Raw genomic sequence first — 57,112 nt, forward strand, 5'->3', positions numbered from 1 at the left:
TGTTGAACGAGAACCAGCAGGTCAAGGACCGCCGCCGCCAGGCCCGCCTCCCGGCACGGGCGATCCCCGAATTGATCGCCACGGGACCAGGCCAGGTACTCAGCTGGGACATCACTAAACTCGCCGGCCCGGTCAAGGGGAAGTACTTCGATGCCTACGTCATGATCGATATTTACTCTCGCTACATCGTCGGAGCGTATGTTCATGCGTCGGAATCGGGCGAGTTGGCGGTGGAGATGATGAAGGAAATCTTCGGCATTCATGGCGTTCCTCAAGTCGTGCACGCTGACCGTGGCACGTCGATGACGTCCAAGACCGTCGCCGCGTTGCTGTCGGATCTAGAGGTCACTAAGTCGCATTCAAGGCCGCGCGTGAGTAACGATAATCCCTACAGCGAGGCGTGGTTCAAGACCCTCAAATTCGCTCCGACGTTCCCCGAACGCTTCGGCTCCCTCGCCGATGCGAAGACGTTCATGGCCTTGTTCGTCGACGGCTACAACCACGAACATCGCCATTCCGGGATCGGCCTGAACACCCCCGCCGATGTGCACTACGGCCTCGCCGAGGCGAAGGCCATCGAACGAGCCGCGACGCTGGACGCGGCCCGCGCACGCTTCCCGGAGCGATTCAGCACCAGCCACACGCCACAGATCCTGTCCATTCCCGCGACGGCATGGATCAACAAACCCACCGACAAACCCACCGAGAATGACGGGCTCGAACTAGCCGCCTAAACTCCCACTGGCCTCATTCGCCTTGACAAATTCCGGGACACACCGGCGTCATCACGCAGACGCGATTTCGATGACTCTCAGGGAGGCGCACTCCTGGGTCGCGTTGGAAGCCTGCCCGTCGAGATAGGTGTCGACGTCCGCTCCCGCATCAAGATCGACACGAGCGGTCGGATGTCCGTCCGGCGGACGAGGACACGGGTGGATCCAGATACCCATTCGCATTGGAACGCTCCCCACTGAGTCCTCGGTGTCCGTGAGACGGGACCCGATGTCCTTCGTGCGCACATCCTGGTTCGACGGTTGACTGGGGCGATCAGGCCGTTACCGGTGCACCGAAGCCATTCGGAGCCGTTGCGTCGGAGACCTGGGTTGCGGGCAGATCGTCCGGTGCAAGAGGCCGCGAGATGAGAAAGCCCTGCACCGCGTCACAACGCAGATCGCGCAACAACTGGAGCTGGCAGGGGCGCTCGACGCCTTCGGCCGTGACCGTGAGCCCGAGGCCATGTGCAGTGTCAATGACCCCGCCCACGAGCAGGGCATCGGCATGAGAGGAATCGATGTGGTCGATGAAAGTTTTGTCGATCTTCACCGTCGTGAGCGGGAGGCTTCGCAGCAGAGCGAGAGAAGAGAAACCGGTGCCGTAGTCGTCCAATGCGATGCTGATCCCGGCCCCCCGGAGCTGTTCAAGTTGCCCGATTGCCCGGGGCAGGTCGGTGATCGCGGCGCCCTCGGTGATCTCCACCTGGATCAGTGCGGGGGGAACGCCATGCCGGGTCAGGGCCCCCAGAAGCTCGGGAACAATGGTGCGCGCCGCGAGTTGGAGGGGAGACACGTTGACCGCGACTCGGCGTGGGGTGCCCGCATCAAGCCACGTCCTGACCTGCGCGCAGACCTCGTTGATGACTCTCTGCCCGATACGGTGGATGTCGCCCGAAAGTTCCATGATCGGGATGAACTCCGCGGGCGACACCGCGCCCAGCACCGGGTCAGTCCACCGCAGGAGCGCCTCCGCGGCAGAGCAGTCACCGCTGGCCAGGTCCAACTGCGGCTGATAGTGCAAGGTGAACGCGCCAGACTCGAACGCCTCCGGAAGTCGCCGTCGTATTAGCGCATTCCGCACGATCGGCGCCGCCTCGCCATGCCCATCCAGACGCGCGACCTGGCGTTTGCCGGCCTGCTTGGCCTTGAGCATTGCCCCGTCGGCGTGGCGCAGCAGCGCGTCAAGCGGGCTCAATTCCTGTTCCGCGGCAACATCGCCGGCCACCGCGATCCCGACCGACGCCGACACGTGCAGCAGGTGCCCGTCGCAGACAAACGGGACCGATGCTCCGACCACGACCCGGTCAGCTATCGTGCGAAGCAGACTTTCGTCCACGTCGACCAGCAAAATGGCGAACTCGTCACCGCCGAGGCGGGCGAGCACATCCGTCTGGCGGATGACGTGGCGCAGCCGTTCGGCGAAGGCGACCAGGATCTCGTCCCCGGTCTGATGCCCGAAGGTGTCGTTGATGGCTTTGAAACCGTCAAGGTCGATGTAGAGCACCGCGAGGCGGGTCATGTCGCCGGCATCCTCGATCGACGCGCTGCCACGCTCCTCCAACTGGCGTCGATTGGGAAGGCCTGTCAGCGAATCGTGCAGCGCGGCGTAACGAAAATCCGCCGACAACCGTTCGAAGATCTGGGACACCGAGACGACCCGTGGGCCATTCTCGGTAAGCACGAGCACGTCACGATAACGGTTGGCCTCGGGCAGTTCCAGCACCCTCTGCGCCGCGGTGGCCAGGGTCATCGTACCGGGCAGGAAGAACGAGGTCTCCGGCACCATCTGCCTGGCCGTGGTCCGAGCATGCAGGCCGCGCCCGTAGCCCAGCCGCCCAGTCAAAGTGAACTCCACCTGCTCCCGAGACAACAAAAATTGAACACCATCGTCGCGCACGACGAGCAAACGAAGCTGACGGTCCGCGCGAAAAACCCGGTCGATCTCATTCATCGGCGTCGACGCGGAAATCACCTGGACGCCCGTCGCCAGGTCCGCGAGGCAGACGACCCGATTGTCGCGGCCGACATCAGGGCCAAAAATGGTGCTCATCCTTCATCAGTACCCGCTTAAGGTTCCTGGCCCAGTTCCCCGCGCCGGAGTTTACCCACTGTTCAGCCACCCGACCCCGGGCAGCGCTGTCGACACCGCGGGCGTATCTCGCTAACGGTGTTTTCGGCATTTTTCAGCAGTAGGATTCGGCGTTCGGCCAGCGGCCTCGCAAGGTGATGGCTAAGACGTTGAGACGATCAAGGGATTCTCTACGAAGGCGGAGCGAGCAGCGGCGCCCCCGTTCGGGGTGAGCGCCCTCGGGGTGTGCCGGGGCTTTTTCATCCGCGAGGTTTCCTTCACGGGATTGCACGCGATAATTCCCCCCGGAACACTCGAATGCCGAATGGGCCGCGGCCATCGGTACGCAGGTCATAGATCGCCTGCACGTGCACGCCGAGATACTGAGCGAGCTCGCTCGTTGTGAGTACGGGCTCCAAACCGAGCCCCAAGAGATTTGTAGCATCCATAACCCGTGGGTGCCCAAGGTCACACCAGGTGAATCGAACTGGCTCGTGTACCTTCTCTCCGAGCGCCCACAAGAGGCGGGCGCCGCGGAATAAACGTTGAATAAACGTTGCTTGAATCAAGTCTTGCCACTTCAGTGAGGACAAGAAACCCTGGTCAGACGATTTTTCTGGTGCCCCCGGTAGGAATCGAACCTACGACAATCGGATTAGAAGGCCGGTGCTCTATCCACTGAGCTACGGGGGCGAGACTGGTCAAGGTTACCAACCCCTAGGCTGAACTCACACCAGCCGTCGCATCCGCTCCAGGAGCACCCTGACCAATCAGGTACGCCGAAAGTCCGTTGACGGTCAACTGGCAGAGAAACCGCCACGGAAAGAGGCAGGGCCATCGAGAACACTCGGGTCGGTTCTGGCCACCAGCACACTCCTGCTGCTCAGCGTCGGACTCGCGTGGGTTCTCGGCATCGTGGGAATCCTTCTGGCCGTGACAAACTGCTCAGCCACCGACTGCACTTGGCTGACAATCGGCTCGGGCATCGCCACGTTCGGCCCCGCGTCAGTTGTTCTCATCAGCATGGTGATCTCGATCGTGCGGATGGTTCAGCGGCGCCGGGCGTTTTGGGTTCCGATCATCGGCATGGTCGTGGCCGTGCTCATGACGGTTCTCTGTGGCACGGTCGCATTCATGACCATCGGCTGACCCCGCTCCAACCGATCAGCGTTCGATCGAACCTGGCTCGACCCGTCAGCGCAAGGCGGCGAGGTCATCCATGACGGAAGAGCCCGGAACGGCGAAAACGGGCGCGCCACTCTGCACGAGTGATGCGATCTCTTCACCCAACTGGGCGGTCGAGAAGCCCATGCCCGGCCCGGCGGTCGCCGGCAGCTGGGCCAGAATGTGCACGGCGGCGGCCTCGATGGTCCGCGCAGCGTCGCCCTCGCCGAGGTGGGCAAGGCACATCGCGGTCGAGAGTATTGCCCCCACCGGGTTCGCCCAGCCGCGTCCGGCGATGTCGGGGGCGGAGCCGTGAATAGCCTCGAACATGCTCGGTCCGGAGCCATCGAGGTTCAGATTCGCGCTCGCGGCGACGCCCAAGCCGCCCTGGATGGCCGCACCCAGGTCGGTGATGATGTCCCCGAACAGATTGTCGGTCACGACCACGTTGAACCGTTCCGGGGCCGTCGGCAGGTAGAAGCAGAAGGCGTCAACGTGCACGTAGTCGACGGGAACGGTGGGAAAGCGCGCACTCAGCTCGTCCACCGTCGACTGCCACAGGGTTCCCGCCTCGACCAGAATGTTCTTCTTGTGGCACAGAGTCAGTGTGCCGCCCCGCCGCTCGGCCAGGCGAAACGCGAACTCGACCACACGTTCAACGCCCATACGAGTGGTGACGGATTCCTGCACGGCGACGGCATTCGGAGTTCCAGCGTGCACCGTCGACCCGCGCCCCACGTAGGCACCCTCGGTGTTCTCGCGCACGATCACGAGGTCGCAGCGTTCTGGGGTGAGGCCGGCGATCGGCGTGGCCACACCGGGATAGAGCTTGACCGGGCGCAGATTCACGGCCTGCTGAAAAGTGCGGCGCATCTCGAGGATGAACCCGCGTTCCAGAATGCCGGGCGCGACGGCGGGATCCCCCATCGCGCCGAACAGAATAGCGTCGTGGCTGCGCATCTGCTCCTGTAACGCCGGAGTCCAGAGTTCGCCGGTCGCCAGGTAGTGCCGGGCGCCGGCAGAGATCTCGGTGAGTTCCGTGCTGAAACCGAACATCGACTCCGCTGCCGCGAGCACATCGAGGGAGGCGTCGATGACTTCGGGCCCGATGCCGTCACCACGAATCACGGCCAGCCGGTGGACTCTCGCTGTGCTGGTCATCCTTCTCCTCCTGGATAAATGAGTGCCGCGGCAGGTCATTGACCTGAGGATCAGCGCTCGATACTCTAGTTAGGTTACTGGTCAGACCAGTAGAAAGACCAGCACCTCCCCCTGCGAATGACAGAAAGCGGTTCCGTGACCTTGTTCTCGATTCCCTACCCGGCCGGGCTCCCCATCGGCGAGCGCTGGCTGGACTGCCCCGAGCAGGCGGAAATCGTGTTCCCGTTCGACGGTTCCCGGGTGGCGCAGTCGCCGGTCGGCACCGTGACGCAAGCCTCGCTCGCAGTGGATGCTGCCGCCTCGGTACGCGCGGAACTGGCCGGGCTGAGCACGGGCATCCGACGTACCCTACTGGTCGGCATTCACGACGCCCTGGCCGAGCGCAGGACAGAATTCGAGCAGCTGCTCGTGCTGGAGACCGGTAAACCGCTCGTGGACTGCCGCACGGAAGTGGCCCGCGCCCTCACCACCTGGTCGGCAAGCGCCGAGGAAGTTGCTCACCAGCACGGCGAAACCGTTCCCCTCGACCTGCAGCCGAGCGGTGTGGGCATGATCGGCTACTGGACGCGCCGGCCCGCTGGCATCGTCGTGGGCATCACCGGCTTCAACTATCCGCTACTGCTGGCCAGCCACAAGCTGGCCCCCGCGATCGCGGCCGGCTGCCCGATCATCATCAAGCCGGCGCCGAACACGCCGCTGTCGACGCTGTGGGCGGTCGATCTGATTCGCGGCGTGCTGCGCGAACACGGAGTGTCACCCGCGGCCGTTCAGCTCGTCACCGGGGGCATCGACGTCGGCGACGCGCTGGTGCGTGACCCGCGGGTGGCCGTAGTCTCCTTCACCGGTTCCGCCACCGTCGGGCACCAGATCGCGCGCTCGGCTGCACCACGCAAGGTCGTGTTGGAGCTGGGCGCCAATACGGCCCTGATCGTCGCGAGCGACGCCGACGTCGAGAAAGCCGTCGATGCGGTGATTCGCGGCGGCTTCTACGCCAACGGTCAGGCCTGCATCTCCGTACAGCGCATTCTGGTGCACGATGCGATCGCCGACGAATTCGAGCGGATGCTGCTGGCGCGCCTCCCCGAGGTGCGCGTCGGCGACCCGCGCGACGACAACACGCGGGTGGCGCCGGTCATCAACGAGGCCGCGACCCGGCGCATTGTGGCCTGGATCGCCGCAGCCAGGGCCGGCGGGGCGCGGGTGCTTGCCGGCGGCCATCTGGTCGAGCGCAGCATTGCGCCGACCGTGCTGGCTGACGTTCCGCCGGAGGCCCAGGCCTGGTGCGAAGAAATCTTTGGACCGGTCGTCATTCTGCAGCGCGTCTCCGACCTGGGGTCGGCCATCGAGCTGGTCAACCACTCGCGTTACGGCCTGCAGGCCGCGATCTACACGAGTTCACTGCAACGAGCGTTTCGTGCCATCAACGAACTCGATGTCGGCGGCGTCGTGGTCAACGAGATCCCCGGCTTCCGCTCCGACATCATGCCCTACGGCGGCGTGAAGGATTCCGGCACGGGCCGGGAAGGTCCCCGGTTTGCCATCGAGGAATTCACCGTGACCCGCATGGCCATGATCCGCCCGTAACCCATTCAGAGAGAAATACCGTGGACTACACCCAACTGTTCCAGTTTTCCGGCCGCCGCGTTCTCGTGATCGGGGCCGGCAGCGGCATCGGCCGGGAGAGCGCCCGCGCCCTGCACGCCCACGGAGCCACGGTCATCTGCGCCGACCGCGATGCGGTCAGCGCGGCGGCCACCGCTTCCGGGCTCGGTGCCGGAGCGACTTCGCTGCAGCTTGACGTGCTCGACCAGGCGGCCGTGCGGGCCGTTGCCGGTGACTTGCCGGATCTCGCCGCACTCGTCTTCACCGCCGCGACCAACGTGCGCAAACGCATCGCGGACTACACCCTCGACGAATTCGACCGCGTGGTGAACCTCAACCTGCGGGCCGCTTTCGTGCTGATTCAGGCCTTTGCGCCGGCCATGGCCGCCCGGGGCGGCGGCAGCATCATTGGCTTCGCCTCCATTCGGGCGGTCACGGTCGAGCCCGGCCAGGGCGTCTACGCTGCGACCAAGGCCGGGCTGGTGCAGCTGTTGCGCACGGCGGCCGCCGAATATGGGCCGGCCGGTGTTCGGGTCAACGCAATCTCCCCCGGCGTCGTCGAGACCCCGCTGACGGCGCAGATCAAGAACAATCCCGACTGGTACAACGCCTACGCCGCCAAGAGCGCTCTCGGCCGCTGGTCGACCCCGAGCGAGCTGGCGGGTGCCGTGGTCTACCTCGCCTCGAACGCGTCACGGTTCGTCACCGGGTCGGTGCTCACCGTCGACGGCGGCTGGACCGCCGTCGACGGCCGCTTCGACCCGCCGAACGCCTAGCGCGCCAGCTGGCCCACGGTATGAAACGGCCAGACCGGCTCTGCCGTAGCCGGCCGCGCCTGCTCGTACCAGTGGGTGGCCCGCAGAACCGCCAGATCTTCGAACCGGCGCCCGGCAATGTGCAGCCCGATCGGACGACCGTCAGCCGTGAACCCGCAGTTCACCGAGCTGGCCGGCTGCTCCGAGAAGTTGTACGGCGCCGTAAACGCGATGTGGTCCAGCGAGGTGGCCGCATCATTGGTCGGCATCGGCCACTCCGCCGGAAACGCGGCGACCGGTGACACCGGCGACAGCACGACGTCATACGGCGCCGTGGCCGCGACGGTCGCCGCGCGCAGGTCCTGGATACTCTGGTAACACCGCACCACCTCGGTGCCCGACACTCCAGCGCCACCCAGCACCCAGTGACGAATAAAGTCGAGAACCATCGCCTGCCGCGCTGGTTCGAGCGCCTCATAGTCGGCAAGGGAACGCACCCGCAGAAAGAGGTCGAGGTCGGCGAGGTACTTCACGGTCATCGGCGGGGCGATCTCCTCCACGATCGCGCCGGCCGCCTTGAAATGTTCCACCGCCTGCAAAACGGATGCCGCCACCTCCGGGTCGGTCGCGAGGCCGGCCCCGCCGGCCAGGTGGTACCCGACCCGCAGTCCCGCGACCCCATCGCCGCCGCAGTGCACGTCGGTCCAGTCCAGGTTCTGCTCGCCGAGACCGGTGTAGTCGCGCGGGTCTGGCTGGGTGAGCACGCCCATCAGCAGTGCGGCGTCATCCACTGTTCTGGTCAGCGGTCCGGCCACGCGGCCCATATAGGGCGGGTCGACGGCGATACGGCCGAAACTCGGTTTCAGGGTCACGAGCCCCAGCCAGGTGGCCGGCAGTCGCAAGGAGCCGCCGATGTCGGAACCGGTGTGCAGCGGGCCGATGCCGGCCGCGGCCGCAGCGCCCGCGCCGGCGCTTGACCCGCCGACGGTCCAGGCCGGGTTCCACGGGCTGCGGGTGATTCCGTGCAGGCTCGACACGCCGGAGGAGAGCATGCCGTAGTCGGGCATGACCGTGACGCCGAAGATGACTCCGCCGGCCTCGCGGATGCGCGCGGCGCTCGGCCCATCTTCGGTCGCGATCGCGGCATCGAACTTGGCGGCGGTGCCGGACGGCTGGCTGAAGCCGCGCACAGCCACGTTCTCCTTGATGCTGGTCGGCACCCCGTCGATGGTGCCGAGCGGATGCCCCGCAGCCCACCGCCGTTCGCTGGCCGCAGCCGCTTCGAGCGCTCCGATCCGATCGAGGCCCCAAAAGCAGTTCAACTCGGGCTGCAGTCGCTCGGCTTTGTCAAGTACCGCCAGCGTCACCTCCACCGGGGAGAGGTCGCCGCTGCGGTAGCGCGCTACGAGCTCGGTCGCCGGCAGGCATTCGATGGGCGCGGTCTCGGTCATGGCATCTCCAATGGGTCAGGCACAGGTTCAGGGGGCGACCCGGCGGGCCAGCTCGTCCATGGACGGCGTGGCGCTGACCAGTTGGCGCGTGTACGCGTGCAGCGGACCGTCGTAGACGTCGGCGGTGGGCCCGCATTCGACGATGCGTCCGTCGGAGATGACAGCCACGGTGTCGCAGAGGTGGCGGATCACGCCGAGGTCGTGCGAGACGAACACGAGAGTGAGCTGATATTGGTCGACCAGATCGGCGAGCAGGTTCAGTACCTGGGCGCGCACCGACACGTCGAGGGCGCTGACCGCCTCGTCGGCCACCAGAACCCGGGGCCTAGTGATGAGCGCCCGTGCAATGGAGATGCGTTGCCGCTGGCCGCCGGAGAACTGGTGCGGATGCCGGTTCATCACGTCGATGTCGAGCCCGACCGCATTGAGCTGGGCTTCGACCCGGGCGAGGGACTCGGCCCGATTGACATTGCGCAGGGGTTCGGCGACGATGTCGCGCACTTTCATGCGCGGATCCAGGGACCCCATCGGGTCCTGGAACACGATCTGCACCCGGCTGCGAAAGTCGCGCAGGTGCCGTTCGGAGGCTCCCGCGATGGGTTGCCCGAGCACGTCGACCGTGCCGGTCGTCGGTTGGTCGAGGGCACAGAGAATGCGCATGAGGGTGGATTTGCCGGAGCCGGACTCCCCCACGATGCCGAACCGCTGACCTTCGGCAACGTCGAAGGACACGTCGCGCAGGCCGTGCACGATCGGTGCCGGTGCGAACAGTGCGCCGCCGCGTCTCCGATACTGCCGGCTGAGGTCGCGCACCGAGATGGCGGGCGCACCGGTCACCTCGTTGAAGATCACCGGCGGGCCGCCCGGCTCGAGGCGCTGGTGGGCGGCGCGGTGCGGCGGCCGGATTACCGCGGCGGCGGCATCCGCGTGAACCTGGCGGGGCGCGGATACTGCCACGGGTGGCCTGCCGACGACCGGCATGGACATGGTGTGCAGGCGGCCGCGATCGTCGACCGAGGAGAGATCGGAGGCCGCGATCAGTTTCTGTGTGTACGGATGCTGCGGCGCGGTCAACACACGCCCCACCGGCCCGTCTTCGACGATCTCGCCTTGGTACATCACAAGCACCCGCTGGCAGACTTCGGCGACCACCGCGATGTCGTGGGTGATCAGCAACAGCGCGGTGCCGCGCTCGGTGACGAGGTTTCCAATGAGCTTCAGCACCTCGGCCTGCACCGTGACGTCGAGGGCCGTGGTCGGTTCATCGCAGAGCAGCAACTGCGGGTCGTTGGCCATCGCCATCGCCAGCATCACCCGCTGGCGTTGCCCGCCGGAGAGCTGGTGCGGAAAGGCGAGTGCCGCCTCGGCCGGGTTCGGTAGTTTGACCAGGGCCAGTAGCTCAACGGCCCGCTGCCGAGCCCGGCGCCGCCCGGTTTCCGTGTGGTGCACCGTCATAATCTCGGCCACCTGGGCGCCAACCCGCATGAGCGGGTTCAGGGCGGTCATCGGCTCCTGGAAAACCATGGCCATGGTCCTACCGCGCAACTGGTTCAGGCGACGTTCGGGCGCGGTGAGCAGGTCGGCGTCGACCCCGTTCAGTCGGATCGCGCCGGTGGCCGTCAGGGTTTCCGGCAGCAGCCCCATGACGGAGGTCGCGGTGAGCGACTTTCCAGACCCGGACTCCCCGATCAGGCCGACCCGTTCGCCTTCGGCGATGTCGAAGCTGATGCCGTGAAGCAGGTCGGCAAATGGCGAAGAGACCGTCAGGTCGCTCACGCTGAGGGTAGGCACGGTCATCGATTCACCTGCATTCTGGGGTCGAAGCGATCGCGGAGGCCATCACCGAGCAGGTTGAAGCCGAGCACCGCGATGGCGATGGCGATTCCCGGCCAGACGATGAGCAGCGGTTCGATGAACAGGTAACCCTGGGCATCCTGCAGCATGCGGCCCCACGACGGGGTCGGCGGCGGCGTGCCGAGCCCCAGATAGGACAGCGCGGCTTCGGCGAGAACGGCGATGCCGAAGGAGACCGAGGCCTGCACGATGAGCATGCCGCTGATATTGGGCAGAATGTGCCGCATGCCGATGAAGAGGCCGCTCTTGCCCGAGGCGCGGGCGGCCTGCACGTATTCACGGCTCATGATCTGCATGGTGCCGCTGCGGGCGATGAGGGCGAACGCCGGTGCCGTGCCGATGCCGAGGGCCACCATGGCTGTGACGGTGCCGGCGCCGAAGATGGCACCGAAGATGATTGCGAGCAGCAGGGCAGGGAAGGCGAGCGAGATGTCATTGCTGCGCATCATGAACTGGTCGAGTCGGCCCGGATTCATGCCGGCCACGATACCGAACGGCACACCGAGCACGGCCGCGATCCCGACCGCGACGGTGCCGACGAGCAGTGAGATCTGTGCGCCGCGCAGGATGGAGCTAAAGACGTCCCGCCCGAAGCTGTCGGTGCCCAGCAGATGTTCGGCGCCCGGCGGGCGCAGGATGGAATCCGAGAAGACCCCTTCCGGGTCGAACGGGGTCCAGAAAGCAGAGACGACGGCGGCCAGCACGACGAGGCCGATGAGCACGAGTCCGGCCCAGAGCGTGGCTCCGCCGCTGTGACCGGCAGCACGTCGCGTCGGCGTCCCTGGCTTGATAGCGGTCATGTGGCGCTCCGTAGTCGGGGATCGATCATGGTGAAGGCGAGGTCGACCAGAAAGTTCAGCGCCAGCACGAAAACGACCAGTACGAGCACGATGCCCTGCACGGCGGGGAGGTCGCGCAGGGCGACCTTGTCGAGCAGCAGGCTGCCGAGGCCGGGAATGCTGAATACCCGCTCGATCACGACGGCGCCCACCAGGAGGGTGGCGATCTGCAGGCCGAGCACGGTCATCACCGGAACGGCGGCGTTCCGCAGACCGTGCCGAAACAGTGCCCGCCCCGCGCCGAGGCCTTTGGCCCTGGCGGTGCGGATGAAGTCTTCCCGCATGACCTCCAAAACGGATGAGCGCACGTAGCGGCTGAGCACGGCGCCCTGCACGCTTCCGAGGGCGATCGCGGGCAGAATCAGGTGCTCGAGGAATCCGCCGACGTCCTCGCCGGGGTCGACCCAGCCGCCGGCCGGCAGCCAGCGGAGCGTCACGGCGAAGACGGTGACGAGTAGCATTCCAGCCAGAAAACCGGGCACGGCAACGCCGATCTGGCTGATGCCGGAGAGAATCGCTCCGTCGGGCTTTCGCTGCCGGACCGCGGTCAGGATTCCAAACGGAATAGCAAAGAGCAGGGCGAGCACGACGCTGGTCAGCACCAGGATCACGGTGATGCCAAGGGCATCCGTTATTTCGGGGCCGATCGGCTGGCGCGACACTGTGGAGGTACCGAAGTCTCCGATGAGCACGTGGCCGAACCAGTCCAGATAGCGCACGATCGCGGGGCGGTCGAGACCCATCAGCGTGGCTTGCGCTGCGACATCCGCTTCACTCGCCTGCACGCCCAGGGCGATGCGTGCGGCGTTGCCGGGCAGAATCGACAGCAGCAAAAACGTCACGATTGAAGCCACGACGACCGTGGTGGCGAACACGCCGATACGGCGCAGAACCACAAGAACCATAACTTTCCTCTGACTGTTTCTGGGAACACCAACCGTACGCGTTCCGGCAACCTCGCCTATCGTGCGATGGTCGACAGGTCGAGCGCGAGGCTCGGTGTGTTCTTGGGTACCCCGAGCAGGTCGGCGTCGGCGAGGGAGATGGCCGGTTGCAGGTAGAGCCAATCTGCGGCGGCTTCCTCGGCCATGGTGGTCGTGGCCTGCTTCATCAGTTCGGTGTAGGTGGCCGGGTCGGCGGCATCCGCTTCGGCGAATTTGGCCATCACCTCGGGCGAGTTGTAGCCCGCGTAGTAGGTGGGGGCCGCAAAGACCGTCACGTCACGCGGTTCACTGTGCATGATGAGCGACATGTCGTAGTCGTGGCCCGAGAAGACGTCATCAAGCCACACGGCGGGAAATTCGAGGGCCGTCACGTTGGCGGTGATGCCCACCTTGGCGAGCTGGTCCTTGACGACCTGAGCGCCGGCCACTGCGTAGGGAAGGTTGGGAATCTTGAAGGCCACAGTCAGGTCGCTAGCTCCGGCTTCGTCAAGTAGTTCGGAGGCTTTGTCGGGGTCGTAGGGGTACAGATCGGCCAGATCCTGGTCGTACCATGGGTCCGTCGGCGGCACCATGGAGCCGATCAACAGGCCGTAACCGCTGTTCGCGGTGTCCATAACGGCCTGGCGGTCGATGGCGTACATGACCGCCTGGCGCACTCGAACGTCGCCGAATGCGTCGCTCGCGTTGTTCATCGACAGGGTGACCTCGCCTGTGCTGGCACCTTCGAGCACCTGGAAGTCAGCGTTGGACTTGAACTGGTCGACCAGCTGAAACTGCGAGATGCCCGAGATGAGGTTGATGTCTCCGCTCAGCAGCGCATTGGTCTGCGCTGTTGCGTCGGTGAAATAGCGCAGGGTGACGTCGGTCATATACGGGGCGTCGCCCCAGTAGTCCGTGTTGGCGGCAAGCACGAGGCTGTCCCCGGTTTTGAACGAGCTGACCGTGTAAGGCCCGGTACCCACCGGGGCGGTGGCCAGATCAGCGATTCCGGATTCGGTGAACATCGTGCCGACCGGACCACTCATGTTGAAGAGCCAGCTGTTGCTCGGCTTCGACAGGGTGATGCGGGCCTCGGTATCGCTGACGGCCTCGATACTGGCAATCGGATCGAGGTAGGCCGGTCCGTTGGCGGTCCAGTTGTCTTTGACCCGTTCCAGGCTGAACTTGACGCTCGCGGCGGTGAATGGCGAGCCGTCGGAGAAGGTCACGCCTTCGTTCAGCAGAAAATCGTAGATCAGGCCGTCGTCGCTGACGGTCCAGGATGTGGCGAGCAAGGGGATGATGGTGCCCTCGTTGTCGAGTTTCACCAGGCCTTCGTAGACGTTGTAGAGCAGCGCCTGCGGAATGGCGGCACCGGCGGTTGTGGTGTAGTCGAGGTTGCCGGGCGTGGCCAACAGGCCAACGGTCAAGTACGTGTCCGGCTCTCCCTCGGCGGTCGTCGACCCGGTGGAACAACCGACCAGGGCCATCGAAGAAACCATGACCGTGGCAATGCTGGCGAACAGGCTTCGCCGGGTGTGTGCCCTCATTCGAACGTGCCCCTCTGGTTTGGCTGGCCCGACGACGAGCGGCCAGAAATACTGTGGAAATGTGCTGTCCATACCGGAGAAATACATGGTCAGACCAGTACACTCTGTACCAAAGTCAGCTTTACATGTAGATCTCAGATCGTCAAGATCGACCCCGATATTGACACAGCTTCAATTGGCGCCAGTTCTACGACGCTGGTCGCAACCTCGAGGGAGTGCCAATGGCCCACAAAGCCGCATTTACCGCCGTGAAAACTGTCAAGGCCTACGAACGCGTGGTCGAGCAGATCGAGTCAGCGATCAGCACCCGCGACCTCCGCCCCGGCGATCGCCTGCCAAGCGAGCGCGAGCTGATGCTCACCTTCGAAGTGAGCCGGTCGACCATCCGGGAGGCACTGCGAGTACTCGAAAGCACGGGGCTGGTGCGCTCGCGGCCCGGCGACCCGCGCGGACCCGAGGTTCTGCAAGCGTCTCCGGCTATTCTCACCAAGACCGTGAACCGTCTGGTGCGCCTGGAAACCATCGCGCTGTCGGAGCTGGTGGAGTTTCGCATCATGCTGGAGGACGCCGCCTGCACCCTGGCCGCAGAGCACCGCACCGAGGAGGAGCTGGAGGCGATGCGCGCCGCAGTGGATGCCATGCAGGCGGAGATCGCGAATGGTCCGGTCGCCTTTAGCCGAGCGGACGTGGCGTTCCACTCAAGCGTGTGGGCCGCCAGCCACAACCAGCTCATGCAGATCTGCGGGGAAGCAACCCGCGGAGCGCTCATCGATATGGTCACCGGCGGACTCGATCGTGCACCCGACTCCGCGACCAAGATGGAGCTGTCTTTGGCCCACGACCGGGAAATTCTGGCCGCGATCTCGGCGGGCGACGGACCCACGGCCGGGCGACTGGCGCGCTCATTCGTGATCGAGTACTACGGCGATGTGATCTCGCCGGAGGGCCGGGCAGTGCAGGGCGGCGTAGCGGGAGCGTGACCCAGAGCCGTAAACGTCAGAGCGCCTTGGCGGCCGCGACGAGCACCTGCGCGAGGGTGGGAACACCGGCCGCACGAAAAACCTCGGCACCTGCACCGTTGGTGATGATGACCGTGGGAGTGTTGCGAATGAGCAGCGCCTCGGCCTGCTCGGGTTCACCGGCCACGTCGATCTCGCGCATGGTCGCCCCGGGAACCAGCCGTTTCGCCTCCGCGAGAACGGCTCGCGTTTGCATGCACGGTTCGCAGAATGACGACGAATACAGTGTGAATTCCATCAGGGCCTCGCAGGTGGTGCGTTGAACATCGGTAGCCCTCAAGTTTACAGGCCCTGTCGCAGGCCACCGGTAGACTCGACGCATGACGAACAGCACGACTGGTACAGCACCGGCAACATCCCCAGCGACCTCCCCGACGTCGAAAAGTCCCGACCGATTGGTTTGGATCGATTGCGAGATGACCGGGCTCGACCTGGACCGCGACGAACTCGTCGAGATCGCCGTCGTCATCACCGACTACGACCTCAATGTGCTCGACCCCGGCCTTGACATCATCATCAAGCCCAATGACTCCGCCCTCGAAAACATGGGCGACTTCGTGCGCAACATGCACACCTCCTCCGGCCTCATCACCGAGATTCCGGACGGCGTCAGCGCCGCCGAGGCCGAGTTCCAGGTACTCGAATACGTTTTGAAGTTCATCCCGGCCGAGCAGAAGGCCCCCCTGGCCGGCAACTCCATCGGCACCGACCGAGCCTTCCTCACCCGCTACATGCCGCGCCTGGACAACCAGCTGCACTACCGCAACGTCGACGTGTCCTCAATCAAAGAGCTCGCCCGACGCTGGTATCCGCGGGTGTACTTTAACGCCCCGGCGAAAGACGGCGGCCACCGTGCGCTCGCCGACATCCTCGAGTCCATTCGCGAGCTTGCGTACTACCGACAGACGGTATTCGTGGCCGACCCGGGCCCGACCAGCGACGAGGCCAAGTCGCACGCGGCCGAAGTTGTGCACTTATTCGCCTCCGAGGTGTAATAGGATTGCTGAGTTGCCCCGCGTGAAAACGCAGGGACGCATGGTGGGTATAGCTCAGTTGGCAGAGCGCCTGGTTGTGGTCCAGGAGGTCGCGGGTTCAATCCCCGTTACTCACCCCAATGAAACACTGGCTTGTCGGGCATCGAAAGCAGGCCGCGATGTTACAACTTGACGCCGCCGAATTCGAGCGCCTGGTCATCGACGAACTCGATCTTCTGCCCGACGATATGGTCGACGGGCTCGACAACGTGATCTTTGTGGTTGAAGACCGTCCCGAAGACGGCAGCCTCGAGATCCTGGGCCTGTATGACGGGGTCGCCCTCACCGAGCGTGGCCAGTACGGCTTTGGCGAGATGCCCGATCGTATTGTGCTGTATCGTGAGCCGCTGCTGGCGATCTGCGACACCATGGACGACCTGCACGATGAAATTCACATCACCCTGGTGCATGAAATCGCCCATTTCTACGGCATTGATGACGACAGGCTGCACGAACTCGGCTGGGGCTGACTCCGGGCGGTCTAGCCTTGAAGAATGAGCTCCTTCCGTCCCGGCCGTCTCGTTGGCATTCTGGTCGGAACCGTGGTGATCCTCGGTTTCGGCGTCTACGGCCCCGCGACGCTGCTGGGGCCGCTGCCACCGGTCACCGCCACCACGGTCACTCCCGCAGCCACGGCCACGGCCCCCACTCCCCCGGTGCTTTCCGCCAACGGCGCGAGCGCAATCACCGTGCTCGCCGCCACGACCAGCGACGCGTCCGGAACGACGTCAACCGGCGCGGAGGTTTCGCAACCATCGGCGCCGCTCGCGGTCGCGGGCACGGCCGAGGCGCTTCCCATGGCCTCAATTGCCAAAGTGGTGACCGCCCTCGTCGTTCTCGACGCGAAACCGATTGTGGCGGGCGAGACTGGACCCGTGGTGACGCTCACGGCCGCCGATTTTCAGAGCTACCTCGACTACGACAAGGCCGGAGCGCGCTCGGTCACTGTCTTCGCCGACGAGCAGTGGACCGAACTCGAGCTACTGCAGGCGCTGCTGCTCGGATCGAGCAACAATCATGCCGATACCGTGGCACGCTGGGCGTTCGGTTCGGTCGACGCCTACGTAGTGGCTGCCAATGTTTGGCTGGCCGACAACGGGCTGACCGGCACCGCCGTGGTTGACGCCACCGGGCTGCACGATGCGAGCGCCGGAACCGCCACCGATCTGGCCCACCTCGCCGGCCTGGCCGCGACCGACCCGATCGTGTCTTCGATGCTGGCCAGTCCTGCATCCGTTTTGGCGGACCGTCGCGGAGTGCAGAATACGACGTCGTATCTGCCGGAGGAGGGCATCACGGGCATATCGCGCAGCTATACGGATGCCGCGGGTGTGTGTTTTCTGTTCACCGCCGAGGTCAGTGACGGCGCTTCGAGCTTTACCTTTTCTGGTGCGTTCATCGGTGAGCCGACCTATGATGCGCTCACGGCCGACCTGACCGCACTCATGACAAGCGCGCGGGCTGGCGTGGGGCCGCTGCCCGTTCTGGCCGCCGGCAATGCCTATGCAACGTTCGAATCGGCGTGGGGCGACACGGCCGCAGCCGTGGTCGGGGTGTCGCGCACCCGCTACGCCTGGCAGGCAGCGACTCCCGACGCCGCAACGGTCGAGCTCAAGGACTTCGCAACGGCCCGCACCGGAGCGAACGTGGGCCAGGTGCGGCTCACCGTCGCCGGGGAGAAACTCTCGGCGGCCCTGAAACTCGACGAGGGCATCGCCGACCCGGGGCCGGGCTGGCGACTGCTGCATCCGATCGTGATGATCACGGCCCTGCTCGACCAGTAGTTCTACAGCGGCTCAACCTCGGTGTCGACCGGGTCGCTCTCGCCCTGGTCGAAGGCGTACCGTACGCGGAGTTGCCCGCTCACGTCGCGCTCGTCGACTTCGTCGTACCAGAACACCGACTCAAGCCCGCCGACGGCGGCAACCATGCTGATGCGGGGCGCGTGTTTTCCATGCACGAGCGCCCGGGAATCGATCTGGCCCTCGAGCGGGCCGTCGATGAACTCGGCGATGTACAGGGTCGGGGTGTCACTGTCTGGGCTCATGACAGCTAATCTAGTCCCGTGTGGCCTGCAAGCGAACGGTTGCCCGAATTTCCGGGGCCTCCCGCTGGAGGTAGGTCGCCCATTCCTGCTGCCACTGATCCCAGTGTGAGCGAAACGCGTCGCCGTCGCGACTCAGCGCGCGCCGTTTGCGCAGTGCATCGTCCGCGGACAACCAGACCCGCACGTCGCTGAGCGGTTCATGCGCGGCCGCGAGGGTGCCGCAGCCCTCCACGACCAGGGGACGGGCCGGGTCAAGCGGATGCCACTCCGCCGGCCCGTTCACGGCCCAGTCGTAACGCTGCCAGGCTGCGGGTAGTCCCGCCCGCCACGGCAGCAACACCTGCCGTCGCAGGTGTTCAATCGCGGCGTCGAGGCCGTCCCAGCCCGGGTAGATGTCGTCCATGCGAACCAGCTGCGGCGTGTTCGCGTCCGCCCAGTGCGCCGCCAGGGCATCGGCGAGGGTGCTCTTGCCGGCGCCGCTCGGTCCGTCGATGAGCACGACCGGGTTCGGCCCGGCCGCGGGCAGGGCCGCCAGTATCGGGGCCAGCAACGCCCGGCGCTGGAGATCAGGCAAGGATGAAGCTCCAGGTCTCTGCCCACACGGCGACGCCGATCGCGATGCCGGCGATGGCGAATCCGATGGCGACAAGAGCGGCATCCGCTGCCCGAACGTGCGATGGCCTGGCCCAGGTACGTGGCTCGTTGCTGCCGAAGCCGCGGGCTTCCATGGCCGTGGCGAGCTTGCTGCCGCGTCGCACCGAGATGACGAGCAGGGAGAAGGCCGGCCCGAAGAACCGGCGTGCGGCACCGCGCAGACCGCCGCCATCGCCGACCCCGCGGGCTCGCCGGGCAAGTCCGAGCGAATGCCAGTCGTCGATGAACATGCCCACGAGCCGCAGCCCGGCCAGTCCGCCGAGTACGAACCGAGCCGGCAGGCGCAGCACCTGGGCCAGACCGTCGGCGAGGTCGGTCGGGTCGGTCGTGGCCAGCAGAACGATGCCGGGCAGACCGATCGCGAGCACTCGCAGCCCGATGGCCAGACCCAGCTGGGCGGAGCCCTCGGTCACCGAGATAAAACCGAACTGCCAGAGCACCGCGCCGGAGTCTTCACCGTAAAGAATCGTCGTGATCGATGCCATGGGCGCCGCGATCCAGACCGGCGCGGTGCGCAGCCAGAATTGGCGGGCGCTCAGGCCGCACCAGACGAGCAGCACGGCCTCGAGCAGCAGGGCCACGCCCGCCGACACCCAGTCGATCGACAGCAGCAGCGCACAGCTGACGATCAGTGCAACGGACAGCTTGGCCACCGGGTTGAGGCGGGCAACCACGCTGGTGCGGATGCTGGGGGTCATCAGGCTCACGGCTGTGCCACCCCCAGACTCATCGGCGCGCCGAGTCGATACTCCTCATCCGCGAGAGCGCTGACGAACTGGGCGTCGTGGGTGACCGCCACGATCGCGGTGCCCTCGTCGAGCAGTTCAGCCAGCAGGCTCACGAGTTCCTGCCAGGTGCGGGAATCCTGCCCGAACGTCGGCTCGTCGAGCACGAGCAGGCGAGGGCGGGTGGCGAGAACGGTGGCGACGGACATCCGTCTCTTTTCGCCGCCGGACAGGGTGAAGGGGTTGGCGTCGGCGAGGTGGTCGAGCCGCAGCCGGTGCATGAGCTCGTCGACGCGGCTGGTCTGCTCCGCCGGGCTCAGTCCGAGTGCGTGCGGGCCGATCGTCAGGTCGCCGCGCACCGTGGCGGCCAGAAACTGGTGCTCGGGGTCTTGGAAGACGGTGCCGATGCGGGTGAGCAGCTGCCGGGAGCGCCACCGGTGAGGTTCGGCAACGATGCCGTCCGCCAGGCTGTCGCTCGCGCGCAGCGTTCCGCCGGCCGGTTTCAACAGACCGGCCAGGGTCAGGGCGAGGGTGGACTTGCCGGCGCCGTTCGGCCCGGTCACGACGGTGGCAGTGCCGGCGTCGACCGAGAGGGTGATTCCCTCTGCGACGACGGATGCCACGCGTCGGCCGAACGGAACACGCCCGACCGCGAGTCCGTCGGCCCGGAGCAGGCTCTGAGAATTGCTGATCGCGTGCCGTACCGGAAACCGGGGTGGCCGGGCTGGCACCCAGACGCCGGCCTGAGCCAGCCGATCGCCCTGGCTGGCGAGAATCTGGCGCGTCGGCCCGTCGGCGAGCACACCGCCGGCCGGGTCGAGCACGATGACGCGGTCGACGACGTCCTGCCAGACCTCAACGCGGTGTTCGATGACGACGAAAGTGGCCCCGGAATGGTCGAGGGAGCGCACGACGGCGTCACGCACCTCGATGATCCCGACCGGGTCGAGGTTCGCGGTCGGTTCGTCAAGCAGGAGCAGTCCGGGCTGCATGGCCAGCACACCGGCCAGGGCCAGGCGCTGTTTCTGGCCTCCACTCAGGTTCGACGTGGGATGGTCGAGGGGCAGGTTGAGGCCGACCTCGGCGAGGGCACGCCGCACGCGCGGCCAGATTTCTGCCCGCGGAACAGCCAGGTTCTCGCAGCCGAACGCCACGTCGTCGCCGACCCGGGCGAGTACCACCTGGGAGTCCGGGTCCTGCAGCACGAGTCCGACCCGGCCCCGGGCCGCGGCCGCGCGCCCGCCGTCAATGAGCAGTCTGCCCGTCTCGTCGCCGTCCTCGGCGTCGCCGAGTACCCCGGCCAGCGCGTGCACCAGGGTGCTTTTGCCGGCGCCGCTGGCTCCGAGCAGCAGTACCCGCTCGCCGGGCTCGATCCGCAGGTCGAGCCCCGACACGGCGTGGTGGTGGCGTCCGGCGTGGCGCCAGCCCCAGCCGCGGGCTTCGATCTGCACGGGCCGAATCTGGGGGCCGCGAGCGGACGAGGTCGACGAGGGGGGTGGCATCCGATTAACTGATCGCGGCGGGTGCGCGCGAACCTTCCCGGCCGGCAGCGAATCGGCTGAGCGCGCCGGTGCGGGCCAGGCCGCGCATGGCGAGCCAAGATAGCAGCCCGGCGAGCACGGTGCCCGATACGACAGCGGATACGAAGTAGACGGCCTTGAAACCAACATCCAGTGCCGCATAGCTGACGGTCGTGTCGAGCAGTCCTACGGCCACCCCGGCGCCGGCACCGGCCAGCAGGGCGACGCCGAGGCGCCAATTCGTGTAGAGGAAGAGGGCGAGTACCAGCTCTGCCCCGAGGCCTTCAACGATGCCCCAGATGAGAGTGGAGAACCCCCACTGGGTGCCGATCAGCATCGACACGACGGCGGCGATGATCTCGGTGTAGAGGGCCGCGCCAGGCTTGCGAATGATGAGGCCGCCGAGCACTCCGGCAAACAACCAGCCGCCGGCCAGCAGGCCTTCGAGGCCGGGCGTGAACGTGAGGATCGCGCTCAGCGGCGACCAGGCGAGGCCCCAGGCCCAGAAGATGACACCACTCGCTACGCCGATGACGCTGGCGACGACGATGTCGACGACGCGCCAGCGAAAGTTGCGCGGCTTTTTCGCCGCAGGTGCCTCGCGAGTGGACTGGTTGAGTGAAGTCGATGTAGCGTGCACTGTTCGTGCCCTTTCCGTAGGTGAATACAGGGCACGGGATCGAGAAGCCTCCCTGCGCTGGCATGATCCAGATCAGGTTCGACGGTCGAAGCTTGGTCAGCTTCCTCTCAGCCCGGTGTACCGGACTCCCGTGATCATTTTCAATTGTAGTGCCCCGCTTAGACTTGCGGCATGGGGATCACGAGATGAGCATCGGCATTCTGCTCGTGTTGGCGGCGCTGTACCTCGTACTCCTGCGCCGCTTCATTATGCGCCGCCGTCGTATCGCTCAAGGCCTGCCGGTGAGTGGCCCGTGGCACTGGCCGTCCTGGCTGCGGCCCCGGGTGCCGGCCTGGCTGCGACGCCGCTTTGCACCTGGCCGCTTTGCACCGGGCTTGTTCGCGCGTCGGCCGCGATGGCCGCGTCGCATCCGCTCGGCGCGCAAGCCGCGCGGCCCGCGCCCGGGCCCACCTTAGGAACGCGAGCCCATGATCTATCCTGGGCCCACTTTCCGGGCCCGGGCCCGGAAAGAAAAGAGTCAGGGGGCCGAGGTGGGAGAAGGGCTACTTTTTCAGGGCCCGGATCACCCGGGCCAGGGCACGGCCGGCCACCAGCAGAAACGGCACACCAACGGCGAGTAGCGCGATGACATTCGGCTCGAATCGGGCGGTACCACCTGACTTCACGTAGGCGCCGATCGGCAGCGACACTCCGCCCCCGCCCCCGCCCGATCCGGCACCGCCCTCACCGGCGTCGCCGCCGCCGAAGCCGTAGTAGGTGAGCGCCACAGGTACGAGGGTGACGCCGTCGATCTGCACGGGGTCACCGTAGGCCGATTTCACACCGGCGGAACGGAACGTGTCTGCGAGTTTTTCCGGGAGGCTGGTCATTTCAACAGGGTAGCCGACTCGCGCCTTATGGGCGAGGCTTGAAGAACGAGGCTGGGCGTACGATTCCCGCCCCGAATCGCTCGGTCACCGAGTCGACCGCCAGCTCGGCTCCGCGCCAATCCTCGTCGGGATCCCACAACCCCACCGACCCCGACGCCGTCCCCAGCTGCTCGGCCCGCACCCCGATCAGGCGCACGCGAATGCCCGTCGCGGCCAGCAGGTCGAACGCAGCGACGGCCTCCTCATAAATGCGGCGACCGACATTGCTGGGCTCGGCCAGGGTGCGCGAACGGGTGACCGTGCTGAAGTCGGTGTAGCGCAGCTTCAATGACACGCGCCTGGCCACCAGATTCCCCCGCCGCAGGCGCGCCGCAACGAGGTCACACTGCCGCAGCAACTCGCTGCGCAATCGGTCGATGTCGGTCACGTCGTGCTCAAACGTGACCTCGTGGCCGACACTCTTTTCTTCTCGCTCGAGCGTCACCGAACGGGGGTCACGCCCCCACGATAGCTCGAACAGCTTCGAACCGGATGCCTCCCCCAGCGTCTTTTTCAGCACGTCCAGTGGCGTGTGCGCGATATCGCCGATGAGTTTCAGGCCGAGGCGGGTCAGGGTCTGCTCGGTGGCCGCTCCCACACCCCACAGGGCCGTCACCGGCAGGGGATGCAGGAACTCGATCGTGTCGTCGGCCGGAACGACGAGCATCCCGTTGGGTTTGGACAGGCCGGAGGCGAGCTTGGCGACGAATTTGGTCGACGCTGCGCCGACGGAGCAGACCAGCCGGGTCTCGGCGAACACCCGCGCACGGATCAGTTCGCCGATCACCGCCGGTGAGCCGAACAGATTGGTTGCGCCGGAAACGTCGAGGAAGGCTTCGTCGATGCCGAGCCGTTCCACGAGCGGGGTGACGTCGTCAAAAATGCTCATCACCCGGCTGGAATAGTCCCGATAGAGCCCCATGTGCGGCTCGAGCACGATCGCGTTCGGGCACTGCCGCAGGGCGAGGGCCATCGGCATCGCCGAGTTCACGCCGTAGCGCCGGGCAATATAGTTGGCCGCCGTGACGACCGACCGCCCCCCGCGATGGCCCACGATCACCGGCAGGTGCACGAATTCGGGGTGCGAGAGCAGCTCGACCGACACGAAGAACGCGTCGAGGTCGACGTGAAGCACGGTCGCTGAACGGTCGTCGACGTCGTCCGCCGAGATCTGCCGCCCGCTGCCGTCCTGTCTGCCCACCGAAAAACCCTAACCCGATCCGGCACGAACGACCTAGCGCACAACCTTTTCGGCACCGGCGATGCGCTGGGCGAAGTAGATGGGAATAATCGAGACCAGCACGAGCACCACGGCGATGACGTTGACCACGGGCGCCTGGTTGGGGCGGAACAGGTTGTCCAGAATCCACAGCGGCAGGGTCTTCACAGTCGATCCCGCGGTGAACGTCGTCACGATGATCTCGTCGAAGCTCAGGGCGAAGGCGAGCAGGCCGCCGGCGAACAGCGCCGACCGCAATTGTGGAAAAGTGACGAGCCGAAACGTCGTCCAGATTCCCGCGCCGAGGTCGGAAGAGGCATCTTCAAGGCTGGTGCCGAGGCGGCGAAGCCGGGCGATGACATTGTTGAACACCGTGACGATGCAGAACGTGGCGTGGGCGATGATGAGCGTCAGAATCGACAGTTGCACGCCGAGCCCGGTGCGGAAGGCATTGTTTAGGGCGATGCCGGTGACGATGCCGGGCAGCGCGATCGGCAGGATGACCAGCAGGCTGATGGCATCCCGGCCGAAGAATTCGAAGCGTTGCAGCCCGAGCGAGATGAGCGTGCCGAGCACGAGTGCCACCGCTGTCGAAGCCAGGGCTACCTGCAGGCTGGTCAGCACCGCATCGAGGGCACCGTCGCTCTGAAACGCCTTGGCCCACCACTCCAGGGTGAAGCCCGGCGGCGGCCAAACGAGGTTCTGGCTGGTGCTGAAGGAGTTCACGAAGACCACGAGCAGGGGCAGATAGATAAGGGCCAGCACCACGGCCGTGATGGCCGCGAGCAGGCCGCTGGCGGGGCGACTCAGACGCATGGCACGCTCCTACAGGTTGTTGAGTGCGCCCGTGCGCCGCACGGCAGCGAGGTAGGCGAAGATGATCAGAATGGGAATGAGCGCGATCGCGGCCGCGAGCGGCAGGTTGTTCGCGGCCCCCACGTTGGTGTAGACGAGGTTGCCGAGCATCTGGTTGGCTCCGCCGACGATATTCACGGTGATGTAATCGCCGAGGGAGAGCGAGAAGCTGAAGATCGACCCGGCGATGATCGCCGGCCAGATCATCGGCAGCACCACCAGGCGCAGCGTCGCCCAGGTGCCACCGCCGAGATCACCGGATGCCTCCAGCAGCGAATCCGGCACGCGCTCCAGTCCCGCATAGATCGGAAGAATGACGTACGGCAACCACAGGTAGGACAGGGTGATGATCGTTGCCGGCAGGCCGTAACCGGGGCTGTGCCCGCCAAAGGGCGAAACCAGCCATTCGAAGATTCCCCCCTGCGAGAGCACCGATCGCCAGGCGTATGCCTTCACGAGGTAGCTCGCCCAGAGCGGCATCAGAATGGCGATCACGAGAATGCGCTGGGCCCGGGGGCTGGCCACCTTGGCCATGTAGAACGCGATCGGCAGCGCGATCACAATGTCGATGATCGTGACCAGGAGCGCGACGCCGAGGGTGCGCAGCGTCACGGTCTGGTACAGCGAACCGGTGAGCACCGCCGCGATATTGTCGAGGGTCCAGGTCTGCGAAATCTGCCCGGTGAACGAGTCCACCGTCCACAGAGCGGTGATCAGCAGCGCGGCGAGGGCCGCGATGTAGACCAGGCCGAGCCAGAACAGGGGGGCACTCAGCAGCAGCGAAAGTCGCAGTCGTGGGTGCCGGCTGAGAAAGACCGAGCCCCGCCGGGCGACGGTGAGATGGTGCTGGGGCACCACCGCCCGGCGGGTGGGTGGCGCGGGAGCGTCAACCGTCATGATTTTTCCTTCTGTCTGACTCGAGCGGGCGGATTAGCCCTTGATTTCTTGCCAGGCGGTGGTCCAGTCGGAGTAGTCGGTGCACTGTACGTCGGTGCGCCCGTCGAGGCACTGGGCGATCGGTGTCGACCAGTACCAGATCTGCGCCGCGTAGTCGGCGTCGCCGGCGTGGTAGCTCGCGCAGTGATCGGGGTTGACCGTGAACTCGCAGGCTCCGGCGTTGGACGGTGCCTCACCGAAGTACTCGGTGGCTTGCGCGTTGGCTTCGGGGCTCGCGATGTAGTCCAGCCAGGCGTAGGCGCAGTTGGGGCTCTTCGCGCCTGCGGCAATCATCCAGGTGTCCGACCAGCCGGTCGCGCCTTCCTCGGGCAGTACGACCTCGGCCGGGGTACCCTCAGCGAGCGAGTTGCGGATGACCTGCCAGGTGGTACCGACCACGGTGTCGCCGGTTTCGAAGGCCTGCACCTCCTTGAGGTAGTCCGACCAGTATTCGCCCACGTTGATGCGCTGGTTCTTGAACAGTTCAACGGATGCCGCAAGCTGCGTTTCGTCGAGCGCGTACGGGTTCTTAATGCCCAGGTCCGGCTGGTGCGCCATGAGGTAGACCGCGGCATCCGCTATCGAAATCGGCGAATCGTAGGCGGTCACCGCACCCTTGTACTCGGACGACTTGTCGAAGACGACATTCCACGACGTGGGTGCCGGGGTCACGACCTCCGTGTTGTACATGAGCAGGTTGGCACCGTAGCCGTGCGGAATGCCGTAGGAGACACCGTCGACGCTGTTCCAGGACTGCATCTTCAGAAAGTCGAAGATGCCCGCGTAGTTGGGGATGAGGTCGGTGTTGACCGGGGCCACGTCCCGCGCGGCGACGAGCCGCAGGGAGGCATCACCGGAGGCCGCGACGACGTCGTAGTCACCGGTCTTCATGAGGCTGAACGCTTCGTCGGAGGTGCCGTAGGTCTTGCTGGTGACCGTGCAGCCGGTCTTGTCTTCGAAGGCGCTGACCCAGTCGACCGTTGGATCGTTGCTGCCGTCTTCGACATAGCCGGGCCAGGCCAGCAGCGAGACGCTGCCTTCCATCTCGCCGAGCTCGGCCTGAGCCTCGCTCGGCGCAGCGGTGCCGCCGCCCTGGCTGGTACCGCAGGCGGTGAGAAGAAGGGCAACCGACACGATCGCGACGCCGCTGAGGGCGCCAGCGGTGAAGCGGGTACGGGTAGAACTGCGTTTCATGACTTTCTCCATTCGGGATGTGCGGGCAGGGAGGTGCGGTCAGGGGTGGGAGATGAGTCCTGGTGGGGCTAGGGCGACGATGTCGGAGTCGTTCCAGCCGATGGTGACGCGTGCGCCGCGTCCGTTGGTCGCCACGCGGCGCGCATCGTTCTGTTCGAGCACGACGACCCGCGTGCCGGCGTCGAGGTCGACGATGAGTTGGGTGCTGCTGCCGACGTAGATCACCTCGGCGAGAACGCCGGCGGCCGTTCGATCGGCTGAAAGCGGCAGGTTCTCTGTGGTCACGCTGATCTTCTCCGGGCGCACCGAGTGGGTGCCAGCGCGACCGAGAAGCGCCTGCGAGACGGTGTCATCAAAAATGTTGGAAGTGCCCACAAACGCCGCAACGAAGGGTGAGGCCGGGCGCTCGTAGATCTCGGCCGGGGTGCCCAGCTGCTCGATCCGGCCCTCATTGAACACCGCGATGCGGTCGCTGAGCGTCAGGGCTTCCTGCTGGTCATGAGTCACAAAGATGAAGGTGATGCCGAGGTTGCGCTGGAGCTCCTTGAGTTCGACCTGCATCTGCTCGCGCAGCTTGAGGTCGAGTGCGCCGAGCGGTTCGTCGAGCAGCAGCACCTTGGGCTGCACGACGGTGGCCCGGGCCAGGGCCACCCGCTGGCGCTGGCCACCCGAGAGCTGGCTCGGCTTGCGATCGGCGAAACTGCCCAGGCGCACGGTGTCGAGGGCCGCTCGCGCCTGCTCGTGTCTGGCGCGCTTGGCGACGCCGCGCACGCGCAGCCCGTAGGCCACGTTGTCGAGCACGCTCATGTGCGGAAACAGCGCGTAGTCCTGAAACACGGTGTTCACGTCGCGGTCGAACGGGGCCCGGTCGGTGACGTCCTGCCCGAGCAGCGAAATCGTTCCGCTGGTGGGCTGCTCGAAGCCGGCGATCAGGCGCAGAACGGTGGTCTTTCCCGATCCCGACGGGCCGAGCATGGAGAAGAACTCCCCCGGGGCGATGTCCAGGTCGACGCCGTCGACGGCATGGACGCTGCCGAAACTCTTGGTCAGACCGGTCAGACGGATGGCGGGCTGCGCACCGGTCACGAGATCTCCTCACTCATTCGACGACTCCCTGCTCACTCACAGGCTAATCATATGGAGTTAGATGTCATAAATGGGCGCCAGGATGTTACGGTCGTGTCACAACCTGAAATGAGCCGCCGATGCCGCAGTCCATCCGAGCTGGATCGGGAACGCGCGCGGCCATTTTCGCCCCGCTCGACGGCGCCGGCCGGGCTGAGCTGGTGTTGCAGCGACTGACCGATGCGATTGTGTTGGGGGTGCTGCACGACGGCGAACGCCTGCCGAGTGAGGCCGAGCTGGCCCGCCAACTCGGCGTGGCCACGGTCACCGCCCGCGAAGCGCTGCAAATTCTGCGGCGGAACAAACTCGTGCACACAAAGCGCGGCCGCGATGGCGGCAGTTTCGTCACGTTCGCCGGGCGGGGTGCGACCGACCTGCAGGATGAGCGACTGGTGGCCTGGTCCCGGGTGCAGGTACGCGACCTGGGCGTGCATTACTCCGCGATCGCAGGCCTCGCCGCTGAGCTCGCCGCCGACCGGGCCAGCGCGGCCGATATCGAGAACCTCGAGCGCATCCTCGACCGGGCAGATGCCGGCACAGCGGATGCCGCGCGCCGCGGTCAGGGTACGTTTCGTCTCGAGGTGGCCGCGCTCAGCCAATCCCCCCGGCTCGTGCGTGAAGAGCTGCGTCTGCAAGCGGAATTCGGTTCCCTGCTCTGGCTCAGCCTGCGGGATGGGAGCCGCCGGGAACGCTGCAGCGCCGTGCAACGCGAGACGGTCGCGGCACTCGTCGCCGAGGACGGCGCCAGCGCCCGACAGCTCACCGTGACGCAGATCACCGAGTCCATCGAGTGGCTGATCGAGGCGAAATCACTCCTGGAGCAGAAGGGCAGGTCAACGATGACCGACAGCACAGCGACAGTGAACACCACCGCGGTACTGCCCTCTGGCACACCCGCATGACGCCCGAAACGCTCATTCCCAAGCACGATGGGCCGCAGACCGTGGCCGGTCTTGCATCCGTTGCCGCCGTCTTCGACCCGGTCTTCGCTCGGCTGGAACACTGGGCAGATCTGGTGGAACGCTATGCCGCGCGGCCCGACAGTATCGCCGACCGGGCCGACCTGGATCCGCTGATGGAATCGCTGGTGCGCCGGGAGTTCACCGGCTCCGACGGGTGCGTCATCGGAGCCGGTTTTGTTTCCGCGCCGAACTTTCTGGGCTGGCACCTGGCCTGGTGGCTGGGCGGGCCGAACTCGGAGGTGACCGGGCCGGCCACCGGCATCCGTCATCTGGAAACGGTCGAAGACCCTCTCGATGAGAGTTTTCGGGACTACACCGCGCTGGAATGGTGGCGGGTTCCGGAACAGACGGGACGCCGACACATTACCGGCCCCTACGTCGACTACCTGTGCACCGATGAGTACACGCTCACCCTCACGCTTCCGGTGTATCGAGCAGCCGAGCTGATCGGGGTCGTCGGCATCGACCTCTCGGTCGACGAAATCGAACGCGGCCTCGTACCGCGCCTCGGCGCTGACGGCATCTCGGTCACGGTCATCAACTCCAGTGGACGGGTGGTGGTCTCGACCGACACTCACCTCGCGACCGGTGCACTGCTGCGCCTGCCCGGTCTCTCGGAACACCTCAGCGGCCAGTCCGGCGGGGCACCAGGCCTGCCAGCCGGTCACACGTTCCAGTGGTGCGGAGAGACCGGACTGGCCATCGTGGCCGTGCCGGCGCCGCGCTAGCCGATCGAGGTGCCGAAGACCAGCCCGAGCAGGTAGGTGACCGCGGCCGCGCCGAGCCCGATCACAAGCTGCCGCAGGGCCCGCTTCAGCGGCGGACCACCGGAGAGCAGGCCCACGACGGCGCCGGTGGCGAGCAGGGCCACGCCGACCAAGACCGTAGCGACGATGATGGCCGCGTAGCCGCTCATGCCGAACAGGTAGGGCAGCACCGGCAGCAGCGCACCGGATGCGAAGAAGCAGAAGCTCGACAGGGCGGCACCGGTTCCGGTACCGATCGCTTCGTGTTCGTCGAGCTCTCGCGGCTGCTTGGTGACCGCGGTGATCGGTCCGGTCGCCGCGTACGCGGTGGCCAGCACGCCGCGGGCGAACGTCTCGGCCTCCTCCTCAGACATGCCACGGGCCCGGTAGACCAGGGTCAGCTCGTTGGCGGCGAGGTCGAGGTGGGAGAGCACGCTCTTGGCGGGAGCCGCGGGGCTGGATGCCTCGAGCAGTTCCCGCTGGGACCGCACCGAGACGTATTCGCCGGCCCCCATCGACAGCGCCCCGGCCAGTAGCCCGGCAATGCCGGTGAACAGAATGGTCGCGGCCGGAACCCCGGTGGCGCCGATGCCGAGCACGAGGGCGAGGTTGCTGACCAGCCCGTCGTTGACGCCGAACACGGCGGCCCGAAAGGTACCGGACAGGCGTTTGCGGCCGCGGGCAGCGAGGCCGCGCACGACCTCTTCGTGCACGGTTTCGTCGGCGGCCATGGCGCTGGTGGCGTCGGCATCCGCTTGATACGGCGAGCGGCCTTCGGCCCGCTGGGCGAGGGCCAGCACGAACACGGAACCGAACCGACGGGCCAGCAGCCCGAGAAATCGGGTCCGCAGCGCGCCGCGCCGCGGTGAGCCGATGTCGCTGCCGAGCAGCTGCCGCCAGTGATCTTCGTGCCGCCCCTCGGCGTCGGCGAGGGCGAGCAGAATCTGCCGTTCTTCGCCGGCGCGACGGTTGGCGAGGTCGCGGTAGACCGCGGCCTCGGCCTGTTCGTCGGCGAGGTATTGCCGCCACCGACGGATGTCACGGGCCGACGGCGCACGCCCGTCGCGCCCCGGAGCAGTCACGTTCACGCCTCCGGCGCCGCTTCCAGGAAACTCTGCGGAATGCGGGCGGAGTCGTGGGGTCCCGAGCCATCGAGGCCGACGAACGGTTCCTCGAAGGCTACGACCCAGAACTTCTCGCGCTGCACGGTCGGTGCGTAGAGCCCGGAGCCCTCCGACTCCCCCGGCGCGACGATCACGCCGATCGGGTCTTCGACGAGGGAGTCGGGAAAGCGGGTGCGGTCGAGGTGCACCACGACCTGCACGCCCACTCCGAATGCCTGGATTGTCACCGGCTACTCGATTGTGGCGGCGCGTTCGAGCACGAGTTCGCGCACGCGCGCGGCATCCGCTTGCCCGCGCATCGCTTTCATGACCGCGCCGATGACGGCGCCGGCGGCCTGAACCTTGCCATCGCGAATCTTGGCGAGCACGTCGGGCTGGCCGAGCAGGGCGGCGTCGATCGCGGCGATGAGGGCGCCGTCGTCGGAGACCACGGCCAGTCCGCGCCTTTCGACGACCTCCGCCGGGGTTCCTTCGCCGGCGATCACGCCCTCGAGTACCTGGCGGGCCAGGCGGTCGGTGAGGGTTCCGGCTTCGACCAGGGCGATGAGCGCGGCGAGCTGCGCCGGCGTCACGAGCGAGTCGGCGGCGACTCCGGCCACGTTGGCGAGGCGGGCGATTTCGCCGGTCCACCACTTGCGTGCGGACTGAGCGGATGCCCCGGCCGCGACGGTCGCTTCGACAGCGTCGAGCAGGTCGGAGTTGACGACGTCCTGGAACTCCAGGTTCACAAAACCCCAGGCCGCCTGCAAACGCTTACGGCGGGCCGCGGGCGGCTCCGGCAGGGTGAGGCGCAGCTCTTCGACCCATTCGCGCGACGGCGCCATGGGCAGCAGATCGGGCTCGGGGAAGTAGCGGTAATCGTCGGCGTCGCTCTTGGGCCGACCGGCGCTCGTGATACCGGTGTCTTCGTGCCAGTGCCGGGTCTCCTGCGTGATGGTGCCGCCGGCGTGGAGCACGGCCGCCTGACGCTGGATCTCGTAGCGTACGGCACGCTCGACGCTGCGCAGCGAGTTGACGTTCTTGGTCTCGGTGCGGGTGCCGAGCACGTTCGAGCCGCGCGGTCGCAGGGAGACGTTGGCGTCGCAGCGCACGTTGCCCTCTTCCATGCGGGCGTTGGAAACGCCGAGGGCCTTGGCAATCTCGCGAATGGCGGCGACGTAGGTCTTGCCTATCTCGGGGGCGTCGTGCTCGGCGCCCTCGATCATCTGCGTGACGATCTCGACCAGCGGCACGCCGCCGCGGTTGTAGTCGACGAGCGAGTAGTCGGCGCCCTGGATGCGTCCGGTCGCGCCGCCCATGTGGGTGAGCTTGCCGGCGTCGTCTTCCATGTGGGCGCGTTCGATCTCGACGGTGACCAGGCGGCCGCTTTCGAGCTCGATCGTGATCGACCCGTCGTGGCAGATCGGGTCGTCGTACTGGCTGGTCTGAAAGTTCTTTGCGGTGTCGGGGTAGAAGTAGTTCTTGCGGGCGAACCGCGAGTGTTCCGCGATCTCACACCCCAGAGCCAGCCCCAAGCGGATGCTGGATTCCAGCGCCTTCTTATTGACCTGCGGCAGTCCGCCGGGCAGGCCGAGGCAGGTGGGGCAGGTGTTGGTGTTGGCGCCGGAGCCGAACTCGTTGGCGCAGCCGCAGAACATCTTGGTCTTGGTGTTGAGTTCGACGTGCACCTCGAAGCCGAGCACCGGTTCGAACAGTTCGAGTGCCTTGTCGAAGTCCATCAATTCGCTGTTGGCCATCAGACGGCTCCCTCTTCGCTGGCAAACATTTCGGTCGGGGTCAGGGCCGGAGCCTGGCTGAGCATGGTGTGCCCCCAGCTCGATTCGAGCAGCTGCTCGATCGCGGCGCCGACGGTGTAGAGGCGGGCATCCGCTTTGGCGGGGGCCATGATCTGCAGGCCGACCGGCAGGCCGTCTTCGGGCGCCAGGCCGATCGGGATGCTCATACCGGGCACGCCGGCCAGGTTTGCCGGGATGGTCGTCACGTCGTTGATGTACATGGCCATCGGGTCGGCGAGCTTCTCGCCGAATTTGAACGCGGTGGTTGGGGCGCTCGGCGACATCAGAACGTCGACCTGGCTGAATGCGGCGGCGAAGTCACGCTGAATGAGTGTGCGCACCTTCTGCGCGCTGCCGTAGTAGGCGTCGTAGTAACCGGCGCTCAGGGCGTAGGTGCCGAGGATGATACGGCGCTTAACCTCCGGACCGAAACCGGCCTCTCGGGTGGCGCTCATCACGTGCTCGCTGGTGAGCGAACCGCTCTCCGGGTTGACCCGGATGCCAAATCGCACCGAGTCGAAGCGGGCCAGGTTGCTCGACGCTTCGGCCGGAAGAATCAGGTAGTACGCCGCGACGGCGTACTCGAAGTTCGGGGCGGAGACCTCCGTGATCTCGGCGCCCGCGGAGACGAGCAGCGCGAGGGTTTCGTTGAAACGCTGGGTGACACCGGCCTGGAAGCCGTCGCCGGAGAGTTCCTTGATGACGCCGATGCGCACGCCCCTGAGGGCGCCGTCCTTGAGACCGTCGCGTGCGGCGGCCGCCATCGACGGCCAGCCGTCGGTCAGCGAGGTGGAGTCGAGCGGGTCGTGTCCGCCGATGACGTCGTGCAGCAGGGCAGCGTCATAGACCGTGCGAGAGACCGGCCCGACCTGGTCGAGGCTCGAGGCCAGGGCGATCGCGCCGTAGCGGGAGACTCCGCCGTAGGTCGGCTTGACGCCGACCGAACCGGTGACGGCGGCGGGCTGGCGGATGGATCCACCGGTGTCGCTGCCGAGGGCGAGCGGCGCCTGGAACGAGGCGACGGCCGCGGCCGAGCCGCCGCCGGAGCCGCCGGGGATGCGGTCGCGGTCCCAGGGGTTGCGCGTGATCCCGTAGGCGGAGTGTTCGGTGGAGGAGCCCATGGCGAATTCGTCCATGTTGGTCTTGCCGAGCGGAACGAGGCCGGCCGCGCGCAGGCGGGCGACGACGGTCGCGTCGTACGGCGGAACCCAGCCTTCGAGAATTTTCGACCCGGCCGTCGTGGGCATGTCCTGGGTGGCGAGCACATCCTTGATCGCGATTGGAACCCCGGCGAGCGGGTTCAGCGCGTCGCCGGCAGCACGGCGGGCATCGATCTGGGCGGCGGTGGCGAGGGCGGCGTCGCCGGCGACGTGCAGAAAAGCGTGCAGGTCGGTGTCGACGGCCGTGATGTGGTCGAGGTGGGCGCGGGTCGCTTCGACGGCGCTGACCTCCCTGCTGATGAGCAGTTCGCTGAGTGCGGCGGCGGAGAGCTTGGTGAGATAGGTCATGGTTACTCCTCGTCCAGAATGGCGGGCACGCGGAATTTGTCACCGGCACGGTCGGGGGCGCCGGACAGTGCCTGCTCGACCGTCAGCGAGGGCACGACGACGTCGTCACGGTAGACGTTGGTCAGCGGCATCGGATGGCTCGTGGCCGGGGTGTCAGCGGTGGCTACCTCAGAGACCTTGGCGATCGAGTCGACTATCTGCCCGAGGTCGTGGGTGAGATTGGTGATCTCGAGGGGGCTGAGGTCGATCCGGGCAAGGTATGCCAAATGGGCAACCTGCTCGGCCGTGATTTCAGACATGGAACTCCAAACACTTGTGATCGATGAGTCAATTCTATTCGAACCCCACCGACCCCCCTTTGCGCGCCTCAGGCGAGCGGAGCGTCTGGCACGGGCGCAGCCGGCAACCCGGCCGGGCCCTCGGTCACCAGGATGCGAAACTGTTCCGCGTCGATGATGCGCAGACCCAGTGCCTCAGCCTTGCCGAGCTTGGAGCCGGCGCCGGGACCTGCAGCAACGAAGTCGGTGTTCTTGGATACGCTCGAGGCGCTCTTGCCTCCGGCGGCGATGATCGCCTCCTGGGCACCCTCCCGGGTGAAGCCTTCGAGCGACCCGGTAGCCACGACGGTGAGCCCGGCGAGCACTCCCCCGGCGGCCTCGGCCGCTCCCGGACCGGGATGCCCCGGCGTGGCGAACTGCACGCCGGCCGCAGCCCACTGCGTCACGATATCAACGTGCCAGTCCACCAGAAACCAGGCCAGCACCGCATCGGCGATGATGCCGCCGACACCGTCCACCTCGGCGAGTTCCTCACGGGTGGCCTCACGAATGGCGTCAAGACTGCCGAAGTGGTTGGCCAGTGCTCGCGCGGCAACCGGTCCGACGTGACGGATGTTCAGGCTCACCAGGATTCGCCACAGCGGTTTGGTCTTCGCCTTGTCGATCTCAGCGAGTAGTTTGAGCGCACTCGAGGAGGGCTGCAGGTCGGTCAGGCCGGCCTTCTTCTCGGCGGGAGTCGGATTGCGTGAAAACGGCGTGCGGATTTTCGCCACCCCGTCGTCGTCTTCCTTGGGCAAGCCGGTCTCGGCGTCGCGCACGATCACCTGGATCGGCAACAGATCGACCAGCTCGAGGTCGAACAGGCCGGCCTCGGTGGGCAGCGGCGGGTCGGTCGGCACGGTCGGCTGGGTGAGCGCGGATGCGGCAACCTCGCCGAGAACCTCGATGTCGAGGCCGCCGCGGCTGCCGATGTGCTCGACCCGGCCGCGTACCTGGGCGGGGCAGCTGCGCGCGTTCGGGCAGCGCAAATCGATGTCGCCCTCCTTCGCCGGGGCAAGGGGAGTGCCGCATTCCGGGCAGTCCAGCGGCATGACAAATTCGCGTTCGGTACCGTCGCGCAGTTCCACGACGGGGCCGAGCACCTCGGGAATCACGTCGCCGGCCTTGCGCAGCACGATCATGTCGCCGATCAGCACGCCCTTGGCCTTCACGACGTCCTGGTTGTGCAGGGTGGCCTGGCGCACCTCGCTGCCGGCCACGAGCACCTTCTCCATCACGGCGAAGGGGGTGGCCCGGCCGGTGCGGCCGACGCTGACCACGATGTCGAGCAGTTTCGTGTTGACCTGTTCCGGCGGGTACTTGTAGGCGATCGCCCAGCGTGGGGCCCGATTGGTGGCGCCGAGTTCGGCGTGCAGGGCCAGTTCATCGATCTTGATGACGATACCGTCGAGTTCGTGCACCACGCTGCCGCGATGGGCTCCGTAGTACTCGATGAACTCGGCGGCCTCGGCAACCGTCTCAACCACCCTGAAGTAGCTGCTGGTCGGCAGTCCCCACCCATCGAGCAGGCCGTAGACCTCGGATTGCGTGCTGACGGGAGGGTTCTCCCAGGCGCCGATGCCGTGCACGAGCATGCGCAGCCGCCCCAGACGGGCTTTCATGAGACGGAGTTGGTCGGCGTTCTTGCCGGCCGCCTTCTGCCGCAGCGACCCGGCCGCCGCGTTGCGGGCGTTCGCGAACACCCGCTCGCCGGCTGAGGCCTGTGCCGCGTTCAGCTCGTCGAACGCGGCGGTGGGAAAGAAGACTTCACCGCGCACCTCCATCAACGACGGATGCCCGGTGCCCGCCAGTCGAGACGGGATCCCGGGCACGAGGTCGATGTTCTCGGTGACGTCTTCGCCGACCACCCCGTCACCGCGGGTGGCCGCGGAGACAAGCACGCCATCGGCGTAGCGCAGATTGATGGCGAGGCCGTCGATCTTGAGCTCGCACAGGTAATGCACCGCGCGGCCGGAGTTCTCCGCGGCCTTGCTGGCCCAGGCGTCGAATTCTTCGATGGAGAAGACGTTGTCGAGGCTGAGCATCCGTTCGGCGTGGGTGACCGGGTCGAACAGTGTGGTTTCGGCGCGGCCGCCGACGGTCTGCGTGGGACTATCTTGGCTCTGCAGCTCGGGATGCAGGCGTTCGAGCTCAGCCAGGCGCAACACGAGCTGGTCGTAGTCGGCGTCGGAGATGACGACCGTGTCCTGCCCGTAATAGGCGTCCCGGGCGGCAAGCACGCGGGTGGTGATGTCGGCGGCCTCGGCGGCCGCAACGCTGAGCGCGTCGGGGGTAGTAGCTTCGACGGACTCAGGCATTGACCGGGACGGGGCTGGCCGAAGCGGTGCTTGATGAATTGATCGGTACGGCACTGACGGTGCGGTCGATGGTGCACTGGCCGAGGACCCGGGTGCCGACGTAGACGACGGCGGTCTGCCCGGGGGCGACGCCATTGAGCGGTTCGTTCGGAATGATGCGTAGTTCGACGGTGCCGTCGATCCCCGTCACGGCGGTGGTCGAGACAATCTGGGCGACCGCGGGAACAGGGTCGGCGTGGGCGCGAATCTGCACGTGACAGGCGAATTCCACCTCGGGATGAACGGGCGCGAGCCCGGCCCAGGTGTACTTGTTGCCGGCGATCTCCTTGATGGCCAGCGCCTCCTTCGGACCGACGACGACCGTGTTGGTGACCGGGCGCACCTCGAGCACGAAGCGCGGCTTGCCGTCGGCGGCCGGGGTGCCGATGGAGAGGCCCTTGCGCTGGCCGACCGTGAACGCGACAGCGCCGTCGTGCTGGCCGAGGGTATTGCCCTCCCGGTCGAGGATATCGCCGGTAACCGGGGCGACGCGTTCACCGAGCCAGCCCTTGGTGTCGCCGTCGGGAATGAAGCAGATGTCGTAGGAGTCCGGCTTGTTCGCCACGGAGAAGCCACGTTCGGCCGCTTCTTTGCGCACCTCGGCCTTGGTCGGCGTGGCGCCGAGCGGGAACATTGAATGGTTGATCTGATCTGCGGTGAGCACCCCGAGCACGTAGGACTGGTCTTTCGCCCAGGCGGCCGCGCGGTGCAGTTCGTTGTTGCCATCGGCATCCGTTAGGATGCTCGCGTAGTGGCCGGTGCAGACGGCGTCGAAGCCGAGGGCAATGGCCTTCTCGAGCAGGGCGGCGAACTTGATCTTCTCGTTGCAGCGCATGCACGGGTTCGGCGTGCGGCCGGCGGCGTATTCGGCGATGAAGTCATCAACGACGTCGAGCTTGAACCGTTCGGAGAAGTCCCAGACGTAGTAGGGAATGCCCATGATGTTGGCGGCCCGCTGGGCATCCATCGAGTCTTCGACGGTGCAGCAGCCGCGACTGCCGGTGCGCAGCGTGCCCGGCATTCGGCTCAGAGCGAGATGCACGCCGACCACCTCGTGCCCCGCTTCGACCGCACGCGCGGCTGCGACGGCGGAATCAACACCGCCACTCATTGCTGCTAAAACCTTCACCCAACGAGTGTACGCGGAGTGCCGGTTTGAGCCAACGTCAGCGCCCGGGCACCCGATCGGCCATGCCGGCCCGGAGCGCCTGGGCGTGGGCGGCGGGCAGCGCCGCGAGAAGTGCGTCGACGTCGGCGTCCGTGGACGTGTGGCCGAGGGTGATCCGCAGGGCTCCGCGGGAGTCGATCTCGCTGCGCCCCATCGCCCGCAACACGTGCGATGGTTCCGGCACCCCGGCCTGGCAGGCTGATCCGGTCGACACGGACACCCCGGCGGCGTCGAGCAGAAACAGCAGCGAGTCGCCCTCGCAGCCGGCGAAGCTGAAGTGCGCGTTTCCCGGCAGACGACTGGTGGGGTCGCCGTTCAGCACGGCATCGGGTGCGACCCGCGCCACGCCGGCGATCACCCGGTCGCGCAGGGCGGCCAGGCGCGCGGTCTCGCCGCCGGCAGCCGCAGACAGCTCAGCCGACAGAGCGGATGCCGCCACCGCGAACGAGACCGCCGCCGCGACATCCTGCGTGCCGCTGCGCACCTTGCGCTGCTGGCCACCGCCGTGAATGAGGGGTTCGACGGTGGTCGCGCGGCCGAGCACGAGAGCGCCGATACCGACCGGTCCGCCGACTTTGTGCGCCGAGACGCTCAGCGCGGAAACACCGACGGCAGCCAGAGTGCGAAAGTCCACCGGAATGTAGCCGTAGGCGGCGACGGCGTCGACGTGCACCGGAATGCCGTGCGCAGCGGCGAGCGCCGCCACCTCGGCGACGGGTTCGATGGTGCCGACCTCATTGTTGGCCATGATCACGCTGACCAGCGCAACATCGAGCGGGTCCCGGGCAATGGCCGCCCTGAAAGCGGCCAGATCGATGCGGCCCTGGTCATCGAGCGGAATCCACTCGATCACGGCACCGTCATGCTGGGCGAGCCATTCCACCGTGTCGAGCGTGGCATGGTGTTCGCCGCCCGGTACGAGAATGCGCTGGCGCGGCGCGCGCGCCCAATACAGACCCTTGATGCCGAGGTTGATCGCCTCGGTGCCGCTGCCGGTGAAGACCACCTCGATCGGGTCGCAGCCGAGGCTGGTAGCCACGATTTCGCGCGACTCTTCGAGCATCCGCTTGGCATTCTGCCCCTGGCTGTGCACCGAAGCGGGGTTACCGACGACACCCATCGCTTCGGCATAGGCGGCAATAGCGGCGGGGAGCATGGGCGTGGTCGCCGCATGGTCCAAATAGACAACCATGCACCTATTTTACGCCCCCAAATTTGCGGTCGAGCGGATGCCGGTGGTCGTCAGCTTCCCGCACACTGATTACTCTTGAACCCATGAGTTCCACCGATCCCCTGCGCAACCTCGGTGTACGACTAACCAGCGCCGGCGGCGAACTACGGGTGTGGGCCGAACACGCCGACGCCATGGATCTGTGTCTGTTCGACGACACCGACCCGAACTGGATCGTCAAGAGCGTACCGATGACCAGGGACGCGCACGGCGTCTGGTCCGGCAAATCGCGCACACTGGCACCCGGGCGCCGCTACGGTATCCGCGTCTCCGGCCCGGCCAGCCCGAAGAACTCGTTCCACCCGGAGAAAACCCTGATCGAGCCCTATTCTCGCGGTCTGGTACGGGTGGGTGCCGGGCTCTGGCAGTCCTCGGTGGTCGACGACTACTTCGACTGGAACGGTGCCACGAAACCGGCAATCGCCCTCGATCACACCGTGATGTACGAGGTGCATGTGCGCGGCGTCAGCCGGCTCAACCCGCTGGTGCCGGCCGCCCTGCGCGGTACCTATGCCGGGCTCGCGCACGAATCGACCATCGCCTACCTGAAGGATCTCGGCGTGACCGCCGTCGAGTTGCTGCCGGTGCAGGCGTTCGTGTCGGAGCAACGCCTCATCAAACAGGGCCTGAGCAACTACTGGGGTTACAACACCCTCAACTTCTTTTCGCCGCATGCCGACTACGCCACCCAGGCAGCGCAGTCGGCCGGGCCGGCGGCTGTTTTGCGCGAGTTCAAGGGCATGGTCAAGCTGCTGCACGAGGCGGGCCTCGAGGTCATCCTCGACGTGGTCTACAACCACACCGCAGAGGAGGGTCGCAACGGCCCGGTCACAAGCCTGCGCGGTATCGACAACGCGGCCTACTACCGCCAGGACGATTCCGGCGCGTACATCGACGTGACCGGGTGCGGCAACACGGTCAACTTCAGCCACGACGTGCCGAAGCGCCTCGTGCTCGACTCGCTGCGCTACTGGGCGAACGAGGTGCAGATCGACGGGTTCCGCTTCGACCTGGCCGCCACGCTCGGCCGGGACGCCGGCGTGGTCTACGACCCGCAGCATCCGCTGCTCACCGAGATTCGCGACGACCCGGAATTGGCCGGTGTCAAACTCATCGCCGAGCCATGGGACGTGGGCCAGGGCGGGTGGCAGACCGGTAATTTTCCGCCCGGGTGGACCGAGTGGAACGACCGCTACCGCGACCGCATGCGCGACTTCTGGCTCTCTGACATGAAGAGTCTGCGCCTGACCGGCTCGGCCGGCAGCGGCATCGGACGTTTTGCGACCCGCGTCGCCGGGTCGTCGAACACCTTCTCTGAGGCTCGCGGCCCGCTCGCTTCGCTCAACTTCATCACCGCGCACGACGGGTTCACCCTCGCCGATCTCACCGCCTACGACACGAAGCACAACCTCGGCAATGGCGAGTCGAACCGTGACGGTACCGACAACAACAGCTCCTATAACCACGGCGTCGAGGGGCCGACCCGCGACGTGGCCATTCTGGCTACCCGGCGGAAGGCCATGCGCAACCTACTCGGCACCCTGCTGCTCTCGGCCGGCATTCCAATGCTCACCGCCGGCGACGAGTTCGGACGCAGCCAGCGCGGCAACAACAACGCCTACTGCCAGGACAGCGAGCTGACCTGGCTCAACTGGGACTTCGACGACTGGCAGCAGGACCTGCACCGGGTCACCCGCCGCCTGTTGCAGCTGCGCCGGGAGAACCCGGCCCTGCGACCGGTGCACTTCGGGCGGTTCGGTGAGACGACGCCGAGCGCGAGCCAGCTCGACTGGTACAACATAGCCGGAGAGGCGCTCACCGGGGAGGCCTGGAACTCGCCGACCGAGCGCACCCTGCAGTACATGGCAGCGTCCACCCCCGAGCACGAAGCCTTCAACCGTATTTTGCTCGTGGTGAACGCCCGCGAGCAGGACGAGACGGTCACCCTGCCCACTCACGAGGGAGTGGATGCCTACACACTGCTCTGGGATTCCGGTCACGACGACCTGCGCGACTCGGTGATCGAGCACGCGCCCGGTACTCCCCTGTTCGTGTCCGGTGCGTCGATGCAGCTGATGCGGGCGCACGGCGCGTTCGTTCCGCGCCGCGCGCCGCGCGCCTGACCGGCTAGTTCGCGACGGCGACCAGACCCATTTCCGCCGGACTGATCAGCAGGTCATTGCGGGGAACGACTCGTACGGTATATCCAAAGGCTCCGGCCCGGTCGAGTTCAACCGTTCCGGTGAACAGGGTGGCGCCGCCGGCCGATGCTTCCTCCAGCGGTGCCGGTTCGAGCGCCTGAATGGCCACGTCGCGCAGCTCGTCGGTGCCCAGGCTCTTGCCGTAGACGACCTCGACAGTCACGTCCTCTGCCGCCAGTCCACCGAGTTGCACGTGTGCGCGCAGGTGCAGGTCGTCGCCCACTTCGGGCACCGACGAGACGCCGCCCGATTCCACGTGGGTGACCGCGACCTGCGGCCACGCCGACACGATCCGGCCCTTCCACGCGGCCAGTTCGCGGGCCGCTCGGTAGTTGTTGGCCGACATCAGCGCTTCGTAGTGCCCGGCCGGGCGATACAGCCGCTGCACGTACTCACTGACCATACGGTCAGCGGACAGTGCCGGCGAGAGGGTGGCGAGGGTGTGCCGAATATTCGAGACCCATCGTTCGGGCACATCGTCGGTGTTGCGTTCGTAGAACGTCGGGGCGACCTGATGCTCGATCAGGTCGTAGAGCGCTTCGGCTTCGAGCCGGTCGCGTTCAGCGGAGTCGCCGGCCGAGTCGGCAGACGGAATCGCCCAGCCGTTCTTGCCGTCGTAGTATTCGGGCCACCAGCCATCGAGGATCGACAGGTTGAGTGCACCGTTGAGGGCAGCCTTCATGCCGCTCGTGCCGCAGGCCTCGAGCGGGCGGAGCGGATTGTTGAGCCAGACATCCGTTCCCGGATACATTAGCTGGGCCATAGCGATGTTGTAGTCGGGCAGAAAGGCGATGCGCGTCCGCAGGGCGGGGTCGGCCGCGAACTGCACGATCTTCTGGATCAGGCGTTTGCCCTCTTCGTCGGCGGGGTGCGATTTGCCGGCGATGACGATCTGAATCGGATGCTCCGCGTGCAGCAGCAGGGCGCGCAGCCGTTCGGGGTCGTGCAGCATCAGGGTGAGGCGCTTGTAGGTGGGGACGCGGCGCGCGAACCCGATGGTCAGCACGTTCGGGTCGAAGACACGATTGATCCAGGTCGGAGCAATTCCGCCGGGGTTCTGGTCGCGCCAGGCGTTCAGCAGGCGGCGGCGGGCATCCTCGACGAATTGCAGGCGCATCTGCCCGCGCACCGACCACAGGTCCTGATCGGAGACATCCCCCGAGGCCCAGTTGGCCGTTGAGGTGTCGCTCGTGCCGAGCTTGGCGTGGGCGAGGCTCTTCAGCGCCGGGTCGGTCCAACTCTGCGCGTGCACACCATTCGTGATCGACGTGATCGGAACATCCGCTGAATCAAAACCGGGCCACAGGCCGTTGAACATGCGACGGCTGACCTCGCCGTGCAGGGTCGAGACGCCGTTGGCGTGCTGGCCGAGCCGCAGGCCCATGATGGCCATGTTGAACACCTCGGAGGAACCGCCGGCGTAGCTCTCGGCGCCGAGGGCGAGCAGGTCTTCCACGTCGACGCCGGGCAGCAGGTCGGTCCCGAAATAGCGTCGCACGAGCGACCGCTCGAAGCGGTCGATGCCGGCGGCGACCGGGGTGTGGGTGGTGAAGACGGTACCGGCGCGGGCCACCTGCAGGGTTTCCTGAAAGCTGAGGCCCTCGCCGATCAGGCTGGAGATGCGTTCGAGGCCGAGGAAACCGGCGTGACCCTCGTTGGTGTGGAACACCTCCGGTTCGGGCAGTCCGTGCAGCGAGCTCCACAGCTTCACCGCGCGAGCACCGCCGATGCCCAGCAGCAGTTCCTGCAGCAGGCGGTGTTCGCCGCCGCCGCCATACAGGCGGTCGGTGACCAGTCGCAGGTCGTCGGCGTTCTCGGGGATGTCGGCGTCGAGCAGCAGCAGGCGCACCCGGCCCACTTTGGCCTGCCAGACCCTGGCATGCAGGGTGCGGTCGTCGGGCAGCGCCAGGGACACCTGCACGGCGGAGCCGTCGGCCCGGCGCAGCACGGCGAGCGGGAGTCCGTCGGGGTCGAGCAGCGGGTAGCTTTCCATCTGCCAACCGTCGGGAGAGATGGCCTGGCTGAAGTAGCCGGCGCGATAGAACAGGCCGACGCCGACCAAAGGCAGCCCGAGGTCGGACGCACTCTTCAGGTGGTCACCGGCGAGAATGCCGAGGCCCCCCGAGTACTGCGGCAGGGCAGCGGCGATGCCGAACTCCGGTGAGAAGTAGGCGATGGCGGCCGGCTTCTCGCCCTCGAGCCCCTGGTACCAGCGTGGCTGCTCGAGATAGTCGCGCAACCCGTCACGAGTGGCGTTGACCTCGGCAACGTAGTCGTGATCCTGCGCGAGATCGTCGAGGCGACGCGGGTCGACGGCGCCGAGCAGCGCGACCGGGTCGGTGCCGATCTCGCGCCAGAGCTCGGGGGCAATGTGCTCGAATAATTGCCGCGTGGGCTCATGCCACGACCAGCGGAGATTGCCGGCAAGCTCCTCCAGAGCCGCGAGAGGCTCGGGGAGAACGGCACGGACGGTAAATTTACGGATGGCCTTCACGAGGTCAACCTTAGGGGTGCCACGTGTCGAACACGTAACAGCCAAATTCACCGCGTGCGCGCCAAGAGGGCAGAACGCGGAAGCCATTGCCACGCTTTCGCGCTACGGTCGTGGTGTGGCCAAGACAGCAGCAAAAAAAACGATCCTGCCGACACTATCGAGCAGCGCCCCCGCAAGCGCGTCTGCGGGCGCGGCCGCGGGGAGCCGCGCCGCGGCATCCGTTGGTCGAATCCCCGTTCTCGACCTGTCTCCCCAGCTGAACGACAACCTCTGGCCGGCCCGCGCCTTCGTGGGCGAAGTGGTGCCGTTCGGCGCGACCGCTTTTCGTGAGGGACACGACCTCATCGGAGTCGACCTGCAGCTGACGGCGCCCGACGGGAGCACCACGCGGCATCCGATGGCGTTGCAGGCCGACGGCACCGACCGCTACGGCACCGAGGCCCAACTCGGCGCTGCCGGCCACTGGACCTATCGGGTGCGCGCGTACGCCGACGACTTCGCCACCTGGGAACACAATGCCGCGATCAAGATACCGGCCGGCATCGACGTTGAACTCATGTTCACCATTGGCGGCGCACTTCTCACCCAGGCCGGCGTCGACACAGCCCGCCCTCTCGCCGCCCGCCGCCTGTTTCAGGCGGCCGCGAAGACCCTCGCCGACACCGGCAAGCCGGCGACCGAACGTTTTCTCGCCGTAGCGGATGCCGCCCTCCTGCAGGCCATCGCGGCCCACCCCCTCGCCGGGCTGGCCTCGCTCTCAGCCGAACGCACGATCATCGTCGAACGGGCCAGGGCCGGGGTCGGCTCCTGGTACGAATTCTTTCCACGGTCGGAGGGCGCCGTGCGGCGCGCCGACGGCAGCTGGAAGAGCGGAACCTTCCGCACCGCGGCCAAGCGCCTGCCCGCCGTGGCCGCCATGGGTTTCGACGTGCTCTACCTGCCGCCGATCCACCCGATCGGGCAGTCCTGGCGCAAGGGGCCGAATAATTCGCTCACTGTTGCTCCCGGCGACCCGGGCTCGCCCTGGGCGATCGGCTCGACAGACGGCGGACACGACGCCATCCACCCAGACCTCGGCACGGTGGCCGACTTCACGTTCTTTCTGAAGAAAGCCGCCTCCCTCGGCATCGAGGTCGCCCTCGACTTTGCGCTGCAGGCCTCCCCCGACCATCCCTGGGTCACGGAGCACCCGGAGTGGTTCACGACTCTGCCCGACGGCAGCATCGCCTACGCCGAAAACCCGCCGAAAAAATACCAAGACATCTACCCGATCAATTTCGACAACGATCCGGCCGGCATCCGCGCCGAGGCGCTGCGCCTGCTGCGCTACTGGATCAGTCTGGGCGTGCGCATCTTTCGGGTGGATAACCCGCACACCAAGCCGCTCGACTTCTGGGAATGGCTGCTCGCCGAGGTCAACCAGGCCGACCCCGACGTGGTGTTTCTGGCCGAAGCGTTCACTCGCCCTGCCCTCATGCAGGCGCTCGGCAAGGTCGGCTTCCAGCAGTCGTACACCTATTTCACTTGGCGCAACACAAAGACTGAGCTCGAGGAGTTCTTCGACGGCCTCGCCACCGACACCCCCGACTTTCTGCGCCCGAACCTGTTCGTGAACACCCCCGATATTCTCACCGAATACCTGCAATTTGGCGGGCCGGCCGCCTTCAAGATTCGAGCGGCACTGGCCGCGACGGCGGCGCCGAGCTGGGGGGTCTACGCCGGTTTCGATCTGTTCGAGAACGTCGCCAGGCCGGGTGCCGAAGAAAGCATCGACAACGAGAAGTACGAGTACCGGCCGCGTGACTGGAGCAAGGCCGAGGAGCTCGGCAAGTCTCTCGCGCCGTACCTCACGCTGCTGAATCGCATCCGCTCCGAGCATCCGGCGCTCGGCCAGCTGCGCAACCTCGACATCCACTCGAGCGACGACGATTCGATCCTCGTCTACAGCAAGTACCTCGACGCGGCGTTCACCGGCACCGGCCAAGCGGATGCCCTCCTCATCGTCGCCAACGTCGACCCGCACTCTGTGCGCCAGACCGTGGTGCACCTCGACGTGACCCGGTTCGGCATTGCCCGCGGCGACACCTTCGACGTGCACGACCTCGTGTCGGGCGCCACCTGGACCTGGTCTGCCGATAACTTCGTGCGGCTCGATGCTTTCACCGAACCGGTGCACATTCTGCATGTCACTCCTCACGATCCTGGCCGGGACCGCGGATGAGCGACGACAAGAAGAAACACAAGAAGAAGAAGAAGTCCACGGACAAGAAGGGTCAGGGAAAGAAAATCGACGCTAAGAAGGCTCAGTCCCCGAAGACACCGTCTGCAAAAGCTCCGTCCGTGACGGCATCGTCTGTGAAAAAGCATGTCGCCCCGCCCGAGCCGGCTGCGATCGACGATCAGGTTCTGGAGGCCGTCGCCGCCGGCACCTACTACAACCCCCACGAAATTCTCGGCCAGCACCTTGCCCATCAGACTGGTGTCTCCGACCCGCTCGTGATCATTCGCGCCCTGCGCCCGCTCGCGACCGAGGTCTTCGCCATTCTCGCCAACGGCTCCCACGTGGAGCTGGCGCACCTCGCGCACGGCATCTGGCAGGGTGAGAGCACGCTCGGACTCAGCGATTACACGATCGAGGCCCGCTACGAGAGCGCCCCGGCTTGGATCTGCGATGACCCGTACCGATTCATCCCGACCCTCGGCGAGCTGGACCTGCACCTCATCGGTGAAGGTCGCCACGAGCGCCTCTGGGACGTTCTGGGTGCCCACCACCGTCAGCACCAGGGCGTCACGGCGTCATCGACCGGCACGTCGTTCGCGGTGTGGGCGCCGCACGCCCGCGCTGCCCGGGTGATCGGGGATTTCAACGGCTGGAACGGCGTGACCCACGCCATGCGCAATATGGGAAGCACCGGCGTCTGGGAGTTGTTCATTCCGGGCCTCGAGCTCGGCACCAACTACAAGTTCCAGCTGCTCGCGCAGTCCGGCGCCTGGGTGGAGAAAGCCGACCCGATGGCCCGTCTCGCCGAGGTACCGCCGCAGACCGCATCGGTCGTCACCGAGTCCCACTACGACTGGGCGGATGACGCCTGGCTCGCCAACCGCGCAGCCAACGACCCGCACAACCAGGCCATGAGTGTCTACGAGATGCACGTCGGCTCCTGGCGCCCCGGCCTCGGGTACCGCGACCTGGCCGATGAGCTCGTCGGTTACCTGCATGAGCTGAGTTTCACGCACGTGGAATTCATGCCGCTGGCGGAGCATCCGTTTGGCGGTTCCTGGGGCTACCAGGTCAGCGGCTACTACGCACCGACCAGCCGGTTCGGCTCCCCCGACGACCTGCGCTACCTGATCGACCGGCTGCACCAGGCCGGCATCGGCGTGATCATGGACTGGGTGCCCGGTCACTTTCCCAAGGATGACTTCGCACTGGCCCGGTTCGACGGCCAGGCCCTGTACGAGCACCCGGACCCGCGTCGCGGTGAGCAGCTGGACTGGGGAACCTACATCTTCGACTTCGGCCAGATGCAGGTGCGCAACTTCCTCGTGGCCAACGCGCTGTACTGGCTCGAAGAATTCCACATCGACGCCCTGCGCGTCGACGCCGTCGCGTCCATGCTCTACCTCGACTACTCGCGCGAGGACGGCCAGTGGGAGCCGAACCAGTACGGCGGCAACGAGAACCTCGAAGCGATCAGCCTGCTGCAGGAGATCACCGCGACGGCGTACAAGCGCAATCCGGGCACGATCATGATCGCCGAGGAATCCACCAACTGGGGCGGAGTGACGGCACCGACCAGCGGTGGCGGGCTCGGTTTCGGGTTCAAATGGAACATGGGCTGGATGCACGACTCGCTCGAGTACATGCAGGTCGACCCGATGTACCGCTCGTACCATCACAATGACATCACGTTCTCGTTCATCTACGCCTTCAGCGAGAACTTCCTACTGCCGATCAGCCACGACGAGGTTGTGCACGGCAAGGGCGCCCTGGTCTCCAAGATGCCCGGTGACTCCTGGCAGCAACTCGCCAACGTTCGCGCCTACCTCGCGTTCATGTGGTCGCACCCCGGCAAGCAGCTTCTGTTCATGGGCAGCGAGTTCGGTCAGCGTTCGGAGTGGAGCGAGGAACGCGGACTGGACTGGTGGATGCTCGACCAGCCGGCACACCGCGGCCTGTTCAACCTGGTCGGCCAACTCAACCGGGTCTACCGCGACAACGCGAGCCTGTGGAGCCGGGACAACGACCCGGGCGGCTTCGAGCTGCTCGACGGCGGCGCTGCCAGCCAGAACGTCGTGTCGTTTCTGCGCTGGGACAACCACGGCGTCCCGGTCGCCTGCTTCTTCAACTTCGCCGGGGCGCCGCACACCGACTACCGGGTCGGCCTTCCGTTCGCCGGGCAGTGGGAGGAAATCCTCAACACGGATGCCGGCGACTTCGGCGGCTCCGGTGTGGGAAATCAGGGCAGCGTGGAGGCGTATAACGAGCCCTGGGCCGGTCGGCCGGCCTCGGCGACCCTGACCCTGCCGCCTCTGGCCGGTCTCTGGTTGCGCCTCCGCCGCTAAACCTGCTGCGCGAGAGCGCAAAAAGTGCCGGATTGACCTGGCTAAACGGGCACTCTTCGCCCTATCGCGGGAGTCTCAGTAGAGGAGGGCGGTCAGGCGAGACCGTGTCGGGGGAACGCGGGGATCGTCCTGGCCGACGACCTCAAACAGCTCGAGGATGCGCTCGCGGATGGCGTTGCGCCCGGGGGCCGGCTGGGCCGGAAAGAGGCTGAGCAGCCGATCGAAGGCATCCTCGATGTGGCCTCCGGACAAATCGAGGTCGGCGACCAATAGCTGGGCGTCGAGATCGTCCGGAGCGGATGCCGCACCAGAGCGAATCTGGTCGATGGTTTTGCCCTGCAGCCGCGCCAGCAGGCTGACCTGGGCCAGACCGGCCACGGCCATCGTGTCGTTCGGGTTCTGGGCCAGCGCCGTGCGGTATTCGCTCTGGGCGGTGGCGTAGTCGCCGGCCTCGATGGCGGTGTAGGCCTCCAGGTGGTGCGGCGGCAGCGGCTCCTCGACGACCGCAGCCGGTTCGGCGACGGCGTTCTCGTCGGCAGCCTCGGCAGTGCCAGTCACGCCCTGCTGGGCGGCGAGCTCGAGCACCCGAACGAGTAGTTCCGCGATCTGCTCTTCACCGAGCGGGCCGTTGAAGAGCTGTACCGGCTGACCGGTGATGACGGCGGCGACCGTTGGCACCGTCTGGGCCTGGAACGCCTGCGCGAGCTGAGGGTTCGCGTCGATGTCGACGCGGGCCAGCACGAAGCGGCCGGCCAGGGCGGTGATGAGCTTCTCGAGCACCACTAGGAGCTGGGTCGATGGCTCGCTGCGGGATGCCCACAGCCCGACAATCACGGGAACGCGGGAGGAGAGCTCCAGCAGCTCACCGAAGTTCGCGTCCGTGCCGTCGATCACAAGACTCGGAACCATGACGGCTCCGGACGGTGCCGGTGCTCCGCCCACGGGCGCACCGGTCACAGGCGCCCCGTTCGTGGCCACCGGGGGCGCACCGGCCGGGGCACGGTTCAGGAGCGAGGAGAGGTCGACCGCTCCACGCAGGTTCGATCCGGAAGGGGGCATATTCGTCATGGAAGCTCCGCCGATGTGATGAGGCCCTGGGCAAAGCCCAGAAGCACGATTTTGTCGCTCGAACCGGCCGTGGGCACATAGAACAACAGCTGGTCGCGGTAGGTGTTCGAGAAGCCCTTGGCCGTGGTGGTGATGCCGGAGAGCGCCTTCGTGGCGAGGGCATCGGCCGCCGGACCCACGGTGGCACCGGCATCGACCGGCTTGACCGTTTCGGTCTCGGTCATGCTGACCGCCACGATACTTCCGGAGTCGTTGGTAGCGAGGGCGACGGCTTCATTGGTGCCGGCGGCGGCCGCGAACTCGATCGACGCGGTCGACGGCAGGGCGGCGATCTTGGCCGCGTTCAGGTCGGCGACCTGCACTCGGAAATTATCGCCCTCGCTCTCGAACAGCCCGAAGGAGGGGCTGGCTTCGCCCTGCACCAGGATGTCGGCGTAAGCGGCGGCCAGTTCGTCCGGCGGCAGCAACAGCAGCTTGTTGTCGGGGGCGATGGCCGGAGCACCGACGATGGCCGGAGCGACCTTCGGAACGTGTGCCGACTGCTCGAGCGCGAACAGGTAATCCACTTGGTAGTTCGTGCGGGGCGATTCCTGCTTGAGAATGACCGCCACCGTGGGGATGCTGGGGTCATTTTCATCCTGGATGACGGTCATGACCACTCGCGGCCAGGAATTCGTCTGTTGCGGCAGGGTGAAGGTGAGCGGGGCGCCCGCCAGAGCGACGAGCGGGGCTACGGCCGGATCGACGGCGCGAATCTTGTAGTTGGCCAGTCGTTGTTCCAGGGCCGGGCCGGTGAATCGCGTTGCGAGAGACTCGGTATTCAGGTTCGCGTCGGCGTCCGCAGTGAGCAGCGATATCTCGCTCATGATCGTCTCGAGCTGGGAGACGGTCACGGCGGGCGGCGGCAATTCCGCGGCCGCCTCGACGGAATCGGTGGACTGCGGCGTTGGCGTTGGGGTCGAGGTTTCGGTGCTGACGGTGCTGAAGTCAGGCCACAGATCGGCCGAACAGCCGCTCAAGGCCAGACCGGAGACCACGATCATGGGAAGGATAGCCACTCGGCGAGCGATTCCTCGTCGCGACGATGTGATCTGGCTGGCTTTGATCGCCTTCGGGCGCGGCGCGCGCGGCAGCCTCGGCATACGGGGACCGCGCGGAACGTTACGGCGTGGACGACGGGAGCGACGCAGGTGCAGCAGGGCCAGCAGGTAGAGCACCAGGCCGGCTAACAGCAGCAAGGCACCACCGGCCAGCAGAGGGCCGGCCCAGGGGGTCGAATTGTCAGACGCCCACGACAAACGGATGCTGGCGGGCGCCGGTTCGATTCCGTCCGACGCGACGATCACCGAGATGCCCTCCGGCAGGGTCAGCGTGGTGGTCACGGAGTTCGTGCCGGAGTATTCTTCGAGCCACAGATCGGAGCCGGCCGGATTCACTATCGTGGCGGCGGCATCCGTCGTGGCAGCATCCGTCCCTGCGCTTCCGCCCGAGGCCCCCTCAGAATCGTCGCGCGTGACCGCCGCAGTGACGGCGGAGGTGAGCTCACCGGTTTTCTCGCTCAGGCCGACGGTGGCGAATGAGTCGTCACCGATCCAGGCCGCGACGTCTTCCGACCGCCCGTAGGCCACGAAGATGGGCCCGTCTCCGCGCACGTTGATGGTCTGGCTGCCCGGGGAGGCCGCGAGGGCGCTCGGGTCGATCACGGTGTACTTTGCCGTGCCGGTGACGGTCGAGCTCAGGGACGTGAAAGCGGGCTCGAGCAGGATCGTGCGCTGTGCGATGCCGAGAACGATCATCACGGCAGCAAGAACGAAGGCCACAATGGCAAGAACAAAACGCACGTATCACCCTTCAGCATTTGAGCTGGTCGGTACAGTCTGGTTGGTACTGTTCAGTCACTCTGGCTGACTCACGTGCCTGAAGGTCCTCAGACACGGACCTTCTACGTTACTGCGTTCACCTGAAAGGTGCCTAATAGCAGCCGAGGCCCCGACAGCCGATGCGCGGGTTCTCGCGACGGCGGCGAGACACTAAAATTGGGAATGTTCCCCGTCATGCATGATCCATCGAGGGCCGGGGCCCCATCTGTAAGGAGTAAATGTGTCTGACGACGAAGCTGATTTCACCCAGGTATTTCGCGGCTACGACAAGGACGAGGTGGCCAAGGCTATCCAGTCGCTGCGTCGCGAACTGATTCAAGCGAACACCCAGAACGCCGAGGCCGGCCGCGAGGTCAAGCGCCTGGCGGCGCGCATCGACGATCTCAACGCCGAGATCGAAGAGGTTGGAAGCCCCACGTTCTCCGGACTTGGAACCAAACTGGAAAACACCCTGCGCGTGGCCGAAGAGCAGTCCACCCGTGTCATCGCCCAGGCCGATATCGACGCCGAAAAACTTCGGGCCGCCACCACTGACGAAGTGCAGCTGCTCCGTCAGAATGCCCTGGAGCAGGCCGAACGCACCCTGTCCGATGCCGCCGTCAAGGCGCGTCGGGTGCTCGATGACGTCAGGGTCGAAGCGGATGACGTGCGCGCCCGCGCCCAGGACGACCAGGCCCAGATCGTTCAGGATGCGGTTCGTGGTGCTTCCCTGATTCGCGGCGCTGTCGCTACCGAGGCCGCGGAAGCCCGTGCCACGGTGAAGCGCGAGGTGGCGGCCATCCGCTCTGAAGCCGATCGTGAAGCTGCAGAAGTACGCGTGGTCGCCCAGCGTGAGGCCACCGAAGCCCGCGAGATCGCGGCCGGCCTGACCCACGAAACCGAGCTCACCCGCGCCGAAGTAGCCCTGGAACTTGACCAACAGCGGGCTGACCTGCAGCGCGAAACCGAGCAGGCCCGCGTCGATCTGGCCGCCGAGACCGAACAGGCCAGGGTCGATCTGGCCCGGGAGTCCGAGCAGGCCCGACTGGCCGGCGCCCACGACGCCGAACAGGCGCACACCCTGCTCGCCGCCGAGATCGAGCAGGGGCGCATCGACCTGGCCCGTGAGGTCGAACAGGCACACGCGGTGACCGAGGTCGAACGCGAGCAGGCTCAGACCGATCTGGCCCGCGAGCTCGATCGCAAGCGTGCCGGTCTGGCCCGCGAAATCGAACAGGGCCGCGCCGCCCTGGCCGCCGAGGTGGAGCAGGCCGCCGCCGATCTGGCCCGCGAGAACCAGCAGGCCAGCATCGACGCCGAGGCCGAGGCCGAGCAGGCCCGCATCGATCTGGAGAACCAGCTCACCGCCACGCGTAAGAAGGGCGAGCACGAGGCGAGCCGCCTGGCCCGGGAGATCGACCAGGCTCGCGCCGACTTCGACGTGGAGCTGAAGGCCCGCCGTGACGAGGCCGAGCAGGAGCACCTCGCCCGGCACCAGGAAGCCGTGGCGCAGACGCAGAAGTTCCAGGCGGATGCCGCCAGGCAGCTCACCGAGACAACGGAACGCACCATCGAGCTGCGCACCCTCAACGACCAGCTCGATGCCGGCGCGCGCGAAGAGGCCAAGGCCAACAAGGAGCTCGCCGAAGAGAGCGCCGCGCGGATTCTCAGCGACGCCCACACCACGGCAACAGCTCTCGTCACCGACGCCACGACACGCTCACGCACCCTCGTTGCCGACGCCGAAGACCGTCTGTCGCAGATTAGGATTGAGCGCGACGCCGTTGCCGGTTATTTTGAAAGCCTGCGCAGCGTTTTGACCCAGGCAGAACGGGTCGCAGCCGAGTAATTCCCTACTCCTGGAGTCGACACGTGAAAATTCAGAATGCCTTCCGGTTCGGACTCGTCGGAACTCTGGGTGTTGGTCTGGGCTTACTGATCATCACCTCGGTGATCACGCTGCAGACAATCATCATCTATGTCGGGGCCGCGCTGTTCATCGCGCTCGGCCTCGACCCGGCGGTCTCCTGGCTGGAGAAGAAGAAGTTCCCCCGCTGGGCGGCCATCCTCATCGTCGTCGCGGCCGTCCTCGGCGTACTCACCGGCGTCATCTTTGCGATCGTTCCGATCATCGTCGACCAGGTCTCCAAGCTGTCCAAGCTCATTCCGGAGCTCGTCAAAGCCGTGAACAGCTCGACCTTTCTGAGCGATCTGCAAAAGCAGTTCCCCGGCCTCGACATCGGGGAGATCTCCAAGACGATCACCGATTTTCTGGGCGGAAACCTCACCAATATCACGGCGACGGTCGTGCAGTCGGGTTTGGCCTTCGTCAACGGCCTGTTCGGCGGGCTCATCATCCTGATTCTCACGCTGTACTTCACGGCCTCGCTGAATAACATGAAACGCGCCACCTACCAGTTGGTTCCCGCGTCCAAGCGGGAACGGTTCACCGACCTCAGCGAACAGATCACCACGGCTGTCGGCCGCTACATCGTCGGCCAGGCGGCGTTGGCGTCGGTCAATGGCGTGCTCAGTTTCATCTTCCTGTCGATCATCGGCGCGCCGTTCCCGGCGCTGCTCGCGTTCATCGCCTTCCTGCTTTCGCTGATTCCACTCATCGGTACCATTTCAGGCTCGGTCATCATCGTGCTGACCTGCCTGATTCCCGAGATCGGCAGTTCGCCGCAGACCGCGCTGGCCGCGGCGATCTACTACCTCATCTACATGCAGGTCGAGGCCTACGTTCTGAGTCCGAACATCATGAACCGGGCCGTCTCCGTACCGGGCGCGGTCGTCGTGATCGCGGCTCTGGCCGGTGGCAGCCTGCTCGGCATTCTCGGGGCGCTGATCGCGATCCCGGTGGCCGCTTCGGTCATCATGATCGTCAAACAGGTCGTCATCCCTCGCCAGAACGAACTCTGACGCCCGACGGCCTGCCTCAGGAGGCAGCGGGCAGCGGCGCGGTCCACTCGGTCGGCAACGGCAGTACGCCGGGGTTGACGGTGGCGACGATCTCGGTAAGTACCCGACGGGTCAGATTCTCGCCCACCCAGAGGTGCTTGCCACCCTCGACAGCGACCAGACGCATTCCGGGAACGCCGGCGAACCGCAGGCGGGCGGCATCCGGCCTGAGGTAGTCGTCGAATTCGGGGATCAGCGCGACCAGTTTGCGTTCGTTGCCAGCCCACGCTGCCAGCTCCTCGTTGGTCGTGCGGTGCAACGGCGGGGACAGCAGAATGGCCCCGCGGATGGGATGCTCGAGGCCGTATTTGAGGGCCAGTTCGGTGCCGAAGGACCAGCCGACCAGCCAGGGATTGGGCAGGTGGCGTTCGGCGACGAGAGCCATCGCGGCGGCGACGTCTTCCCGTTCGGTGAGGCCATGACCGAAATCACCCTCGCTGGTGCCGCGCGGCGATGACGTGCCGCGGGTGTTGAAGCGCAGCACGGCCAGATCGGCCAGGGCGGGCAGCCGATTGGCGGCCTTCCGCAGAATGTGCGAGTCCATGAAACCGCCGGCGGTCGGCAGCGGATGCAGCGTCACCAGTGTGGCTACCGGCGCACGATCCACCGGGGTAGCCAGTTCGCCGACCAGGGTGAGGCCGTCGCTGGTGTGCAGTTCGATGTGTTCGATGGTCGCGGGCAGTTCGATGCCACCACGAATATCAGCCGGCACGGGTTCTCCTGAACTTTCGCGGGTCATTTGATCTTCCAACAGTGGGTGTGCCAGTGCCGCCGGTTGGCCAGGTCGGCGTCGTCGCCGAGTACTCCATCGCCGCGCCAGGTGACGATATGTGCGGTGCCGGGAAGGATGCCCTGGGTGCACCCCGGGCACAGGTACGTTTTGACTGCCTGCTTCGCGGGAACCGGCTGCACGTGCCAGAGGCCGTCCCGCCGCACCTCACTGCGCCGCCACCCCGCGAGCAGATGGTTCAGGTCTACGGCTTCATCGTCGTCGGCCGGCTGCTGGGCTTTGCGGCCTCGGGGTCGATTGCTGCGCGCCATGATTCCAGTCTAAAGTGCGCACCTAGCGCCGAACGCCAGCTGGCGTGCCTCTAGTACCAGCCCGAGGCCTGCGACTTGGCCCAGGCGCCGCAGGGGGTGCCGTAGCGGCCGGTGATGTAACCCAGGCCCCATTCGATCTGGGTGCCGGCGTTCGTGGCCCAGTCCTCGCCCGCCGTGGCCATTTTGGAGCCGGGGAGCGCCTGCGGAATCCCGTAGGCTCCGCTCGAACCGTTCTGGGCATTGACGCGCCAGCCTGATTCCTTCTGCCAGAGCGAGACGAGGCAGTTGTACTGGTCTTCGCCCCAGCCTCGAGCGGCAACGGCGTCGTAGGCGTACGCCTGGGCCGAGCCTGGATCAGGCACGGCGGCCGACGGAGCGGTGAAGCTCTGCGATTTCTTCTCGACGGCGACGACCACCGGGACCGGCTTGGGCTTCTCGGAAACGGCATAACCGTCGCGGGTGATGGTGTTGGTGTAGCTCCCGGCGACGAGAACACCCTGGGCCGGCCCGGTATCGGTCGTGCTGCCGGCGATTTGAAAATACGGTGACGCCGTGGCGCCGGAGTACGGGTCGACCACGGTGACGAGAACGAAGGCGCAGGCCGCGGTGAAGCCGAAGACGAAATGCGCGGGTTTCACCCGGCGTCGGGTTCGACGAGCTTTCGGCCGGGCCGCGGCCGGGACGGTGTCGATAACTTGCAGATGCCTACCCATTAGTAGTCGACCTTAGCTGACAAATTAGGTAACGACCAAGTAACGCAAGGCCAAATCACCGGACCGCGAGCATAACGTCGACAACGCTGTCGAGCACGAGGTCCACCTGCGCTTCCCGGTATCCTCCCCGTTCAGGGCGAAAAACGGCGGTGCGAACCTCGTCAACGGTGAGCTCACGACCGTCCTGAAAATACTTCACCAATTTGTTCGCCAGGCGGTCGACATCCACGCGTTTATAGCCGACAGCGAGCACGCTCGTGCGGGTAAAACGGTGCCCGGGAGTGCGGCTGAGCCGGGCCACGATCACGTCGGCGGTGCCCTCAGCGTCAGCCATCCAGGCCTGCTCGCCCCGGTCGTGGGTCGCCTGATCGCGCTCCCGAGCCGCAAAGGCGTCTTCGAGCCGCTCCAGCGCCGCGTCGACGTGTTCGGGTGAGTATCCGCCCTTGTGCATGGCGAAGGCGGTGTGACGGATGCCCTCGGCCGTCAATGCTGCACCGGTGCGGGTCGCTTCCGCCTCAGCCTTCTCCGCGACAATCGCGTGGATCGCCTCGGCCCCATCGGCGTCGCCAGCTTCGTCATGCGTGGTCGGCGGCGGTGTGGTGACGGTCTCGGTGCCGGCGCTCTCGGCCCCGGCAGCGATCCCGTCGACGGACTCCACGACACCGGTATCGGCATCGAGGTCGTTACCCGAGTGGTCAGGCTGGTCGTAGGCGCGTCGGGCGGCCGCCAGGAACGCGTCGACCTGGGTGACGTTGTAGCCGAGAGACTTCCTGCCCACTCGGGGAAATATGGTGCTCATAGCCTCATTGTCTCGTACGAAGTTCGTCGGGGAAGAATTTGCCCGTCATGCAAACACCAGGTAGAGCGCGTAGGCAGCAGCGGCCGACGGCAGGATCGAGTCGAGCCGGTCCAGAAAACCGCCGTGCCCTGGCAGCCAGGAGCTCATGTCTTTGATGCCGAGGTCGCGCTTGATGAGTGATTCGGCCAGGTCGCCGAAGGTGGCGG

The 57,112-nt window shown here is 66.3% G+C and carries 52 protein-coding genes, 2 tRNA genes and 1 riboswitch (1 of these 55 cut by a window edge); of the genes, 17 read left to right on the top strand and 37 right to left on the bottom strand.

Translation table 11 applies throughout. From position 1 onward, the window contains the following. Positions 1-734, top strand: a 734-nt coding sequence (locus QMF22_RS14155) for a DDE-type integrase/transposase/recombinase (RefSeq protein WP_283454716.1), incomplete at its 5' end; no start/stop codon positions are given. Positions 735-1,047: 313 nt separating this feature from the next. On the opposite strand, the gene QMF22_RS14160 is transcribed toward QMF22_RS14155, so the two are convergent. From QMF22_RS14160 to QMF22_RS14165, 3 genes are all read right to left on the bottom strand, one after another. Then, positions 1,048-2,823 carry a putative bifunctional diguanylate cyclase/phosphodiesterase gene (locus QMF22_RS14160; protein ID WP_283454719.1) on the bottom strand — a complete coding sequence of 592 codons (1,776 nt, stop codon included), beginning with the start codon at positions 2,821-2,823 and terminating at the stop codon, positions 1,048-1,050. A 296-nt stretch (positions 2,824-3,119) separates the two neighbouring features. After that, the gene (locus QMF22_RS17540; protein ID WP_502846964.1) at positions 3,120-3,290 is read right to left on the bottom strand and encodes a helix-turn-helix domain-containing protein; all 171 of its coding nucleotides are present in this window, start codon (positions 3,288-3,290) and stop codon (positions 3,120-3,122) included. 168 nt (positions 3,291-3,458) lie between these two features. Beyond that, a tRNA-Arg gene (locus QMF22_RS14165) sits at positions 3,459-3,534 on the bottom strand. Between the two features lie 240 nt (positions 3,535-3,774). Between QMF22_RS14165 and QMF22_RS14170 the strand changes: the two genes are divergently transcribed. Next, positions 3,775-3,990: a DUF6264 family protein gene (locus QMF22_RS14170; protein ID WP_283454721.1), complete on the top strand. Its 216-nt coding sequence runs from the start codon at positions 3,775-3,777 to the stop codon at positions 3,988-3,990. A gap of 45 nt (positions 3,991-4,035) precedes the next feature. Here the strand turns inward: QMF22_RS14170 and QMF22_RS14175 are convergent, their stop codons facing one another. Further along, positions 4,036-5,166, bottom strand: coding sequence for a 3-isopropylmalate dehydrogenase (locus tag QMF22_RS14175; protein ID WP_283454723.1), 1,131 nt, complete (start codon positions 5,164-5,166; stop codon positions 4,036-4,038). Positions 5,167-5,301: 135 nt separating this feature from the next. Between QMF22_RS14175 and QMF22_RS14180 the strand changes: the two genes are divergently transcribed. Next, positions 5,302-6,750 (top strand): aldehyde dehydrogenase family protein, encoded by a 1,449-nt coding sequence (locus QMF22_RS14180; RefSeq protein WP_283454725.1) that lies wholly within the window; start codon positions 5,302-5,304, stop codon positions 6,748-6,750. 20 nt (positions 6,751-6,770) lie between these two features. Further along, positions 6,771-7,544 (top strand): SDR family NAD(P)-dependent oxidoreductase, encoded by a 774-nt coding sequence (locus tag QMF22_RS14185; protein WP_283454726.1) that lies wholly within the window; start codon positions 6,771-6,773, stop codon positions 7,542-7,544. Here QMF22_RS14185 and QMF22_RS14190 read toward each other — a convergent pair. From QMF22_RS14190 to QMF22_RS14210, 5 genes are read right to left on the bottom strand one after another with little or no spacing between them, the layout of a single operon-like run. Beyond that, a complete protein-coding gene (locus tag QMF22_RS14190; RefSeq protein ID WP_283454728.1) occupies positions 7,541-8,974 on the bottom strand; it encodes an amidase in 1,434 nt (477 codons plus the stop codon). The genes QMF22_RS14185 and QMF22_RS14190 overlap by 4 nt on opposite strands. A 27-nt stretch (positions 8,975-9,001) precedes the next feature. Continuing rightward, positions 9,002-10,771, bottom strand: a complete 1,770-nt coding sequence (locus QMF22_RS14195) for a dipeptide ABC transporter ATP-binding protein (protein ID WP_283454730.1) — start codon at positions 10,769-10,771, stop codon at positions 9,002-9,004. Continuing rightward, positions 10,768-11,628: an ABC transporter permease gene (locus QMF22_RS14200; RefSeq protein ID WP_283454731.1), complete on the bottom strand. Its 861-nt coding sequence runs from the start codon at positions 11,626-11,628 to the stop codon at positions 10,768-10,770. The genes QMF22_RS14195 and QMF22_RS14200 overlap by 4 nt, the downstream gene beginning before the upstream one ends. Beyond that, on the bottom strand, positions 11,625-12,572 hold the full coding sequence (locus QMF22_RS14205) for an ABC transporter permease (protein ID WP_283454733.1): 948 nt from the start codon (positions 12,570-12,572) through the stop codon (positions 11,625-11,627). The genes QMF22_RS14200 and QMF22_RS14205 overlap by 4 nt, the downstream gene beginning before the upstream one ends. 56 nt (positions 12,573-12,628) lie before the next feature. Beyond that, positions 12,629-14,092: an ABC transporter substrate-binding protein gene (locus QMF22_RS14210; protein ID WP_283454735.1), complete on the bottom strand. Its 1,464-nt coding sequence runs from the start codon at positions 14,090-14,092 to the stop codon at positions 12,629-12,631. Between the two features lie 269 nt (positions 14,093-14,361). Between QMF22_RS14210 and QMF22_RS14215 the strand changes: the two genes are divergently transcribed. Then, the gene (locus QMF22_RS14215) at positions 14,362-15,120 is read left to right on the top strand and encodes a FadR/GntR family transcriptional regulator (protein WP_283454737.1); all 759 of its coding nucleotides are present in this window, start codon (positions 14,362-14,364) and stop codon (positions 15,118-15,120) included. 16 nt (positions 15,121-15,136) lie between these two features. Here the strand turns inward: QMF22_RS14215 and QMF22_RS14220 are convergent, their stop codons facing one another. Continuing rightward, a complete protein-coding gene (locus QMF22_RS14220) occupies positions 15,137-15,355 on the bottom strand; it encodes a thioredoxin (protein WP_233206079.1) in 219 nt (72 codons plus the stop codon). Between the two features lie 124 nt (positions 15,356-15,479). On the opposite strand from QMF22_RS14220, the gene orn reads away from it, so the two are divergent. From orn to QMF22_RS14240, 4 genes are all read left to right on the top strand, one after another. Beyond that, the gene (orn, locus tag QMF22_RS14225; protein WP_283454740.1) at positions 15,480-16,154 is read left to right on the top strand and encodes an oligoribonuclease; all 675 of its coding nucleotides are present in this window, start codon (positions 15,480-15,482) and stop codon (positions 16,152-16,154) included. 43 nt (positions 16,155-16,197) lie between these two features. Beyond that, a tRNA-His gene (locus tag QMF22_RS14230) sits at positions 16,198-16,273 on the top strand. Positions 16,274-16,312: 39 nt separating this feature from the next. Next, a complete protein-coding gene (locus QMF22_RS14235; protein WP_283454742.1) occupies positions 16,313-16,663 on the top strand; it encodes a metallopeptidase family protein in 351 nt (116 codons plus the stop codon). Positions 16,664-16,687: 24 nt separating this feature from the next. Next, the gene (locus QMF22_RS14240) at positions 16,688-17,977 is read left to right on the top strand and encodes a D-alanyl-D-alanine carboxypeptidase family protein (RefSeq protein WP_283454745.1); all 1,290 of its coding nucleotides are present in this window, start codon (positions 16,688-16,690) and stop codon (positions 17,975-17,977) included. Between the two features lie 2 nt (positions 17,978-17,979). Here the strand turns inward: QMF22_RS14240 and QMF22_RS14245 are convergent, their stop codons facing one another. Genes QMF22_RS14245 through QMF22_RS14265 form a run of 5 tightly spaced genes read right to left on the bottom strand, consistent with a single transcriptional unit; the run spans position 17,980 to position 21,779 of the window. Beyond that, the gene (locus QMF22_RS14245; protein ID WP_283454747.1) at positions 17,980-18,240 is read right to left on the bottom strand and encodes a hypothetical protein; all 261 of its coding nucleotides are present in this window, start codon (positions 18,238-18,240) and stop codon (positions 17,980-17,982) included. 10 nt (positions 18,241-18,250) lie between these two features. After that, positions 18,251-18,814 (bottom strand): AAA family ATPase, encoded by a 564-nt coding sequence (locus QMF22_RS14250; RefSeq protein ID WP_283454749.1) that lies wholly within the window; start codon positions 18,812-18,814, stop codon positions 18,251-18,253. After that, a complete protein-coding gene (locus QMF22_RS14255) occupies positions 18,807-19,601 on the bottom strand; it encodes an energy-coupling factor transporter transmembrane component T family protein (protein ID WP_283454750.1) in 795 nt (264 codons plus the stop codon). Before QMF22_RS14255 ends, QMF22_RS14250 begins: the two co-directional genes overlap by 8 nt. After that, a complete protein-coding gene (locus tag QMF22_RS14260) occupies positions 19,598-21,121 on the bottom strand; it encodes an ABC transporter ATP-binding protein (protein WP_283454752.1) in 1,524 nt (507 codons plus the stop codon). Before QMF22_RS14260 ends, QMF22_RS14255 begins: the two co-directional genes overlap by 4 nt. 4 nt (positions 21,122-21,125) lie before the next feature. Beyond that, entirely contained in the window at positions 21,126-21,779 is a 654-nt protein-coding gene (locus QMF22_RS14265) for an ECF transporter S component (RefSeq protein WP_283454754.1), read from the bottom strand. Between the two features lie 32 nt (positions 21,780-21,811). Beyond that, a riboswitch (TPP riboswitch) is annotated at positions 21,812-21,921 on the bottom strand. Positions 21,922-21,964: 43 nt separating this feature from the next. Here QMF22_RS14265 and QMF22_RS14270 point away from each other — a divergent pair. Then, entirely contained in the window at positions 21,965-22,234 is a 270-nt protein-coding gene (locus QMF22_RS14270) for a hypothetical protein (RefSeq protein ID WP_283454756.1), read from the top strand. Positions 22,235-22,321: 87 nt separating this feature from the next. Here the strand turns inward: QMF22_RS14270 and QMF22_RS14275 are convergent, their stop codons facing one another. From QMF22_RS14275 to QMF22_RS14300, 6 genes are read right to left on the bottom strand one after another with little or no spacing between them, the layout of a single operon-like run. Further along, positions 22,322-22,648, bottom strand: coding sequence for a hypothetical protein (locus QMF22_RS14275; RefSeq protein WP_283454758.1), 327 nt, complete (start codon positions 22,646-22,648; stop codon positions 22,322-22,324). Positions 22,649-22,673: 25 nt separating this feature from the next. Then, entirely contained in the window at positions 22,674-23,888 is a 1,215-nt protein-coding gene (gene dinB, locus QMF22_RS14280; RefSeq protein ID WP_283454760.1) for a DNA polymerase IV, read from the bottom strand. A gap of 33 nt (positions 23,889-23,921) precedes the next feature. Beyond that, the gene (locus tag QMF22_RS14285; protein WP_283454762.1) at positions 23,922-24,722 is read right to left on the bottom strand and encodes an ABC transporter permease; all 801 of its coding nucleotides are present in this window, start codon (positions 24,720-24,722) and stop codon (positions 23,922-23,924) included. A gap of 9 nt (positions 24,723-24,731) precedes the next feature. Continuing rightward, positions 24,732-25,658, bottom strand: a complete 927-nt coding sequence (locus QMF22_RS14290; protein ID WP_283454763.1) for an ABC transporter permease — start codon at positions 25,656-25,658, stop codon at positions 24,732-24,734. A gap of 33 nt (positions 25,659-25,691) precedes the next feature. Next, complete coding sequence (locus tag QMF22_RS14295) at positions 25,692-26,891, bottom strand: ABC transporter substrate-binding protein (protein ID WP_283454765.1); 1,200 nt, start codon at positions 26,889-26,891, stop codon at positions 25,692-25,694. A 39-nt stretch (positions 26,892-26,930) separates the two neighbouring features. Beyond that, positions 26,931-27,977, bottom strand: coding sequence for an ABC transporter ATP-binding protein (locus tag QMF22_RS14300; protein WP_283454767.1), 1,047 nt, complete (start codon positions 27,975-27,977; stop codon positions 26,931-26,933). Between the two features lie 119 nt (positions 27,978-28,096). Here QMF22_RS14300 and QMF22_RS14305 point away from each other — a divergent pair, with 119 nt between their 5' ends. Both QMF22_RS14305 and QMF22_RS14310 read left to right on the top strand, forming a co-directional pair. After that, entirely contained in the window at positions 28,097-28,918 is an 822-nt protein-coding gene (locus QMF22_RS14305) for a FadR/GntR family transcriptional regulator (protein ID WP_283454769.1), read from the top strand. Continuing rightward, positions 28,915-29,706, top strand: coding sequence for a cache domain-containing protein (locus QMF22_RS14310; protein ID WP_283454771.1), 792 nt, complete (start codon positions 28,915-28,917; stop codon positions 29,704-29,706). The genes QMF22_RS14305 and QMF22_RS14310 overlap by 4 nt, the downstream gene beginning before the upstream one ends. Here the strand turns inward: QMF22_RS14310 and QMF22_RS14315 are convergent. From QMF22_RS14315 to QMF22_RS14350, 8 genes are all read right to left on the bottom strand, one after another. Continuing rightward, positions 29,703-30,806 carry a VIT1/CCC1 transporter family protein gene (locus QMF22_RS14315; protein WP_283454774.1) on the bottom strand — a complete coding sequence of 368 codons (1,104 nt, stop codon included), beginning with the start codon at positions 30,804-30,806 and terminating at the stop codon, positions 29,703-29,705. The genes QMF22_RS14310 and QMF22_RS14315 overlap by 4 nt on opposite strands. Positions 30,807-30,808: 2 nt before the next feature. After that, complete coding sequence (locus QMF22_RS14320; protein ID WP_283454775.1) at positions 30,809-31,075, bottom strand: hypothetical protein; 267 nt, start codon at positions 31,073-31,075, stop codon at positions 30,809-30,811. 3 nt (positions 31,076-31,078) lie between these two features. Then, the gene (gatB, locus tag QMF22_RS14325) at positions 31,079-32,584 is read right to left on the bottom strand and encodes an Asp-tRNA(Asn)/Glu-tRNA(Gln) amidotransferase subunit GatB (protein ID WP_283454777.1); all 1,506 of its coding nucleotides are present in this window, start codon (positions 32,582-32,584) and stop codon (positions 31,079-31,081) included. After that, the gene (gatA, locus tag QMF22_RS14330; RefSeq protein ID WP_283454779.1) at positions 32,584-34,131 is read right to left on the bottom strand and encodes an Asp-tRNA(Asn)/Glu-tRNA(Gln) amidotransferase subunit GatA; all 1,548 of its coding nucleotides are present in this window, start codon (positions 34,129-34,131) and stop codon (positions 32,584-32,586) included. Before gatA ends, gatB begins: the two co-directional genes overlap by 1 nt. 2 nt (positions 34,132-34,133) lie before the next feature. Next, on the bottom strand, positions 34,134-34,430 hold the full coding sequence (gene gatC, locus QMF22_RS14335) for an Asp-tRNA(Asn)/Glu-tRNA(Gln) amidotransferase subunit GatC (protein WP_283454781.1): 297 nt from the start codon (positions 34,428-34,430) through the stop codon (positions 34,134-34,136). 68 nt (positions 34,431-34,498) lie between these two features. Further along, a complete protein-coding gene (ligA, locus tag QMF22_RS14340; protein ID WP_283454783.1) occupies positions 34,499-36,766 on the bottom strand; it encodes an NAD-dependent DNA ligase LigA in 2,268 nt (755 codons plus the stop codon). Next, positions 36,759-37,934 (bottom strand): tRNA 2-thiouridine(34) synthase MnmA, encoded by a 1,176-nt coding sequence (gene mnmA, locus QMF22_RS14345; RefSeq protein WP_283454784.1) that lies wholly within the window; start codon positions 37,932-37,934, stop codon positions 36,759-36,761. The genes ligA and mnmA overlap by 8 nt, the downstream gene beginning before the upstream one ends. Before the next feature lie 37 nt (positions 37,935-37,971). Beyond that, a complete protein-coding gene (locus QMF22_RS14350) occupies positions 37,972-39,165 on the bottom strand; it encodes a cysteine desulfurase family protein (RefSeq protein ID WP_283454786.1) in 1,194 nt (397 codons plus the stop codon). An 83-nt stretch (positions 39,166-39,248) separates the two neighbouring features. Here QMF22_RS14350 and glgX point away from each other — a divergent pair, with 83 nt between their 5' ends. Further along, complete coding sequence (gene glgX, locus QMF22_RS14355; RefSeq protein WP_283454788.1) at positions 39,249-41,327, top strand: glycogen debranching protein GlgX; 2,079 nt, start codon at positions 39,249-39,251, stop codon at positions 41,325-41,327. Between the two features lie 4 nt (positions 41,328-41,331). Here glgX and glgP read toward each other — a convergent pair whose 3' ends face one another. Further along, positions 41,332-43,899 (bottom strand): alpha-glucan family phosphorylase, encoded by a 2,568-nt coding sequence (glgP, locus tag QMF22_RS14360; protein WP_283454790.1) that lies wholly within the window; start codon positions 43,897-43,899, stop codon positions 41,332-41,334. 115 nt (positions 43,900-44,014) lie between these two features. On the opposite strand from glgP, the gene QMF22_RS14365 reads away from it, so the two are divergent. Both QMF22_RS14365 and glgB read left to right on the top strand, forming a co-directional pair. After that, positions 44,015-46,120 carry an alpha-1,4-glucan--maltose-1-phosphate maltosyltransferase gene (locus QMF22_RS14365; RefSeq protein WP_502846965.1) on the top strand — a complete coding sequence of 702 codons (2,106 nt, stop codon included), beginning with the start codon at positions 44,015-44,017 and terminating at the stop codon, positions 46,118-46,120. Beyond that, positions 46,117-48,465, top strand: coding sequence for a 1,4-alpha-glucan branching protein GlgB (gene glgB / locus QMF22_RS14370; RefSeq protein ID WP_283454792.1), 2,349 nt, complete (start codon positions 46,117-46,119; stop codon positions 48,463-48,465). Before QMF22_RS14365 ends, glgB begins: the two co-directional genes overlap by 4 nt. Before the next feature lie 75 nt (positions 48,466-48,540). On the opposite strand, the gene QMF22_RS14375 is transcribed toward glgB, so the two are convergent. Both QMF22_RS14375 and QMF22_RS14380 read right to left on the bottom strand, forming a co-directional pair. Further along, a complete protein-coding gene (locus tag QMF22_RS14375) occupies positions 48,541-49,533 on the bottom strand; it encodes a tetratricopeptide repeat protein (RefSeq protein WP_283454794.1) in 993 nt (330 codons plus the stop codon). Continuing rightward, positions 49,530-51,374: a DUF8094 domain-containing protein gene (locus tag QMF22_RS14380; RefSeq protein ID WP_283454796.1), complete on the bottom strand. Its 1,845-nt coding sequence runs from the start codon at positions 51,372-51,374 to the stop codon at positions 49,530-49,532. Before QMF22_RS14380 ends, QMF22_RS14375 begins: the two co-directional genes overlap by 4 nt. A gap of 259 nt (positions 51,375-51,633) precedes the next feature. Between QMF22_RS14380 and QMF22_RS14385 the strand changes: the two genes are divergently transcribed. Both QMF22_RS14385 and QMF22_RS14390 read left to right on the top strand, forming a co-directional pair. Further along, entirely contained in the window at positions 51,634-53,241 is a 1,608-nt protein-coding gene (locus QMF22_RS14385) for a coiled-coil domain-containing protein (protein WP_283454798.1), read from the top strand. Positions 53,242-53,264: 23 nt separating this feature from the next. Further along, positions 53,265-54,314 carry an AI-2E family transporter gene (locus tag QMF22_RS14390; protein ID WP_283454800.1) on the top strand — a complete coding sequence of 350 codons (1,050 nt, stop codon included), beginning with the start codon at positions 53,265-53,267 and terminating at the stop codon, positions 54,312-54,314. Positions 54,315-54,330: 16 nt separating this feature from the next. Here the strand turns inward: QMF22_RS14390 and QMF22_RS14395 are convergent, their stop codons facing one another. The 5 genes in view from QMF22_RS14395 to QMF22_RS14415 are tightly spaced (at most 55 nt apart) and all read right to left on the bottom strand, a layout consistent with a single transcriptional unit that may run on beyond the window. Further along, positions 54,331-55,092, bottom strand: coding sequence for an alpha/beta hydrolase (locus QMF22_RS14395; RefSeq protein WP_283454806.1), 762 nt, complete (start codon positions 55,090-55,092; stop codon positions 54,331-54,333). Continuing rightward, the gene (locus QMF22_RS14400) at positions 55,089-55,394 is read right to left on the bottom strand and encodes an Rv1322 family protein (RefSeq protein ID WP_283454808.1); all 306 of its coding nucleotides are present in this window, start codon (positions 55,392-55,394) and stop codon (positions 55,089-55,091) included. Before QMF22_RS14400 ends, QMF22_RS14395 begins: the two co-directional genes overlap by 4 nt. A 50-nt stretch (positions 55,395-55,444) precedes the next feature. After that, positions 55,445-56,107, bottom strand: a complete 663-nt coding sequence (locus tag QMF22_RS14405; RefSeq protein ID WP_283454810.1) for an aggregation-promoting factor C-terminal-like domain-containing protein — start codon at positions 56,105-56,107, stop codon at positions 55,445-55,447. A gap of 55 nt (positions 56,108-56,162) precedes the next feature. Continuing rightward, positions 56,163-56,906, bottom strand: a complete 744-nt coding sequence (locus QMF22_RS14410; RefSeq protein WP_283454812.1) for a DivIVA domain-containing protein — start codon at positions 56,904-56,906, stop codon at positions 56,163-56,165. A 45-nt stretch (positions 56,907-56,951) separates the two neighbouring features. Then, on the bottom strand, positions 56,952-57,112 hold the 3' end of the coding sequence (locus tag QMF22_RS14415) for a phosphatidate cytidylyltransferase (RefSeq protein ID WP_283454815.1). Its footprint extends 853 nt past the window's final position; 161 of the gene's 1,014 nt are visible here — the last part of the coding sequence; its start codon lies beyond the right edge, outside the window; it ends in the stop codon at positions 56,952-56,954.

It is taken from the genome of Cryobacterium sp. PH31-L1, from assembly GCF_030063145.1.
GTDB lineage: Bacteria > Actinomycetota > Actinomycetes > Actinomycetales > Microbacteriaceae > Cryobacterium.

Excerpts from the sequence above, each read along its gene's own strand:
- QMF22_RS14395 (WP_283454806.1), bottom strand. The coding sequence starts at position 55,092 with ATGACCCGCGAAAGTTCAGGAGAACCCGTGCCGGCTGATATTCGTGGT.
- QMF22_RS14190 (WP_283454728.1), bottom strand. The coding sequence starts at position 8,974 with ATGACCGAGACCGCGCCCATCGAATGCCTGCCGGCGACCGAGCTCGTA.
- QMF22_RS14200 (WP_283454731.1), bottom strand. The coding sequence starts at position 11,628 with ATGACCGCTATCAAGCCAGGGACGCCGACGCGACGTGCTGCCGGTCAC.
- QMF22_RS14290 (WP_283454763.1), bottom strand. The coding sequence starts at position 25,658 with ATGACGGTTGACGCTCCCGCGCCACCCACCCGCCGGGCGGTGGTGCCC.
- QMF22_RS14220 (WP_233206079.1), bottom strand. The coding sequence starts at position 15,355 with ATGCAAACGCGAGCCGTTCTCGCGGAGGCGAAACGGCTGGTTCCCGGG.
- QMF22_RS14285 (WP_283454762.1), bottom strand. The coding sequence starts at position 24,722 with ATGCGTCTGAGTCGCCCCGCCAGCGGCCTGCTCGCGGCCATCACGGCC.
- QMF22_RS14215 (WP_283454737.1), top strand. The coding sequence starts at position 14,362 with ATGGCCCACAAAGCCGCATTTACCGCCGTGAAAACTGTCAAGGCCTAC.
- QMF22_RS14175 (WP_283454723.1), bottom strand. The coding sequence starts at position 5,166 with ATGACCAGCACAGCGAGAGTCCACCGGCTGGCCGTGATTCGTGGTGAC.
- gatA (WP_283454779.1), bottom strand. The coding sequence starts at position 34,131 with ATGACCTATCTCACCAAGCTCTCCGCCGCCGCACTCAGCGAACTGCTC.
- QMF22_RS14245 (WP_283454747.1), bottom strand. The coding sequence starts at position 18,240 with ATGAGCCCAGACAGTGACACCCCGACCCTGTACATCGCCGAGTTCATC.
- QMF22_RS14205 (WP_283454733.1), bottom strand. The coding sequence starts at position 12,572 with ATGGTTCTTGTGGTTCTGCGCCGTATCGGCGTGTTCGCCACCACGGTC.
- QMF22_RS14235 (WP_283454742.1), top strand. The coding sequence starts at position 16,313 with ATGTTACAACTTGACGCCGCCGAATTCGAGCGCCTGGTCATCGACGAA.
- QMF22_RS17540 (WP_502846964.1), bottom strand. The coding sequence starts at position 3,290 with ATGGATGCTACAAATCTCTTGGGGCTCGGTTTGGAGCCCGTACTCACA.
- QMF22_RS14270 (WP_283454756.1), top strand. The coding sequence starts at position 21,965 with ATGAGCATCGGCATTCTGCTCGTGTTGGCGGCGCTGTACCTCGTACTC.
- QMF22_RS14410 (WP_283454812.1), bottom strand. The coding sequence starts at position 56,906 with ATGAGCACCATATTTCCCCGAGTGGGCAGGAAGTCTCTCGGCTACAAC.
- glgB (WP_283454792.1), top strand. The coding sequence starts at position 46,117 with ATGAGCGACGACAAGAAGAAACACAAGAAGAAGAAGAAGTCCACGGAC.
- QMF22_RS14310 (WP_283454771.1), top strand. The coding sequence starts at position 28,915 with ATGACGCCCGAAACGCTCATTCCCAAGCACGATGGGCCGCAGACCGTG.
- QMF22_RS14275 (WP_283454758.1), bottom strand. The coding sequence starts at position 22,648 with ATGACCAGCCTCCCGGAAAAACTCGCAGACACGTTCCGTTCCGCCGGT.
- QMF22_RS14240 (WP_283454745.1), top strand. The coding sequence starts at position 16,688 with ATGAGCTCCTTCCGTCCCGGCCGTCTCGTTGGCATTCTGGTCGGAACC.
- QMF22_RS14405 (WP_283454810.1), bottom strand. The coding sequence starts at position 56,107 with ATGGGTAGGCATCTGCAAGTTATCGACACCGTCCCGGCCGCGGCCCGG.
- QMF22_RS14375 (WP_283454794.1), bottom strand. The coding sequence starts at position 49,533 with ATGACGAATATGCCCCCTTCCGGATCGAACCTGCGTGGAGCGGTCGAC.
- orn (WP_283454740.1), top strand. The coding sequence starts at position 15,480 with ATGACGAACAGCACGACTGGTACAGCACCGGCAACATCCCCAGCGACC.
- glgX (WP_283454788.1), top strand. The coding sequence starts at position 39,249 with ATGAGTTCCACCGATCCCCTGCGCAACCTCGGTGTACGACTAACCAGC.
- QMF22_RS14160 (WP_283454719.1), bottom strand. The coding sequence starts at position 2,823 with ATGAGCACCATTTTTGGCCCTGATGTCGGCCGCGACAATCGGGTCGTC.
- QMF22_RS14195 (WP_283454730.1), bottom strand. The coding sequence starts at position 10,771 with ATGACCGTGCCTACCCTCAGCGTGAGCGACCTGACGGTCTCTTCGCCA.
- QMF22_RS14400 (WP_283454808.1), bottom strand. The coding sequence starts at position 55,394 with ATGGCGCGCAGCAATCGACCCCGAGGCCGCAAAGCCCAGCAGCCGGCC.
- ligA (WP_283454783.1), bottom strand. The coding sequence starts at position 36,766 with ATGCCTGAGTCCGTCGAAGCTACTACCCCCGACGCGCTCAGCGTTGCG.
- QMF22_RS14350 (WP_283454786.1), bottom strand. The coding sequence starts at position 39,165 with ATGGTTGTCTATTTGGACCATGCGGCGACCACGCCCATGCTCCCCGCC.
- gatC (WP_283454781.1), bottom strand. The coding sequence starts at position 34,430 with ATGTCTGAAATCACGGCCGAGCAGGTTGCCCATTTGGCATACCTTGCC.
- gatB (WP_283454777.1), bottom strand. The coding sequence starts at position 32,584 with ATGGCCAACAGCGAATTGATGGACTTCGACAAGGCACTCGAACTGTTC.
- QMF22_RS14210 (WP_283454735.1), bottom strand. The coding sequence starts at position 14,092 with ATGGTTTCTTCGATGGCCCTGGTCGGTTGTTCCACCGGGTCGACGACC.
- QMF22_RS14305 (WP_283454769.1), top strand. The coding sequence starts at position 28,097 with ATGCCGCAGTCCATCCGAGCTGGATCGGGAACGCGCGCGGCCATTTTC.
- QMF22_RS14295 (WP_283454765.1), bottom strand. The coding sequence starts at position 26,891 with ATGAAACGCAGTTCTACCCGTACCCGCTTCACCGCTGGCGCCCTCAGC.
- QMF22_RS14260 (WP_283454752.1), bottom strand. The coding sequence starts at position 21,121 with ATGCCACCCCCCTCGTCGACCTCGTCCGCTCGCGGCCCCCAGATTCGG.